General features: G+C 67.2%; 53 protein-coding genes, 1 pseudogene and 1 riboswitch (2 of these 55 cut by a window edge). Of the genes and pseudogenes, 30 read left to right on the forward strand and 24 right to left on the reverse strand.

The window, feature by feature from the left end:
- From OXK16_10545 to OXK16_10570, 6 genes are all read right to left on the reverse strand, one after another.
- Positions 1-847, reverse strand: partial view of a sulfurtransferase gene (locus tag OXK16_10545; GenBank protein MDE0376388.1) — the 5' portion only. The gene continues 14 nt to the left of window position 1, outside the view; 847 of the gene's 861 nt are visible here — the first part of the coding sequence; the start codon lies at positions 845-847; the stop codon falls past the left edge of the window.
- A 103-nt stretch (positions 848-950) separates the two neighbouring features.
- Entirely contained in the window at positions 951-2,468 is a 1,518-nt protein-coding gene (locus OXK16_10550; GenBank protein ID MDE0376389.1) for an aldehyde dehydrogenase family protein, read from the reverse strand.
- Positions 2,469-2,486: 18 nt separating this feature from the next.
- On the reverse strand, positions 2,487-3,512 hold the full coding sequence (locus OXK16_10555) for an alcohol dehydrogenase catalytic domain-containing protein (protein MDE0376390.1): 1,026 nt from the start codon (positions 3,510-3,512) through the stop codon (positions 2,487-2,489).
- 539 nt (positions 3,513-4,051) lie between these two features.
- Positions 4,052-4,573: an OsmC family protein gene (locus OXK16_10560; GenBank protein ID MDE0376391.1), complete on the reverse strand. Its 522-nt coding sequence runs from the start codon at positions 4,571-4,573 to the stop codon at positions 4,052-4,054.
- Between the two features lie 281 nt (positions 4,574-4,854).
- Positions 4,855-4,937, reverse strand: a riboswitch (SAM riboswitch).
- A 122-nt stretch (positions 4,938-5,059) separates the two neighbouring features.
- Positions 5,060-6,667, reverse strand: a complete 1,608-nt coding sequence (locus OXK16_10565) for an iron ABC transporter permease (GenBank protein MDE0376392.1) — start codon at positions 6,665-6,667, stop codon at positions 5,060-5,062.
- Positions 6,642-7,643: an iron ABC transporter substrate-binding protein gene (locus OXK16_10570; protein MDE0376393.1), complete on the reverse strand. Its 1,002-nt coding sequence runs from the start codon at positions 7,641-7,643 to the stop codon at positions 6,642-6,644. Before OXK16_10570 ends, OXK16_10565 begins: the two co-directional genes overlap by 26 nt.
- An 838-nt stretch (positions 7,644-8,481) precedes the next feature.
- On the opposite strand from OXK16_10570, the gene OXK16_10575 reads away from it, so the two are divergent.
- The 5 genes and pseudogenes from OXK16_10575 (at position 8,482) to OXK16_10595 (ending at position 12,851) form a co-directional block, all read left to right on the forward strand.
- Positions 8,482-8,823 carry a hypothetical protein gene (locus OXK16_10575; protein MDE0376394.1) on the forward strand — a complete coding sequence of 114 codons (342 nt, stop codon included), beginning with the start codon at positions 8,482-8,484 and terminating at the stop codon, positions 8,821-8,823.
- A gap of 331 nt (positions 8,824-9,154) precedes the next feature.
- A complete protein-coding gene (locus OXK16_10580) occupies positions 9,155-11,476 on the forward strand; it encodes a D-alanyl-D-alanine carboxypeptidase (protein ID MDE0376395.1) in 2,322 nt (773 codons plus the stop codon).
- Positions 11,477-11,493: 17 nt separating this feature from the next.
- The gene (locus OXK16_10585) at positions 11,494-12,237 is read left to right on the forward strand and encodes an SDR family NAD(P)-dependent oxidoreductase (protein MDE0376396.1); all 744 of its coding nucleotides are present in this window, start codon (positions 11,494-11,496) and stop codon (positions 12,235-12,237) included.
- A gap of 219 nt (positions 12,238-12,456) precedes the next feature.
- Positions 12,457-12,666, forward strand: coding sequence for a type II toxin-antitoxin system HicA family toxin (locus OXK16_10590; protein ID MDE0376397.1), 210 nt, complete (start codon positions 12,457-12,459; stop codon positions 12,664-12,666).
- A 2-nt stretch (positions 12,667-12,668) separates the two neighbouring features.
- Positions 12,669-12,851: pseudogene (locus OXK16_10595) on the forward strand (type II toxin-antitoxin system HicB family antitoxin).
- A gap of 307 nt (positions 12,852-13,158) precedes the next feature.
- On the opposite strand, the gene OXK16_10600 reads toward OXK16_10595, so the two are convergent.
- The gene (locus tag OXK16_10600; GenBank protein ID MDE0376398.1) at positions 13,159-14,436 is read right to left on the reverse strand and encodes a putative sulfate exporter family transporter; all 1,278 of its coding nucleotides are present in this window, start codon (positions 14,434-14,436) and stop codon (positions 13,159-13,161) included.
- A 236-nt stretch (positions 14,437-14,672) separates the two neighbouring features.
- Here OXK16_10600 and OXK16_10605 point away from each other — a divergent pair, with 236 nt between their 5' ends.
- Both OXK16_10605 and OXK16_10610 read left to right on the forward strand, forming a co-directional pair.
- Complete coding sequence (locus OXK16_10605) at positions 14,673-15,596, forward strand: DMT family transporter (GenBank protein MDE0376399.1); 924 nt, start codon at positions 14,673-14,675, stop codon at positions 15,594-15,596.
- A 30-nt stretch (positions 15,597-15,626) separates the two neighbouring features.
- Positions 15,627-16,553 (forward strand): DMT family transporter, encoded by a 927-nt coding sequence (locus tag OXK16_10610; protein MDE0376400.1) that lies wholly within the window; start codon positions 15,627-15,629, stop codon positions 16,551-16,553.
- 11 nt (positions 16,554-16,564) lie between these two features.
- On the opposite strand, the gene OXK16_10615 is transcribed toward OXK16_10610, so the two are convergent.
- The 4 genes from OXK16_10615 to OXK16_10630 form a co-directional block, all read right to left on the reverse strand.
- Positions 16,565-17,215 carry a nitroreductase family protein gene (locus OXK16_10615; protein MDE0376401.1) on the reverse strand — a complete coding sequence of 217 codons (651 nt, stop codon included), beginning with the start codon at positions 17,213-17,215 and terminating at the stop codon, positions 16,565-16,567.
- A 119-nt stretch (positions 17,216-17,334) separates the two neighbouring features.
- Positions 17,335-18,282: an alpha/beta hydrolase gene (locus OXK16_10620; protein MDE0376402.1), complete on the reverse strand. Its 948-nt coding sequence runs from the start codon at positions 18,280-18,282 to the stop codon at positions 17,335-17,337.
- Positions 18,283-18,400: 118 nt separating this feature from the next.
- The gene (locus tag OXK16_10625; GenBank protein ID MDE0376403.1) at positions 18,401-19,039 is read right to left on the reverse strand and encodes a response regulator transcription factor; all 639 of its coding nucleotides are present in this window, start codon (positions 19,037-19,039) and stop codon (positions 18,401-18,403) included.
- Positions 19,036-20,184 carry a PspC domain-containing protein gene (locus OXK16_10630; GenBank protein ID MDE0376404.1) on the reverse strand — a complete coding sequence of 383 codons (1,149 nt, stop codon included), beginning with the start codon at positions 20,182-20,184 and terminating at the stop codon, positions 19,036-19,038. The genes OXK16_10625 and OXK16_10630 overlap by 4 nt, the downstream gene beginning before the upstream one ends.
- Before the next feature lie 169 nt (positions 20,185-20,353).
- On the opposite strand from OXK16_10630, the gene OXK16_10635 reads away from it, so the two are divergent.
- Together OXK16_10635 and OXK16_10640 are read left to right on the forward strand one after the other, a co-directional pair.
- Positions 20,354-21,574, forward strand: coding sequence for a PspC domain-containing protein (locus tag OXK16_10635; protein MDE0376405.1), 1,221 nt, complete (start codon positions 20,354-20,356; stop codon positions 21,572-21,574).
- Positions 21,571-21,858 (forward strand): hypothetical protein, encoded by a 288-nt coding sequence (locus tag OXK16_10640; GenBank protein ID MDE0376406.1) that lies wholly within the window; start codon positions 21,571-21,573, stop codon positions 21,856-21,858. The genes OXK16_10635 and OXK16_10640 overlap by 4 nt, the downstream gene beginning before the upstream one ends.
- Positions 21,859-21,895: 37 nt before the next feature.
- On the opposite strand, the gene OXK16_10645 is transcribed toward OXK16_10640, so the two are convergent.
- Positions 21,896-22,915, reverse strand: a complete 1,020-nt coding sequence (locus OXK16_10645) for a hypothetical protein (GenBank protein ID MDE0376407.1) — start codon at positions 22,913-22,915, stop codon at positions 21,896-21,898.
- A gap of 137 nt (positions 22,916-23,052) precedes the next feature.
- Complete coding sequence (locus OXK16_10650) at positions 23,053-24,696, reverse strand: AMP-binding protein (protein ID MDE0376408.1); 1,644 nt, start codon at positions 24,694-24,696, stop codon at positions 23,053-23,055.
- Between the two features lie 126 nt (positions 24,697-24,822).
- On the opposite strand from OXK16_10650, the gene OXK16_10655 reads away from it, so the two are divergent.
- The 13 genes from OXK16_10655 (at position 24,823) to OXK16_10715 (ending at position 38,826) form a co-directional block, all read left to right on the forward strand.
- Positions 24,823-25,740: a DMT family transporter gene (locus OXK16_10655; GenBank protein MDE0376409.1), complete on the forward strand. Its 918-nt coding sequence runs from the start codon at positions 24,823-24,825 to the stop codon at positions 25,738-25,740.
- Between the two features lie 87 nt (positions 25,741-25,827).
- Positions 25,828-26,847 carry an alcohol dehydrogenase catalytic domain-containing protein gene (locus OXK16_10660; GenBank protein ID MDE0376410.1) on the forward strand — a complete coding sequence of 340 codons (1,020 nt, stop codon included), beginning with the start codon at positions 25,828-25,830 and terminating at the stop codon, positions 26,845-26,847.
- Positions 26,847-28,148, forward strand: coding sequence for an FGGY-family carbohydrate kinase (locus OXK16_10665; GenBank protein MDE0376411.1), 1,302 nt, complete (start codon positions 26,847-26,849; stop codon positions 28,146-28,148). Before OXK16_10660 ends, OXK16_10665 begins: the two co-directional genes overlap by 1 nt.
- A 3-nt stretch (positions 28,149-28,151) precedes the next feature.
- Positions 28,152-28,937 carry a hypothetical protein gene (locus OXK16_10670; protein MDE0376412.1) on the forward strand — a complete coding sequence of 262 codons (786 nt, stop codon included), beginning with the start codon at positions 28,152-28,154 and terminating at the stop codon, positions 28,935-28,937.
- Positions 28,934-30,013 carry a hypothetical protein gene (locus OXK16_10675; protein MDE0376413.1) on the forward strand — a complete coding sequence of 360 codons (1,080 nt, stop codon included), beginning with the start codon at positions 28,934-28,936 and terminating at the stop codon, positions 30,011-30,013. The genes OXK16_10670 and OXK16_10675 overlap by 4 nt, the downstream gene beginning before the upstream one ends.
- A 95-nt stretch (positions 30,014-30,108) precedes the next feature.
- Positions 30,109-31,719, forward strand: a complete 1,611-nt coding sequence (locus tag OXK16_10680) for an ABC transporter ATP-binding protein (protein ID MDE0376414.1) — start codon at positions 30,109-30,111, stop codon at positions 31,717-31,719.
- Positions 31,716-32,846, forward strand: coding sequence for an ABC transporter permease (locus OXK16_10685; protein ID MDE0376415.1), 1,131 nt, complete (start codon positions 31,716-31,718; stop codon positions 32,844-32,846). The genes OXK16_10680 and OXK16_10685 overlap by 4 nt, the downstream gene beginning before the upstream one ends.
- A complete protein-coding gene (locus tag OXK16_10690; GenBank protein ID MDE0376416.1) occupies positions 32,843-33,778 on the forward strand; it encodes an ABC transporter permease in 936 nt (311 codons plus the stop codon). Before OXK16_10685 ends, OXK16_10690 begins: the two co-directional genes overlap by 4 nt.
- 65 nt (positions 33,779-33,843) lie before the next feature.
- Positions 33,844-34,533, forward strand: coding sequence for a phenylalanine--tRNA ligase beta subunit-related protein (locus OXK16_10695; protein MDE0376417.1), 690 nt, complete (start codon positions 33,844-33,846; stop codon positions 34,531-34,533).
- A 92-nt stretch (positions 34,534-34,625) separates the two neighbouring features.
- A complete protein-coding gene (locus tag OXK16_10700; GenBank protein MDE0376418.1) occupies positions 34,626-35,132 on the forward strand; it encodes a ferritin in 507 nt (168 codons plus the stop codon).
- Positions 35,133-35,308: 176 nt separating this feature from the next.
- A complete protein-coding gene (locus OXK16_10705) occupies positions 35,309-36,307 on the forward strand; it encodes an ATP-binding cassette domain-containing protein (protein ID MDE0376419.1) in 999 nt (332 codons plus the stop codon).
- Positions 36,304-37,107 (forward strand): ABC transporter permease, encoded by an 804-nt coding sequence (locus OXK16_10710; GenBank protein MDE0376420.1) that lies wholly within the window; start codon positions 36,304-36,306, stop codon positions 37,105-37,107. The genes OXK16_10705 and OXK16_10710 overlap by 4 nt, the downstream gene beginning before the upstream one ends.
- A gap of 69 nt (positions 37,108-37,176) precedes the next feature.
- On the forward strand, positions 37,177-38,826 hold the full coding sequence (locus OXK16_10715; protein ID MDE0376421.1) for a Ppx/GppA phosphatase family protein: 1,650 nt from the start codon (positions 37,177-37,179) through the stop codon (positions 38,824-38,826).
- Here OXK16_10715 and sthA read toward each other — a convergent pair.
- From sthA to OXK16_10740, 5 genes are all read right to left on the reverse strand, one after another.
- Positions 38,804-40,210, reverse strand: a complete 1,407-nt coding sequence (gene sthA / locus OXK16_10720; GenBank protein ID MDE0376422.1) for a Si-specific NAD(P)(+) transhydrogenase — start codon at positions 40,208-40,210, stop codon at positions 38,804-38,806. The two genes, OXK16_10715 and sthA, sit on opposite strands and share 23 nt — an antisense overlap.
- A 192-nt stretch (positions 40,211-40,402) precedes the next feature.
- Positions 40,403-41,764 carry a mycothione reductase gene (locus tag OXK16_10725; GenBank protein ID MDE0376423.1) on the reverse strand — a complete coding sequence of 454 codons (1,362 nt, stop codon included), beginning with the start codon at positions 41,762-41,764 and terminating at the stop codon, positions 40,403-40,405.
- A gap of 57 nt (positions 41,765-41,821) precedes the next feature.
- Positions 41,822-42,268: a hypothetical protein gene (locus OXK16_10730; protein MDE0376424.1), complete on the reverse strand. Its 447-nt coding sequence runs from the start codon at positions 42,266-42,268 to the stop codon at positions 41,822-41,824.
- Entirely contained in the window at positions 42,265-42,714 is a 450-nt protein-coding gene (locus OXK16_10735) for a hypothetical protein (protein ID MDE0376425.1), read from the reverse strand. Before OXK16_10735 ends, OXK16_10730 begins: the two co-directional genes overlap by 4 nt.
- Complete coding sequence (locus OXK16_10740) at positions 42,711-43,151, reverse strand: hypothetical protein (protein ID MDE0376426.1); 441 nt, start codon at positions 43,149-43,151, stop codon at positions 42,711-42,713. Before OXK16_10740 ends, OXK16_10735 begins: the two co-directional genes overlap by 4 nt.
- A 148-nt stretch (positions 43,152-43,299) precedes the next feature.
- Here OXK16_10740 and moaA point away from each other — a divergent pair, with 148 nt between their 5' ends.
- The 3 genes from moaA to OXK16_10755 all read left to right on the forward strand — a co-directional run bounded on the left by moaA (position 43,300) and on the right by OXK16_10755 (position 46,186).
- Positions 43,300-44,307 (forward strand): GTP 3',8-cyclase MoaA, encoded by a 1,008-nt coding sequence (gene moaA / locus OXK16_10745; protein MDE0376427.1) that lies wholly within the window; start codon positions 43,300-43,302, stop codon positions 44,305-44,307.
- Between the two features lie 114 nt (positions 44,308-44,421).
- Complete coding sequence (locus OXK16_10750) at positions 44,422-45,267, forward strand: PIG-L family deacetylase (protein MDE0376428.1); 846 nt, start codon at positions 44,422-44,424, stop codon at positions 45,265-45,267.
- 37 nt (positions 45,268-45,304) lie between these two features.
- Positions 45,305-46,186 carry a DMT family transporter gene (locus OXK16_10755; protein MDE0376429.1) on the forward strand — a complete coding sequence of 294 codons (882 nt, stop codon included), beginning with the start codon at positions 45,305-45,307 and terminating at the stop codon, positions 46,184-46,186.
- 66 nt (positions 46,187-46,252) lie between these two features.
- Here OXK16_10755 and OXK16_10760 read toward each other — a convergent pair whose 3' ends face one another.
- Positions 46,253-47,425: an aminotransferase class V-fold PLP-dependent enzyme gene (locus OXK16_10760; protein MDE0376430.1), complete on the reverse strand. Its 1,173-nt coding sequence runs from the start codon at positions 47,423-47,425 to the stop codon at positions 46,253-46,255.
- A 136-nt stretch (positions 47,426-47,561) separates the two neighbouring features.
- Here OXK16_10760 and aceE point away from each other — a divergent pair, with 136 nt between their 5' ends.
- A complete protein-coding gene (gene aceE, locus OXK16_10765; protein ID MDE0376431.1) occupies positions 47,562-50,261 on the forward strand; it encodes a pyruvate dehydrogenase (acetyl-transferring), homodimeric type in 2,700 nt (899 codons plus the stop codon).
- Positions 50,262-50,273: 12 nt separating this feature from the next.
- Positions 50,274-51,101 carry an alpha/beta hydrolase gene (locus tag OXK16_10770; protein MDE0376432.1) on the forward strand — a complete coding sequence of 276 codons (828 nt, stop codon included), beginning with the start codon at positions 50,274-50,276 and terminating at the stop codon, positions 51,099-51,101.
- 47 nt (positions 51,102-51,148) lie between these two features.
- Here the strand turns inward: OXK16_10770 and OXK16_10775 are convergent, their stop codons facing one another.
- The gene (locus OXK16_10775) at positions 51,149-51,559 is read right to left on the reverse strand and encodes a PIN domain-containing protein (protein ID MDE0376433.1); all 411 of its coding nucleotides are present in this window, start codon (positions 51,557-51,559) and stop codon (positions 51,149-51,151) included.
- On the reverse strand, positions 51,556-51,765 hold the full coding sequence (locus OXK16_10780) for a ribbon-helix-helix domain-containing protein (protein MDE0376434.1): 210 nt from the start codon (positions 51,763-51,765) through the stop codon (positions 51,556-51,558). Before OXK16_10780 ends, OXK16_10775 begins: the two co-directional genes overlap by 4 nt.
- A gap of 300 nt (positions 51,766-52,065) precedes the next feature.
- Here OXK16_10780 and OXK16_10785 point away from each other — a divergent pair, with 300 nt between their 5' ends.
- Complete coding sequence (locus OXK16_10785) at positions 52,066-52,584, forward strand: carbonic anhydrase (GenBank protein ID MDE0376435.1); 519 nt, start codon at positions 52,066-52,068, stop codon at positions 52,582-52,584.
- Positions 52,575-54,197, forward strand: a complete 1,623-nt coding sequence (locus OXK16_10790; protein ID MDE0376436.1) for a SulP family inorganic anion transporter — start codon at positions 52,575-52,577, stop codon at positions 54,195-54,197. The genes OXK16_10785 and OXK16_10790 overlap by 10 nt, the downstream gene beginning before the upstream one ends.
- A 19-nt stretch (positions 54,198-54,216) precedes the next feature.
- Here the strand turns inward: OXK16_10790 and OXK16_10795 are convergent, their stop codons facing one another.
- Positions 54,217-55,125: a 1,4-dihydroxy-2-naphthoate polyprenyltransferase gene (locus OXK16_10795; protein MDE0376437.1), complete on the reverse strand. Its 909-nt coding sequence runs from the start codon at positions 55,123-55,125 to the stop codon at positions 54,217-54,219.
- On the opposite strand from OXK16_10795, the gene arfB reads away from it, so the two are divergent.
- A complete protein-coding gene (gene arfB / locus OXK16_10800) occupies positions 55,124-55,567 on the forward strand; it encodes an alternative ribosome rescue aminoacyl-tRNA hydrolase ArfB (protein ID MDE0376438.1) in 444 nt (147 codons plus the stop codon). The genes OXK16_10795 and arfB overlap by 2 nt on opposite strands.
- A gap of 6 nt (positions 55,568-55,573) precedes the next feature.
- Here arfB and OXK16_10805 read toward each other — a convergent pair whose 3' ends face one another.
- Both OXK16_10805 and OXK16_10810 read right to left on the reverse strand, forming a co-directional pair.
- A complete protein-coding gene (locus tag OXK16_10805) occupies positions 55,574-56,563 on the reverse strand; it encodes a DMT family transporter (protein MDE0376439.1) in 990 nt (329 codons plus the stop codon).
- 7 nt (positions 56,564-56,570) lie between these two features.
- A protein-coding gene (locus OXK16_10810; protein MDE0376440.1) for a site-specific DNA-methyltransferase crosses the window boundary here: on the reverse strand, positions 56,571-57,038 show its 3' portion. 483 nt of this gene lie beyond the right edge of the window; only the last 468 of its 951 coding nucleotides appear in the window; its start codon lies off the right edge, out of view — the gene reads right to left on this strand; its stop codon occupies positions 56,571-56,573.

Raw genomic sequence — 57,038 nt, forward strand, 5'->3', positions numbered from 1 at the left:
GGTCTTCGAGTGGCAAGGAAGGGTCATTCGCCCACTCGCCCATCGAGGCGTCGTAGATCGAAACCTGCTCGACACCGAGGAGGGAAAGAGCGAAGGCCGTGCTGGCGGCGGAGATGCCGCCTCCGCAGTAGGCGATCTTCCGGCTGGACCCGGTCTCGAGTGCGGGGGCGGCCCGGCTTCGCAGTTCGTCGATGCCTGCATAGGCGTGGGTGTCGTGATCGACGAGGGAACCGGCCGGTACGTTGACGGCGGTCGGGATGTGGCCGCGACGCTGGTAGAACTGAATCGTTCCGTTGTAGTGGGCCGCCGGCAGGGCGTCGACTATGGCGACGTCTTCGTCCTCGATAGCAGCGAGCACCTCCTCCTTTCCGACGAAAGTGCCCGGTCGGGGCCGGACAGTGAATGCGGCCCTCGGATGCCGCGGCGCAGGATCACTGGTTACACGCCGGCCCTCCGACTTCCAGCGCCTAAGCCCGCCATCGAGGACCCCGGCCTCGTCGAAGCCCATGGAGTGGAGCATCCACCACACCCTGGTGGCCCACATGTTGATGTCGAAGTCGTACAGGACGACCCTCGTTCCCTCGCCGACGCCGACCGACTCCATGACGGACACGAACTGATCGGTGGACGGCATCATGAACAGGGCTTCCGCGGTCTGGTCGGCCAGTTCGGTCATGAGATCGACATGGACACTTCCCGGTATGTGCTCCCGATCCCATCTGGGCCTGCCGCTCTCGATGTTGAGCACGCCGCCCGGCCTCTCGAAGACCACCGAGCAGTCGAGGATGCGTAGATCGGAGGCCGACCTGTTCTCTTCTAGCCAGCCTGGTTGTACGAGCTTCTCCACCCCGAGCCTCCTTGTCCGCGGTCGTCCGGAACGATAGATGATCACCCTGTCGGGTGTCCGCGCGTACTCAGCCCGCCGAGCCAACCGGCGGCGCGGCCTCGGGTCAGCGCGAGATGCCCTGTCCCTGGGTCGGGATCACCGCCTCCGTGTCTATCCAGATCGACTTGGGCTGGAGGTACGCGTCCAGCGCCTCCTCGCCCAGTTCACGTCCCCCGAAGCCCGACATCTTCTGGCCGCCGAACGGAACGGCGACGTCGAACATGCCGTAGGTGTTGATCCACACCGTGCCGGCGCGCACCGCGTTTGCGAACTTCAGCGCCTTGTTGACGTCGGATGTCCACACCCCGGCCGCGAGTCCATAGCTTACGTCGTTGGCCAGCGAGATGAGTTCGTCCCAATCGGAGAACCGCAGGATCGACACCACGGGTCCGAAGATCTCCTCCTGGGCCACTGTCATGTCGTTGGTCACCCGGTCGATCACCGTCGGCTCCAGGAAGTACCCGCCCTCTAGACCCTCCACGTTGGCGTCCCGCCCGCCCGCCACGACGTCGGCGCCTTCGTCGCCGGCGACGGTGACGAATCCTCTCACCGTCTCCCGGTGGGACGCCGAGACCAGCGGGCCCATCTGGGAGTCGGGGTTCAGACCCTGGCCGAGGCGCACGCCCTTGGCCTTCTCGGTCAGTTCCTCGGCGAACTCGTCGGCGATCGAGTCCTCCACGAACAGCCGGGATCCGGCCACGCAGGCCTGGCCCTGGTTGAAGAACGCTCCTCCGAACGCGCCCGCCATGGCGGCTTCCCGGTGGGCGTCCGCGAAGACCACGTTGGGGTTCTTCCCACCCAGCTCCAGCGAAACACGTTTGAGGGAGGGAATGGCCTGCCTGAGGATCTCCTGGCCGGTACTGGTCTGACCGGTGAAGGCCACCTTGTCGATCCCCGGATGGGACACGAGCGCTCCTCCGACCTCGGGACCGGGACCGGTCACGATGTTGATCACTCCCGGCGGGATCCCGGCCTCGTTCACCAGTTCCGCGAAGCGCAGTGTGGTGAGCGGCGTCCAGGTGGCAGGTTTCCCGACGACGGTGCAGCCGGCTGCCAGCGCCGGTCCGAGCTTGTAGATGATCTCGAGCAGCGGGAAGTTCCAGGGTGCTATGGCCGCCACGACGCCGATCGGCTCCCGCTTGCGAATGCTGACCAACCCGGGAATGCTGTTCGGGAGCAGGTCACCGTGGATCTTGGTGGCCCAACCCGCGTAGTAGCGGAGGATCTCGATCGACAGGGCGATGTCGACCAACTCCGCCTCCCACAGGGGCTTTCCGTTGTCGAGAACCTCGAGCACGGCGAACTCGTCCTTGTGCTCGTCCAGCAGGTCGCCCAGACCCCAGATGAGCCGCTGGCGCTCCGTGGGCGCCATGTCGCGCCAACCGTTCTCGAAGGCATGCGCCGCCGCCTCCACGGCCTGGTCGACCTGGTCCGGGCCGGCGACCGGTATCTCGGCCAGTACTTCGCCGGTGGCGGGGTCGGTCGTCTCGAAAGTATCGACTCCGTCCACCCATTCGCCGCCGATGAAGAGGCGCTTGGGTCGGGTCAGGAAGTCGAGGCTGGGGCGTTCTATCACGGTCATGTTCCGGTTGCTCCCCTCTCAGGCCAGGGTGAGGATCTGGCGGCCGAGCACCCGCCGTTGCCTCAGGTTCTCCAGTGCTTCGCCCGCTCCGTCGAGCGGGTAGGTGGCGGCAACCGGTACCGAGATGTGCCCGCCCGCGGCCAGGCGGATGGCGTCGGCCAGGTCGCGGACCGTGGCGGCGACGGTTGAGACCCAGACGGTCTCGGGCAGGATGAACTCGATCGGATGTACCTCCAGCGACTCGCCGGTGTACCCGGTGGAAACGAACCGACCGTGCTTGGCCAGGGAGCGGAGGCCGGCCAGCATGGTCTTGGTCGTTCCGACCAGCTCGAAGAAGAGGTCGGTGCCACGGCCTCCCGTCAACTCACGGATCCGGTCGGGCAGGTCTTCGTAGCCCGCGGCGTCCGGCACTACGACCCCTCCGGAGGCGCCGTACGACTTGGCCATCTCCAGCTTGTCCTCGGTATCGGCGACGGCGAGGACCCGGGCGCCGGCCAGGACGGCGACCTGGAGGACCATCGAGCCGACCCCGCCGATACCGTTCACCACGGCCGTCTCACCGACGCTCATGTTCGAGAGATGGGCGGCGTGGACCGCGGTCATACCGGCACATGCCAGGACGGAGGCGGTTCCGAAGTCCACGTTGTCGGGAAGCGCCACCAGGTTGCGGGCCGGAGCGGTGATGTACTCCGCATACCCTCCGTCCAGGTTGAAGCCGAACTGCCCGGGCTCGTTGTCGCAGATGTTCTGGCGACCGACCAGGCACTGCTCGCACGCGCCGCAGAAGATCTTGTTGTAGACAGCCACCCGGTCGCCGACCGACACGGTCGATCCGTAGCCGACCTCGACCACGACTCCGGCCGCCTCATGTCCCACGGTCATCGGGTACTCGTCAGGCTGGATCATCCCTTCGAGAACATGCAGATCGGTGGCGCACACCCCCGCCGCATGGAGCCGGACCAAGGCCTCGCCGGGTCCCGGAGATCGTCTCTCCACATCGTTCACGTTCAGGCTCAGGTCTTCGTGAACCTGCGCGGCCTTCATCGTTGGCATTCTGCTGACCTCCGTACGTGCTGCTGACGTGAGTCCTGTACCGCGCCCCGGACCTGCCGTCCAGGCCGATCGCGCGATCGCTCGGCCACTGCCTCGACCACCTAAGTTAGCTGCATACGGGCGCAGCCTGCGACCGGTTGCCGGCCCTTCCTCCTACCGATCCTGGTCCGGGCAATCGAGGTCTCCCACAACACCATTCGAGGGAGGACGGAGTGTTCGCACGATTGCAGATAGATCACCGATTTCCGGCTACTGGCTATTCCCGAAGGCCGCTAACCCGTCCGTGGGTCGTCAATCCCGCGAACACGACCGATCAGTCTCTGTGCAAGACGAGGTCGATGGTTCCGGCGCCGGCTAGTCGGGCAGGATCGTGCTCCACAGCGCATGCAAGGGAGTCCGGCATCGAGGCGAAGTCGACGAAGAGGGTGACCCGGGGTTGATCGGCGCGGGGACCCGCTCCGGATCCGGTGGTCCCCGACTGTGCGGGGAATCCAGGAAGCCGGTGCGGGTCCGACGCGATGATCAGTCGATCAGGCCAGTTCTATGTTCAGCGGTACCGGGTTACTCAGCGTGTGTCCGACCGGGGAGCTGTTGACGACCTTGTCGTGGAGGGCGGCAAGCTGCTCCTCCGTGGCATCGGAGTCCAGGTGGACCTTCACCGACAGGCCTCCGTAGCCGGCGTGGCCGGGCTTCAGACCCAGGAAGGTATGCAGGTCCAGATCGCCGCTGACTTCGATCTTGAGGTCGTTGATCTCCACTCCGGCCGCCGTAGCGTTGGCGGCGTATCCGACCGCCAAGCAATTGCCGAGCGCTCCGAGCACCTGCTCCGCCGGATTGGGGGCGGTGTCGGTGCCGCCGAGTCCGGCCGGCTCGTCGGAGGGGATCGGGTCAAAGTCCCGGATCGAGACCTCTGAGCGGAAGGCGCCCGTCCAGTTCACGGTGGCCTGCCATTCGGTCTGGCCCTGCTCCGGGTCGTCCGCCACGGCGGCGACCAGGGCGCCGACCGCCTGCAGGTCTACGTCGTTGAGTTGCTGTTCGGTCTTGGTAGTCATGGATGTCCTTTCGTAGTCGTACCCGTCCGGGTGCGCGTTGCACTCCGGATGGGCATATTCCTGACGCCGGATCTTGCTCTCGGGTGCTGGCGATCAGCGGGACAGGCCGAGCCGTCCCGGGCTTCTCACCCGAGAGCACGAACACGCGTGCATGGCGCAAACGGGGAAGGCGCGGGCCGGCATCAGGCCGAAGGGGGTTCCGTGAAGGGACATGGTCAGCAGTTCTCCTTTGTCGTTACGCGCTCCGTAGTGAGCGCCGACAGCGGAGTCCGCCGCAGGCTGTCTCATCGATCAGGCATTGGCACCGAACGGATCGGTTGCCGCGGTTTCGTAGGGCCTGTCCCTCCACCGCTCTTGATAAGCGCGTTGTTGGTGCGGAATGTTTGCATCCGGCCCTGCTGGTGTCAAGGTGGGAGCCGGGCCTGTTCCGAAAGTCATGTCAAGATGCCGAGGACACCAAGGTTGCAGTGCTCCGGAGACCGGTCGTCACACCTTCAGCTCGCGGCGAAGCATGAACATCCAGGTGAGGAGTCCCGACAGCGCGATGAGGACCAACGAGGTGATGCCGACCTCGGCGAAGAACCCGTCCTCCGCTGCGCTCCATATCAGTGTGGCCAGCGTCTCGAACCCGATCGGGGCGAGGAGCAGCGTGGCCGGCAGTTCCTTGAGCGTGGACAGCAGGACCAGGCCTCCTCCTGTTACCAGACCGGGCGTCACCAGCGGTAGGTCGATGGCGAAGAGACGGCGGCGGGCGGATACCCCGAGAGTGCGGGCGGCGTCTTCGTAGCGCGAGGGCACGTCCCTTATCGCCGCCTGGGTTGCCCTCATCGACTGGGCGCCGAAGTGCAGCACGTAGGCCAGCACGAGCAAGGGGAACGTCTGGTACAGCGCCGCCAGCGGGCCGGGCGCCCGGATGGCCCAGAAGACGATCGCCAGTGCGACCACCAGCCCGGGCAGGGCGAAGACAGAGGTCACTGAAGCGGCGGCCGAACTCGACACCCAGTTTCTACGCCTCGCGGCCGCGTAGGCCACGGGTAGCGTGACGGCCACTGCGCACAGCCCGGCGACAACCGAGGCGACAGCCGAGTTGAGGATGGGCCGGACGAGAAAGCCGAGCCCGTCCCCGATGCCCGAATAGCCGACCCCGACCGTGGTCGAGCCCCGGATCACCCAGAGCATGAACACCGCGACGGGGGCCACCAGAGCCACGCCGACCACCCCGCCGGCGAGCACTGCGGCCGGGGCCGCCGACCTGCGGAGCCGGTACCGCACCTGCTCCCTCCCGATTCCCGTGCCGGGTTGCCGGTCAGGTGAGGCTGCCCGCTCGATCAGCGCCACGATCAGCGCCAGGACGGCGAGCACCAGCCCGAGTGTCAGGGAAGTGGCTCGGTCGAACAGGCGGGACGAGAAGATGGCCCTCGCGATGGTGTCGTAGCGCATCAGCGCCACCGCACCGAAGTCGCTCAGCCCGTAGAGGAACACCAGCATGGTTCCGGCCGCCACCGTGTCGCGGATGTTCGGCAGGACTACCCGGATCAACGTACGTCCGGGGCGGCTGCCCAGGAGCCGCGCCGCTTCCTCCTGCGTGGCGACCGTGGTGGAGAGACGCGCCAGGACGGGGAGGTAGACGTAGGGATAGCTGAGCGCTGTCAGGACGATTAACGCTCCCCAGAACCCTTCGATCCTGGGGATGAAAGGCACCAGTCCTCCCCGACCGAAGGCCGACAGCAAGGCGGTGGCGCCCACGAAAGAGGGGATGACCAGCGGTAGCGGCAGCACCACCCGCCAGAACCGCCGCGCCACCAGGTCCGTGCGGGCTACGAGCCAGGCAAGCGTGGTTCCGAGGATCATGCAAGACACGGCGGTAGCCGAGGCGATCAGCAGCGAGTTGCGCAGTGGCCGCAGGGTGCGCTCGCCGAGGACGGTCGTCCAGAAGTCCCCCCCGAGGTGCAGGGTTTCCCACGCCAGGTAGCCGATGGGGAAGAGGAAGAGTAGGCCCGATAGCGCCACCGCCACCAGGAGACCGGGGTGGCGGCTCCGGCGCCGGGCTATGGCCGGAGCCGAGGTGTCAGAAGGACTCGAGCCCGCTTTCATCGATCAGTTCCTTAGTCCGCTCCAGCCCGCCTCCGAGCCGATCGAAATCGTAGGTGGCGACACCCAAGCTCGGAAGAGGGGGCAGTACGGAGGATGGTGCCACACCGGCCGCCAGTGGGTACTCGAAAGCCTGCTCGCTGAGGAAACGCTGGGCCTCCTCGCTGAGCATGAACTCCACGAGTTGATCGGCTAGTTCGGGGACATCGGTGGTGGAGAGCACCCCGATCGCCGTGACGATCAGTAGGGAGCCGATGTCGCGGTCGGGGAAGTAGTAGTTCTCCGAGGCGACGCCCGGATCCTCGGCCTTGGCGCGAAGGTTGTAGTAGTGGTTGACGAGGCCCATCGGGACATCACCCCGGCCCACGGCCTGGACGATCGAGGTGTTGTTGGCGTAGGCGCGGGCGTCGTTGGCCTCCAACGCCTTGAGCCACTCCAGAGCCACTCCATCGCCGTGGACCTCCCGCATGGCTGTCACGAAGTCCTGGAACGAGCCGTTGGCGGGCGCCACCCCGACTCGTCCGCGGAATCGCTCGTCGGTCAAATCGAAGACCGAGGCGGGAAGCTCGGCGGGATCCACGAGATCGCGGTTGTAGACGATGACGCGGACCCGGCCCGACATCCCCACCCAGAGACCTCCGGCATTCCGGAACTCCCCAGGGACCGCCTGGAGAGCGTACTGGTCGATGGGCCGGAGGTGGCCCTCCCCGGCCAGGAAACCCACCGCGCCCGGGCTCTGGGAGATGAACACGTCGGCCGGGTTCCGATCCCCTTCCTGGTCGATGAGCAGCGCCAGGTCGGCCGACTCTCCGTACCGGACCACGACCTCGATGCCGGTAGCTTCGGTGAAGTCCTCGAGGATCGGCCCGATCAGGTTCTCGGTACGCCCCGAGTACACCGTAACCTTCTCGTCCCCACCCCCACAGGAGACCCCCACCAATCCAAGGACCATCACCACCGCCGCGACTGCAGATCTCACGTGCGTCCCTTCTGTATTCGGGGCTACTCAAGCGCAGGCGACTCACCACCTCGATGTGAGAGTAGGTAGACTATAGGATGACTGTCAAGTAACCCGATGAAAGAATATTCGGGCACCCTAATCACATATACTCTGAATTGAAGTCGGGCCTTTTGGCCTAGTGGCCGCTGGTCAAGGCGACGTGCTTCGGACGTTCCACGATCGCTCGCGGTGTAACCGTTCGGTGCCGCTATCCGGATACCGGGCGGTTACGAATCCGTAGCTTACGAGTGGCTACTCGCTCCACCGGATCAGATCCTCCCGCGCGACTGACCCAGGGCCGAGTACAGCCCGGTAGGGTCCGGCTTGTGTTCGATGTTTCCGAGTACCGGGGTACAGCTTGGCTGTCCGTACTCTCTCAAGGCGGCGGCTGGTCGGTCGGGGACGGGCTTCTCCCATGATCGGATGGATACTGGGGATCGTGGTGGGGCTGTGGATACTTGTTCTGCTCGGGGTGATGCTGCTGGGCGCATGGACAATGATCCAGAAGTGGCGCAGCAAGAAGCAGCAGTGAGGGGCTGATCGCCGACTCTTCCTGGAGTTCCAGGTCCGGACGACAGGGACGCCGAGGGGACAGGGAAACGCCGAGGGCCTGCCGGGTGAGGCCGTGGGGCGCAAGAAGACGAAGATCGTGCGGATCGACGGCCTCCGCAGCCCGTGTCACGAGTACCCGAGCAGCTGCTCCGAGACCTGCTGGAGCTGACTCGCGGTCGCTCGTCGTCTGGTACCGGAAGCGATCGCTGTGCCTTGGAACCCCGTTAGGCTGCGATGCCACTGCCTGACATCACCGGAGCCGGATGTGACTACGACATTGTCGGAGGAGATTGCCGCCTGGGACGGCAAATCCGCCGCCGTGTTGCAGTCGACATATGAGCGCCATAGCGCAGAAGAGGGTTTTGTTGCGACGATCCTGGCGCATATTTCAGATGTCGAATTGCAGCGGGCGGCGACCTGGCTGCTGAAGAAGTACCTCGAGGTGGGGAACTCGCTATCCGTTGCCGGTTGCCGTGCGGTCCTCGGAATGCTGTCGGGGCAGGAGCATTGGGAAGCCAAGCTGCACATCCTCCAGTGCCTGCCCTATCTGGACATTTCCGAGGACGACAGCGTCGGTGTCGGAGCAGTTCCTGGATGCCTGTCTTGAGAGCGAGCGCAAGTTCGTCAGGGCGTGGGCCTATAACGGATTCAACGAACTGGCGCTTCACTTCCCGCGGTACCGGGACGAGGTGGACCGCATGCTTGCCCGGGCCGGCGAATCCGAATCTGCGTCGGTTCGGGCGAGGATTCGCAACATACGGAAAGGGCGCTGACCTGTCCGACCGGCCCACTTATCCCTATTCACAGCTGCTTGCGTCGGCATCGGTGGTCACCAACGACCGGTGCTCGACGGAAGAACGGACCCTGGATGAGCTGCAGGAAGTCCGCTCGTCACGATGCCGACTCACCCCGGATCCGGCTATGCGCGGGGCAGGGGGATGAAGGGTCTGGACGGAACTTCCCGGGCCCTCCGGAGAAACCGGCATGGACGGGCCGGAGGCCTGGGCGCCGTCACGTTGCTGCTGGCCGTCACCCTGGTGGTACCGCCTGGTGCCGCGTACGGCGCCTCCCCGGATGGATCAGCACCGCTCGCGCAGGCGGAGAGGGATCGGTTGGCGAGGGAGTTCGCGGCCGTGCTCAACCTGCGGGAAGCTCCCGACTCGATGTGCCTCTCGGTGATGCTGGATGGTGATCCGATCTTCGAATCGCGGTCCGGTACCGCCTTCACCCCCGCGTCCTTGATGAAGGTGGCCACTGCCGCGGCTGCCTTCGAGGTGATGAGCCCGGACGAGGTCTTCACCACGGAAGTGTTTGTCCGGACCGAGGACCTCGAGTCGATCACCGACGGCGTCCTGACGGGCGACGTGTACCTCGTCGGTCAGGGCGACCCGGTGCTGTCCACGCCCCGCTTCATCAACCGCTACGAGGTGCCGGTGGCCCACACCGACATCACGGGCCTGGCCAACCAGGTGATGGACGCCCTATCCGCCCATGGCGTCAGGAGGATCGAGGGCCGGATCGTGGGAGACGAGTCGTGGTATCCCGACAAGGAGCGCGACTACTCCGGGGAGGTTATCGCCGGCGAGACGGACCCGGTGTGGAGACGCTCCTTCGTGACCGCCAACCACTCCGGACCGCTGTCGGCCCTGCTCCTCAACAGCGGGTTCTCGCGGTATTCCAGCTCGGTATTCTCCGCGGGCCGCCGCCAGAGCGTGCGGGCGGCGCAGCCCGCGCAGCACGCCGCTTCGGTATTCGACGACTTCCTCGAGGCGCGACGGATGGTGATCACGCGGCGGCCGGTGGCGGGCGTGGCGCCGGCTCCGAGCGAGCGGACCATGCTCGGGGCGGTCGAATCCCCGCCTCTGTCCGAGATCGTGGCTCGCATGCTGACCCGTTCCGACAACACCATCGCCGAGATGCTGCTGAAGGAGATCGGCCGCCGGGGCGGGGGCTCGGACCGCGCCTCTGCGGTGGCCGATGTTCAGACCATCCTCCGGGACAAGTTGGGGCGGGCGGCGGACGGGTTGCTGATCGCCGATGGCTCGGGCCTGTCCTACTCCAACCGCCTCACCTGCGGCGCGGTCGCCGGACTGCTGGAGGAGGCCGGCCCCGGTTCGCCGCTGGTGGAGGGTCTGGCCGTGGCGGGCGAGACGGGCACTCTGAGAAACTGCCACCCCGTCCGGTCTAGGGGAAACCAGGACCAGCTCCTTACCGTCAAGGGCAAGACGGGCTCGCTGGACCATGTGATCTCCCTGGCGGGGACGGCTGTGGCGGCCGGCGGCGAGGCGATCACGTTCTCGATGATCGCGAACCAGCCAAACATCATCCTCCTCGGATCCTGCAACCGTCTCCGCAGGACGCTCCTGAACGCCGCCGCCAACTACACGTACGGTCCCGCCGGGCCGGGTATTCCTGTCCATGCGGGAGATCGCGCCGCGCTCGTGGCGTTGTTCAACGACACGGGCGGGGAGGGCTGGTTCAACGCGTGGAGCTGGAAGACCGGCGCGCACCCGAGCAGGTGGCACGGTGTGGCCACCGACTCCGAGGGAAGGGTCACCGGGATCGACCTGAGCGGCCCGTTCGGTAACGGCTTGACGGGATCGATACCGGAGGAGATCGGCCGGTTGAGCGAGCTCGTCCGGCTCGATCTTTCCGGCAACGACCTGTGCGTGCCCCGGTCCATCGTAGACAGCTTGCCGAGCACCGGGGTCGGGACCTGTCCCGTGTTCGTCGACGCGATGGGGAACACTCATGAGGCGGCGCTGGAAGCCCTGGCCGGAAGGGGGATCCTGGACGGCACCGAGTGCGCGGACGGCATCTGTCCGAACGAGCCGATCAAGCGATGGACCATGGCGGTGTGGCTGGTTCGGGCGCGCGACGGCCGCGAGCCATCTGCGGTCTCCACGTCGTCGTTCGCCGACGTGGACACGGATGCGTGGTGGCTTCCCTACGTGGAGCGGCTGTCGGAACTCCGCATCACCGCAGGATACGCGCTCCAGCCGCTACGTTTCTGCCCTGACCGCCCGGTAACACGGGACGAGATGGCGTCGTTCCTGGTGCGCGCCTTCGACCTCGAAGACGCCCCTCCAGCAGGATTCGGCGATACCGGTGGAAGCGTCCACCGGGCAGCCATCGACGCCCTATGGGCCGCCAGAGTCACGGCCGGATGCCAGGCGAACCCGCCGCTCTACTGCCCCGCCCAAGCGGTCACCCGAGCCGAGATGGCGACGTTCCTCGCCCGATCTCTCGGCCTCGGCTGAGCACCCGTGACTCACCGGTGAGCCGGGTGGCCATCGTCTCCGGGGGAGGCCGCGGGATCGGGGCCGCCGTCTGCCGCAAGCTCGCCGACCGGTTCCGGGCCATCGGAGTGATCGACCGTGACCGGGATCCGGCGGAGCAGGTCGCAGCAGAACTGCGGGCCGCGGGGAGGGTCGCGGAGGTACGTGTCGTCGATGTCACCAACGTCGACGCGGTCGGGCAGGCGGTGGACAGCCTGGTGGCCGAGATGGGAGGCCTGGACACGGTGGTGGCGGCGGCCGGGAACCAGGTCGGCGCAGAGTTGGCGGATATGTCCGTGGCGGTCTGGTCCTCCGTCCTGGATGTCCACCTGACCGGCTCCTTCGCGCTGGTCAGAGCCTCGCTGCCCGCCTTGCGACAGTCGTCCAGCCCGAGCGTGGTGCTGGTCTCCTCGGTCGCCGCCCGCGGCATAGTCGGGCATGCCAACTACGGAGCGGCCAAGGCGGGCATCATGGGTCTCACCCGTTCCCTTGCCAGGGAGCTAGGGCCGGAGGGCATCCGGGTCAACGCAGTGGCGCCCGGCTTCATTGACACCCGCATGACCCGGGACGGCGCCGGCCACCGGGGCCTGAGCTGGGAGGAGTTCGCAGGGCCGGCGGCGGCCGCCACGGCCCTGGGACGGATCGGCCAACCGGAGGAGGTGGCCTCGGTCGTCGACTTCCTGGCGAGCCCGGACAGCAGCTACGTGACCGGCCAGATCGTCTACGTGACGGGCGGTATTTGACCCGGGCCGATCCTCGTGCGTGGGCCAGCCCGGTGCCGATCTCCTGGGACGGAAGGGGCTGGAATGCCTGGTACAGGCCCGTTATACCTGTCAATGAGCACGAGGCTCGGAGGTGCTCGGCGTATTAGGCGGTGCCGAAGCCTCGGCTCATTTGTATAAAGCGGAACGGCACGGGACCAACGGGCACCCAGATGAGCGAGTCCTTGACTGAAGTCGGACATGCCTCGACGGGTTAGGGTCCGTCAAGCCCTTCGGATTGTTGAGGGGGATGGCTGGGAACTGGCGCGGACACGTGGCAGCCACCGACAGTACCGGCATCCCGTGAAACCAGGAACCGTCACCATTCCTGGCCATATGAACGATCAATTACATCCGAAGACATGGAAGAGTATTCTCAAGCAAGCAGGACTTGATCAGGAGCCCTTATGAAGTTGCGGTATGCGGTGGTGTACGAGGCCGGCACGCACAACCTCTCGGCATACGCCCCTGACCTACCAGGATGTGTTGCTACCGGCGGGAGTCTTGACAAGATCAGACAGAACATGCGCGAAGCGATGACCCTTCACTTGGATCTCATCCGGGAGCACGGCGAGCCTTTTCCCCAACCGATGACGTCAGTAGGTGAGGCCATCGAGGATTATCGTCGCTATCACGAAGAGTCCGATGAACAGTCGGAGAACAGCATTCTCGAGTCGCCCGCGATCGCGGAGTTCATCGAAGTCGATACATCTCGGGGTGCCCTGGCGCGTGACTTTGGCCACATCTCCGGCGATGTACGACAGATCGCCTAGTACTCGAACTACGGCGTAGGGAATCGCACGACGTCTCCACGAAGGCACGGAAGTGACGGAACTCCGCCATACCGTTCATGCTGGCGGAACCCGGGCGAGAGGCAATCAGCTCCTCGACTGTGAGTGAAGGTCAGAGGTCGGGAACGGCGAAGACCGCTCCGCCGAAGAGGATGGTGGCCACTAGCAACGTCCAGACGATGTTGGCGCCCTGTCCGAGCAGGAAGGCGGCGGCCGGGCGGCCCTGGTCCATCGACACCAGGTCGCGGAAGCGGGTCTCCAGACCGATGCAGGTGAAGGCCAGCGCGAACCACCAGGTGCGTATCTCTTTCATCAGCGCACCGGTCGAGTCGACCAGGTCGGCGCCGAGGACGAACGAGAACAGCAGCGACGCGGCGATGAACCCGAGCACGAACTTGGGGAACCGGTCCCAGATAACCCGCGCCGTCGGTCTCGTGTCGCTCTCCTCACTGCCCCGGAATGCCCACCAGAGCGAGATCGCGAAGGCTGCCACGCCGAGCAGGGCGTTCTGGGAGAACTTGACGATCACGGCCGCGTTGAGAGCGGAGTCCCCCAGAATCTCACCCGCCGCGACAACCGCTCCCGAAGTGTCGATGGTCCCGCCCAGCCAGGCCCCGCCCACGATGGCTGGGATACCCAGAAGCTCCACGACCCACGGCATGACAACCGTCATCGGCACCGCCACGATGAGCACCAGCGAGGTGACGTAGGAGAGTTTCTTCCGGTCTCCGGCGATGGCGCCGCACGTGGCGATGGCCGCGGACACCCCGCAGATCGAGACCGCCGACGCCAGCATGGTCCCGAACTCGTCGTCCACCCGCAGCCGCCTCGCTATTCGGTAACAGAGGTACCACACCACCACGACCACGAGCAGGGCCTGGGCCACGCCGAGCAGGCCGGCCTGGAGGATCTCACCGAAGACGATGCCGGTGCCCAGGATCACCAGTCCCGTCTTGATGTAGTACTCGGTGCGGATCGCCTCCCGCATCCAGGTAGGAACGGATCCCAGGTTGGAGATGACCAGCCCGGCGGCCAGAGCCACGATCACGTAGCTGATCCCCCATTCCCTCAGGGCACCGTTCCCGGCGACGAGGCGGACGGCCCAGGCAACGGCGAACACGGCCGGGAAGCCGATCAGATACTCCCGCGTGCTCCCTCCCATCAGGCGGATCCCCGCAGCCGATACCGCTAGCAGCAGGAGTCCGGTCAGCACGGTGGCGGCCACGGCGCCCCACGAGAAGGCATCCACGAGCTGTCCGGCGGACCACGAGAAGTCCGGGATGGCCGGCCTGATCCCCACCAGGACCAGGAGTATGAGGGCGCAGCCCTGCCAGACCGAGACCCAGTCCTCGGTAGCGAACCTGCCGGAGCCGTCCCGGGAGTCGGTCATGGGGCCCTTCTCCTCGACTGAGCGCAAACGGAAGCTAGTGGTCTGTCTGCGAAACAACCGGGTGCTCTGGCGGCCATCGGCGTCCCGTCGCTGCGTTCCGCTTCCTCAACGTACCCTGCGGGTACGCCTTCGTCAGCGGGCCTTGCGAGGAACACCGCTGCCGACGCCATACCACACCGCCATTACACAGACAGACCACTAGCCGCGCCGGAAGGCAAGGCTACCCTCGCTCTTCGATGCCCTCCTCTCCCGGCCGATCGGGCCGGTCTCCCATCTTCTCCACGGCCCGGGGATCGCAGCCCGGCGCCTTCGGACCGGTCGAGTGGGCACTGCTCACCGGCGTGGCCCTTATCTGGGGTTCGTCATACTTGCTCATCGACATCGGGCTCGACGCCCTCGAACCGGCAGTGGTCACGTGGGTGAGGGTCACGCTCGGCTTCCTGGTGATGACCGCCTTCCCGGCCGCGCGCCGCCCCGTGGACCGGGCGGATTGGCCGCGGATCACGGCGCTCGCGCTGGTGTGGACCAGCTTCCCGTTCCTGCTCAGCCCCATCTCGCAGCAACACATCGACTCGGCCCTGGCGGGAATGATCAACTCCCTCATACCGATCTTCGCTGCATTGATCGCCATGGTGTTCCTGCGTACCCTGCCCGGCATCCGCCAGGTGTCGGGACTCCTCCTCGGGCTGGTGGGAGCGATCAGCCTCGCTCTTCCCGCCGCGTCGGAATCGCCGGCGGCGGCCTGGGGGGTCTTCCTGGCCGTGGTGGCCGCAGCCTTCTACGGGCTGGGACTCACCCAGGCGGTGCCCCTGCAGCAGCGGTACGGGGCTGCGGCGGTGATGTCGCGGGCCATGGGGATATCGTCGATCGTCATCGCGCCCTTCGCCCTCACCGGCCTGGGGGAGTCCACCTGGCAGGCCGGACCTGTGGTGGCGGTCACGATGCTCGGGCTCGTGAACACGGGGGTGGGCTTCCTGTTGATGGTGCTGTTCGCGGGGCGGGTGGGCCCGACTCGAGGGGGAGTGGCGATCTACTTCCTGCCGATCGTCGCCATCCTGCTCGGAACGGTCTTCCGCTCCGAGACCGTGCTCCCGATCCAGTGGATCGGAACGGCGGTGGTGCTGTTCGGCGCCTGGCTCACCAGCCGCGGCGAGTCCTGACAGGGATCGCCCGGTACCCTCGTCCCTCCCATGCCGTCCCCGCCTTCCCGTAGTCCCGCTCGTAGACCCGTACTGTCCACCAGCGAGGGATCCCAACTCGGACCGTTCGGTCTCGTCGAATGGGCCCTGCTCACCGGGGTGGCCCTCATATGGGGTTCCTCGTACCTGCTCATCGAGATCGGCCTGGAGTCGCTGGCGCCCACGGCTATCAGTTGGGTGAGGGTCACGCTGGGCTTCCTGGTGCTGGTGGCCGTTCCCGTGGCCCGGCAGAGGATCGACCGGCGGGACTATCCGCGCGTGGTGCTGCTGGGGTTCACCTGGGTCGCCGTGCCCTTCCTCCTGTTCCCGATCGCCCAACAGCACATCGACTCGGCCCTGGCGGGCATGCTGAACGCCCTGGTGCCCATCTTCAGCACCTGTACCGCCATCGTGCTGATGCGGTCCCTGCCCCGGCGCCGCATTGCGGTCGGCATCATCCTCGGCTTCGCCGGGGCGATCGTCATCAGCGTCCCCGCTATCCGCGATTCGACCGTAGGCGCATGGGGGGTGTCACTGGTGGTCCTCGCCACCTTCCTGTACGGCATATCCATCAACCTGGCGGTACCGCTCCAGCAGCGCTACGGGGCTCCGGCCGTGATGATGAGGGCGATCGGGGTAGGGGCGGTCGCCACCGCGCCCTTCGGCGTAGCCGGCCTGGCCGGCTCGCACTGGAGGATGGGGCCGGTGATCGCGGTGATCGTGCTGGGGGTGCTCAACACCGGTGCGGCGTACGTGATCATGGCCTCCTTCGTGGGGCGGGTGGGTCCTACCCGTGGGGGTGTGGCGATCTACTTCCTGCCGATCGTCGCCATAGTGCTGGGAGTGGCGTTCCGTTCGGAGGTAGTGCTCCCGGTCCAATGGGCCGGTACGGGCGTGGTGCTGTTCGGTGCCTGGCTAGCCAGCCGCCGCGAGGCCTGAACGGTGGCCGCTTAGACGTCCCGTCCTTGCCAGCCGTCCCAGTGCGTGAACTCCGCGGCCGGGATCCTGGTGACGGGCTTGAAGTCGTCGGCGGGATACCCGAGCGGGATCAGGGCGATGATCTGGGTCTCCTCCGGCATCCCGAGCGCGATCTTGGCGTCCTCCTCGAGGATGTTGAGGGCCGTGGTGAGGCAGGTACCGAGGCCGAGGTCACGGGCCGCCAGCATCAGGTTCTGGACGCAGGGCATGATGGATGTGTAGACCGCCTCGGTGCGGATGGCCTTGAGGACCCCGTATCGGGGCAGGTTGTGCTTGTCGAGGTTCATGGCCACGACGATGAGCACCGGACTCTTCTCGAGGTGGTCGCGCAGGTAGACCGACTTCCTGATCATGGTCTTCTCGAAGGTGCGCTCGTCGACCTCCGTACGACCTTGGCGGAGAGGGTGGTCCAGCAGGAACTGCAGGCCCTCCCGGTAGAGGTCGGCGAGTCGCTTCTTGAGTTCCGCGTCCTTGACCACGATGAACTCCCATGGCTGAGCGTTGTGGCCGTTGGGTGCCCAGGTGGCCGCGGTCAGGATGGTGCGGATGTCGTGGTCGGACACCGGGTCCGGCTTGAAACGCTTGACGCTGCGCTGCGTCCGCATCGCCTCTAATACGTCCACGTCTTCCTCCTCTCGGTCGCTCTACGCCCCCAGCACCCGCAACCTTAGGTTGAGAGCGAGGTCCAGCGCGCCAGGAGCCTTGGGTTGGGAGGTGGCCGGGTGAAGATCCGTAGAGACGGCTACCGAGCCTCATCGAGAACCGCGGTGAGGTATTCGTGCATCCTGTCCCGGGCGGCATTCCCGTAGGCGTTGTCGTACAGGTCGAAGGCGTGCAGGCCGCCGGGCCAGAGGTCGAGCCGGGCGGGGTTGCCGGCGGCCTTCCAGCGGGCGGCCATGAACAGCGAGTCGTCCAGCAGCGGGTCGAGGGTGCCCACGGTGAACAGCGCCGGCGGCATTCCACCGAGATCGGCCCAGATGGGGGAGATGTCGGGGTCCTCGAGGTCCCGGTCTCCGGTGAACAACTCCACGAACCAGTCGATGGAGGACGTGTTCAGGATCAGTGGCTGGTCGCCGAAGGCTCTCATCGACGGTGTCCCGCGCAGGTCGAAGGCCCCGTAGGTGAGCAGCGCCGCCCGGAAGGGGGTCAGGCCGTAGCGGTCCCGCAGCCGCAGGCAGGTGACGGCGGTGAGGTGCCCGCCCGCCGACTCCCCGCCGATCGCGACCAGCTCGTGCCCGAATGCGTCGACAGCATTCCGGTGGAGCCAGAGGGCCGCGGCCTCGCAGTCGTCGGGACCGGCCGGGTGGGGATGCTCGGGCGCCAGGCGGTAGGAGGTGGACACCGAGATCAGACCGGTTGCGTCCGCGAGAGCCGTCATCTGAGGGTCGTGATGGTGGGGTCCGCCCCACACCCATCCTCCCCCGTGGATGTGCAGGAATACCCCCCGGGCCGCCCTTCCCTCCGGGTGGATGACCCGCAGCCGGATGGGCCCGCCGGGCCCGTCGATGGTGCGGACCGAGGCTCGCGGCGAGAGACGGGGAGGACCGATCAATGACCTGCCCTCCTCCCTGGCCTGGCGGCCCGCCGCGGCGCCCACTTCCCACACAGGTGGCGCGTGCCGCGTCTGGTCGGCCACCCATTCGTTGAAGGCCAGTACCTCGGCGGGTGCTTCTGAAGGTATATCGGTCATCGGCCAAAGGCTCCCGGTACGCGGTCACATCCAGGGATTCAAGACCGCAACGTTACCGCGATGGGCGGGGGTGCGGCACCCACCACGACGGGCCTTTGGTATGGGACCTGGCCCAGGGCTAGACGATCCTCCTCCGGCTCGCCCAGTTGGCGAGCTCGTAGCGGTTGCTTAGCTGGAGTTTCCTGAGCACCGCCGAAACGTGGGACTCGACCGTCTTGTGGCTGATGTACAGCCGGTGCGCCACCTGCTTGTAGGAGAAGCCGCGGGCGATCAGGCGCAGTACCTCCTGCTCACGGGTGGTCAGCTGATCCAGTTCGGGATCCTCCGGAACGGGGATGGTGGCGGCGAAGGTGTCCAGCACGAATCCGGCCAGCATGGGGGAGAAGACCGCATCGCCCGCATGGACCCGCCTGATCGCGTCGACCAGAGCCTCCGGGCGGATCGACTTGGTGACGTATCCACGGGCCCCGGCCCTGATCATGGCGATGACGTCCTCGGCCGCGTCCGACACGGACAGGGCGAGGAACTTCACCTGCGGATGGGTCTGGAGCACGTTCTCCAGGATCGCGAGGCCTCCGCCTCCCGGCATGTGGACATCCACCAGCGCCACGTCGGGAGGATCGAGCCGCAGGGCGTCGATGGCATCGTCCACATCGCCGGCGGAGCCGATGAGTTCTATGTCGTGCGGATCGGACAGTTCCGTCCTGACCCCGGAGAGGAACAGCCGGTGGTCATCCACCAGAAAGACGCGGATCATCGGGGCTCTCCTCCCAGATACAGATGGACTTCGGTACCTTCCCCCGGCGTCGACGAGATGGTGGCGGTGCCGCCCTTGCCCTCCATCCGGCCGACAATGGACGCGGCGATTCCGTGCCGGTCTCCGGCCACCGCGGTGGGGTCGAACCCGACGCCGTGGTCGGAGATCCAGACGTCCGTTGCGTCCCTACCCACCTCGGAGTAGACGGAGATTCGATCGGTGCCCGAGTGCCGGGCGGCGTTGTTCAGCGACTCGCCCGTGGCCGCGATGATCGCCCTGACGTCGTCATCGAGGGGGCGGTCCCCCACCGTGACCAGCTGGACCCGGACGTCGAAGGTGTGTTCGACCCGGTCGGCCTCCTCCTGCAGTGCGGCGGAGAGCAGCTCCGGATCGTCCGCAGGCCTCGTGTCGTAGAGCCATCGTCGTAGCTCCCTTTCCTGGACCCGGGCCAGCGTCACCATCCTTCGCGAGTCGTCGGTCCGCTGGATGAGGGCCAGCGTCTGGAGTACCGAGTCGTGGAGGTGGGCGGCCATGTCGGCCCGTTCCTCCTGGCGGATACGCTTCCGGCGTTCGGCCCCCAGATCTGCTCCTAGTTTCCATACCCACGGTCCGAAGAGCACGACCATGCCGACTCCGGTGATCAGCACCGCCAGCAGTACGGTTCCGACGGCAGGAGCCGCCACGTTGGCGAGGATCGACACCCCGGCAAGCGCCAGCACGATCCCGATCACCGTGCGCGCCCGGAACCTTCCGCTCTGCGGATCGAACAGTCCCAGGATGGCCGAGCGGGGATCGATGTCACCCCTGTCCATCAGGAAGGCGATGCCGAAGCTCAGTGCCAGTCCGGGCCAGACCCAACCGTCTCCGCTCCAGATCCCCAGGCTGCGGAGCAGCAGCAGCGAGCCGATGAACATCAGGACGTAAGCCGCCCGCCGCTCCCCGTCCGCCTCCGGAGCAGGATCCTGGCGGGCGGTCTTGTCCAGGGTCAGCGCCCACAGCACCAGGTAGAGGAGTATTCCCAGTCCCCATACGAGCGCGAGAACCAGGAAGGCGGCGCGGACATAGAGATCGGGGATGCCTAGTTGGTCGGCGATCCCTCCGGCCACGCCGGCCACCAGGCGGTTCCGTTCCCGCCGTGCCGGCATTGCCGTGGCCTCTCGTGCGGTATGGCTTCGCATGAGGCTTATGTTGGCATCGTCCGGTTGCCGTTCGGGCCCGGAACCGGAGATATACCCCCGGCCGGCGGCCGGTCTGGGGGATGTTTCAGGGTGATACCCCACAGACTCAGGGTCCGGAATGATGGATGATATGGGTATGACGAACAGCAGCCACCCATCGCTCCGCAGACCCGGCGAGGGTCGCTGGATTGCAGGGGTGGCGCTCGGAATCGCCCACCGCCTCGGCATCGAGGCTTGGATCGTCCGGGTGGCCTTCATCGTCCTCGTGACCGTCGGTGGCGTCGGCATCTTCCTCTACGCGGCAGGCTGGATCCTGATCCCGGATGAAGGCGAGACCGAGTCGATCGTCCGGGGATGGTCCGGCCGACCCTCGGCGCGCCGGTGGGTGGGCGTCATCCTCATCGGGCTCGCGGCGATCGTGCTGCTCGCCGAGACCAGGTGGGTGAGGGGCGAGCTTGTGTTTGCCCTCGTCCTCCTGGGGATCGGAGTATTGCTGTACCGCGGCGACCTGAGCGCGCCGGAACAGCAGAGCCCGGATTCCGCAAGTGTCCCGCAGGCGGCGCCTGCCGACCAGGTCGAAGAGCCTGGGGCCGGCCCTCCCTCCTCCTTGCCCGCCGGTCCCGTGCCGGCGCCGCCGCGGGATAAGTCCCACCTCGGTCGCGTGACGGTCGGAGCCGCCTTGATCTCGCTGGGATTACTCGGGTTCCTCGACGGCGTGGTACCCGGGTTCAATCCGGCTTTCCGCCACTACATGGCGTTGCTGGTAGCGGTGGTGGGTCTCGGGCTGGTGGTAGGCGCCTGGTTCGGGCGGATCGGCGGTCTGGTTGCCCTGGGCATCGTGCTCGTGCCCGTGGTGCTGGTGTCGCTCGTGTCCGACAAGGTCGAGTTCAGGACGACCGATAACGGACCGGTGGTGCTGGTGTCGTTGTCATCGGACACGGCTGAGTTCAGCACGTCCGCCGGAGACGGATACCACCGTCCGGCCGGAGTGGAGCAGATCCCCGATGCCTACCGTCTCGGTGTCGGGAGTCTGCTGGTCGACATGAGGCAGGTCGACTTCACGGGCAGGGTGGTCCGAGTCAAGGCCGAGGTCGGCATCGGTGAACTGATCGTCTACCTGCCCCAGGATGTCGCGGCCGACGTGTCCGGACGGGTAGGGATCGGGTCGATACGCACCTGGGACCATCTTGGCAGCACCTCCAGGCAAGGGATCGGAATAACGTCCGACTATGTCTGGGAGGGCGCCCACGGAATGATCATCCTCGATGCCAGCGTGGGGCTGGGTGAGATCGAGGTCCGGACGTTGCCCGGAGCGCCAAGGCCATCGACAACGGTGACCGTGGGGGACAGCCGATGAAACGCCACCCTTTCAACGTGTTCTCGCTCGGGTTCGGGGTGGTGCTGATCCTGCTCGCGGTCGGGTTGGTGGTCCCCGCCGAGCTCAGCGATGAGTTCAGCCGATTCGCCACTGTCCGGTGGCTCCTACCCCTGGCGATGGTGCTGGTGGGGGTCTCGATGCTGAGCTCTCTCTTCCGCCGCCGCGAGAGCGGGGCCGAGCCCGATCCGGTAGAGGCCGCAACCGAAACGCACGGCGAGTCTGAGATCGAAGCAGAAGCCGAGACGGAGTCCGCTTCCGGCTGAACCGGCCGGCTCCTGCCTGGCTAATCCGGTCCGGGTCTCACAACTGCTCCCGCTGCCAGCCGAGGTTGGAGAGGAGCACGATCCCGGTCCCGACCAGGAGGGCCTGGGGGTTGGCTATGGAGACATCGGCGAACAGCCACAGCCAGAGCATCTGGAAGACCGGCGAGAAGAACATGATCCTCTGGACGCTCAGGCTCGAGGTCACGTAAAGGGAGTACCGGTGGCTGAGGGCGCCGGCCGCATTGAACACTCCGGTCGCGGTCAGGAGGCCCACCATGTTCCACGTGACGTCGAAACTGTCGCCGGACGGCGGGAAGAACAGGAAGCTTCCCACCAGGGTCAGTGGTAGGGCGAGTGCCCGTCCGGCTACCGCCGCGAATGTGGCGTTCCAGACCAGGTCGTGGGGATTGCGGGTCGGCCACCCCATCATGCGTCCGATCGAAACGGTTCCCCATAGGCTTCCGACTGCGGTCGCGGTGCCCATGAACGCCACGGCTATACCCAGCCAGTTGAGGGTGCTTACCGCGGCCGTCTCCGACCAGATGACCAGCGCGGCGCCCAGGAACGAGAAGAACATGAGCGTCCAGTGCTTGCCACCGATGACGTGCGGGGACGATCGCTGCCCGCCGGAGATCTTCCTGCCCAGCCGGGCCGCCATCCAGACCATCCCGATCAGCATCAGCTGGAAGATGATGGTCACCACCAGCGGATCGATCAGCGTGGCGGCCCATACCCAGAAGGCCAGGTCGAGGGCGAAGCAGATCGCCATCCACAGGACCGGGGCTCGAAGCATGTCCTGCGCGTTCCGCACCTTGACGGGCTCCCCGCCGTCTCCCCAGTAGAACAGCAGCCGCCGGGTGTTCTCTATCCAGCGCTTGTTCTCGGCCGGGACCAGGAAGAACACCGGGATGAGCATGACGACCTGGAAGACCAGCAGCCACGATCGCCACACGAATGGGTCGTTGCTGACGTGGGTGTAGAGGTAGAACAGAGGTAACCAGGAGCCGGTCAGGACCGCGGACACAGCCCACAACATCCCCTTGGTGTTCGGGTTCACCGGTCGAACGATCCTGTTCCGTGTGCCTGGTTTCGCAGGGGTCGCCGAGGCGGATGACCCTGGAGCGGCGATCGGCGGCGAGGCCGGGCCGTACCCCGGAGGCTACCCGCCCGTGGCAGCACGGGATGACCCGTGGCTCAGGCGGACTCGATCCGGGCCGCGCCCTCCAGTCCGAGTTCGGCGATGGATGCCTCGCGCATCTCGACCTTGCGGATCTTGCCGGTAACCGTCATCGGGAAGCTGTCAACGAACTTCACGTATTGCGGGACCTTGAAGTGGGCGATCCGGCCCCGGCAGAAGTCTCTGATGTCCTGTGCGGTCGCCTCGGCGCCCTCCCGCAGTTTCACCCACGCCATGACCTGCTCGCCGTACTTGACGTCCGGTACGCCGATCACCTGCACGTCCTCGATGGCGGGATGGCCGTACAGGTACTCCTCGATCTCCCTCGGGTAGATGTTCTCGCCGCCGCGGATGATCATGTCCTTGATCCGGCCCACGATGTTCATGTAACCGTCCGGGTCCATCGTGGCGAGGTCACCGGAGTGCATCCACCCGTCGGCGTCGATGGACTCCTCGGTTCGCTGCGGGTCGTTCCAGTACCCCAACATGATCGAGTAACCGCGGGTACAGAGCTCGCCGTCCTGTCCCCGCTCCACGGTCTCGCCGGTCTCGGGGTCGATGATCTTGATCTCGACGTGGGGATGCACCCGGCCCACGGTGGACACCCGTCTCTCTATCGAGTCGGTGGTCTTCGTCTGGGTGGACGTAGGGGAGGTCTCGGTCATGCCGTAGGCGATCGTGACGTCGGTCATGTTCATGTCGGATATCACCTGCTTCATCACCTCCACCGGGCAGGGGGATCCGGCCATGATCCCGGTGCGGAGCGAGGACAGGTCGAAGGTCTCCAGGTCGGGATGGGCGAGTTCTGCGATGAACATCGTCGGGACTCCGTAGACGCTGGTGCAGTGCTCCTGCTGGATCGCGGTGAGGACCTGGTCCGGATCGAAACCGGCGCCCGGCAGCACGATGGCGGCGCCGTGGGTAGTGCATGCCAGCGTTCCGAGCACCATCCCGAAGCAGTGATAGAGGGGGACGGGGATGCAGACCCGGTCCTCTTCCGTGTAGGCGCAGGATTGGCCCACGAAGAAACCGTTGTTGAGGATGTTGGCGTGGCTGAGCGTGGCGCCCTTCGGGAACCCGGTGGTGCCCGACGTGTACTGGATGTTGATGGCGTCGTCATGATGCAGCCCGGCCTTCCGATCGGCCAGGGCGCCGTCCATACCGTCCTCCGACGGGGCCATGAGGTCGTCCCATTCGGGCGTGCCGAAGAAGATCACCCGCTCCAGGTCGGGCAACTCGTCCTCCACCTTGGCCACCATCTCCCGGTAATTCGAGGACTGATGGGTCTGCGCGGCGACCAGCACCCGGCAGCCGGACTGGGCCAGTGCGTAGCGGAGTTCGTGGGTCCGGTAGGCGGGGTTGATGTTGACGAGGATCACCCCGGCCTTCGCGGTGGCGTACTGGAGCCATACCCACTCCGCGCAGTTGGGACTCCAGATGCCGACCCGGTCGCCCGTCTCGAGACCGAGCCGGAGCAACCCCATCGCAAGCAGGTCCACCGAGTCGTTGAAGGCCCGGTAGGTCTGGCGGATCCCCTGGTGCACCGAGATGAGAGCATCCCGCTCGGGGAACCGGGCAACGGTTGATTCCAGGTTCTGGCCGACAGTCTCCTGCAACAGCGGTGTCGACCGGTCGCCGCTCGTATAGGCCGGATCGGGCATTCGGGCTCCTTGCAGTACACGAATTCGTCGCGGTTTCACTGTATCAGCCTGCACATGGCGTCCATATGCGCATGCTCGGCGATGACCGGGAGCGGCCGGAACGGACGAGGCTCTTAGGATTGCGACGTGAGCCTGCGGATCACCAACCAACGGATCTGGGTGATCCTCGGGATCATCAGCCTGTCATGGGGCACCGCCCCGATCGCCGGAAGGATCGGCCTCGCCGAGGGCATCGGCCCCTCGACCATGGCGGCCGGAGGGTCACTGGTCGCCGCCGTGGCGGTCTGGCTGATGATCGGCCTTATGCGTCGCCGGAACCTGGTGGGTCCGGCCGAGCTTCGCATCGGTCTGGTGCTGGCCCTCGTAGCCGTGCTACTGCCCCAGCAGGCCCGATACCTGGCGCTGGCCAACGCTTCGGCCGGTTTCGTCACCCTGATCAGTGCCCTGATCCCGCTGGGTACCGCTTTGATCGCCCATTTCATGCTGGCAGACGAGCGCCTCAACCCGTGGACCACGTTCGGTCTGCTGCTCGGTCTGGCGGGAACGGCTGCTCTCATCCTGATCGGTGACTCCGGAATCATCGAGGGCGGCGACCCGACGACCGCGGGCATGATGGCCCTGGCCGCCGTGGTGTTCATCTCGCTCGCGAGCGTCTATGCCAAGCGCTATGCCGGGCAGTACTCGGTGCTCGGCGTAACAGGGGTCCAGTTGGCGGTGGGAAGCCTGGCCCAGTGGGCGGTGGCATTGACGATCGAAGGGTTGCCGCTCGGCCATAGCACCACCGGCCTCCTGGCGATTCTCTACGTCGGCACTATCGGGGTGTTTCTCCCGCTCAGCCTCTACTACTTCCTGATCCGCCACGTTCCGGTGGTCTTCTCGTCCGTCATCTCCTATCTGATCCCACTGGTGGCCGTCATTGCCGGAGTTCTGGTCCTCGACGAGCAGCTCCAGCCGGGCATCCTGTTGGGCGGCGCGCTGGTTCTTTCGGGAGTGGTGGTGACCGACCTGGTCCGCATCCGGGAAGCCCGCCGGCAGGGGGCGTGACTCCGGGCCTCTCCGGTTACCATCCGGCCGGTATCCCGTCCCGGCGCTAGCCAGGCGCCCTCCATCCCGGCAACCGGAAAGGTCCCGGTGAAAGCGGCAGTCATCACAGGACCCGGCCAGGTGGAACTTCGCACCGAGCCATGCCCCACCCCCGGTCGCGATCAGGTGCTGGTCGAGCTGGCCGCCTGCGGTGTCTGCACCTTCGAGAGGAGGCTGTTCGCGGGCGATAAACGTTGGTACCCCGTCTCTCCAGGACACGAGATTTCCGGGTCGGTGGTGGAGGTGGGCTCCGCCGTGGACGGCCTGGAGGGTTCCCCGCAGGTCGGGGAGCCCGTGACGGTCGATCTATTGACCCGATGCCTCACCTGTGCACCGTGCCGGCGGGGCAGGACCGCCCTCTGCCGGTACCCCCAGGGTCGTTCCCTGTCGGACGGGACCTTCAGCTTCGGAGGGTTGGTGGAGGCCATCTCGGTCGACGCCAAGTCGACCTACCCGGTCGGGAGTGCCCCCATGCTGCATGCCGCCATGGGGGAGCCCATCGCCTGCACGGTCCATTCCCTGCGTAGGGCCGGTCACGTGGCAGGGGGGCGGGTCGCCATCATCGGCGGCGGGTTCATGGGGCGGCTCCATATGGCCCTGGCACGCATCGAGGGTGCCTCGGCGATCGGAGTGGTGGACATTTCGGAGGAGAGGCGCAGGCAAGCCGCGGACGCGGGCGCCGACTGGGTGGCCCGGCCCCGGGCAGCCCGCCAGGTCGGTGGTCTCCAGGATGTGGTGTTCGTGACCGCCATGGGGGGTCTGGACCTCGCGGTCGAGATGGTGGCGCCGGGCGGCTCGGTCGTCCTGTACAGCGCCTTCGACCCGGAGGCCACGGTCGGCATGGCGGCTGATCGGGCTCACCGCGACGAGATGTCGATCGTCGGGGTGTACAGCCAGGAGCCCGAGGATTGGATGCGGGCGGCGGCCGTCATCCGCTCTGGAGTGATCGCGGACGAGCTTGACCGTCTGGTAACGGCTCGGTTCCCGCTGTCCCAGGCGCACGAGGCCCTCACCCTCGTCACTTCCCAGCCCACCTACCGGGTGTTCGTGGAGAACGAGCCGGGCTGATGGCAGGCCAGGTTGTCGTCGGGGTGGACATCGGCACCGGCGCGGCTAGAGCGGTGGCCCTCGACCGGGCCGGAAGGGTCTTGGCCGGATCCGAGGCGCGGATCGTGCCGATGAATCTCCCCCGAGGCGAGGCGGATCCCTTCCGCTGGATGGAGGGGCTGGTTCAAGCAGTGGAGCAACTCGACGCCGGTCCGCCAGCCGCCCTCGGGATCGGCGGCCAGGGTCCCACCACCGTGATGCGATCGGCGCGCCGGGCGCTGACCTACCAGCATCCGGCCGGCGCCTCCTCCGACTTCGCCGGCCAGCATCTGGCGCAGGCGGAGGAGCTGTCGGGCCGGTTCGGAGGCGCCGGCCGACCCCGCCAGATGTGGGACTTCCTGGTGGCCGAACTCGGCGGCTCGTCCGGCACCCAGGCGGTCTGGCCGGGTCAGGATCCTCTGGAAGGGTTCGGAGACCCCATCCCGGTCGGGTCGGCCGCCGGAGTCACGGCGGGCGATTCCGGGCTGCCCGGGGGGATCGTGCTGGCTCCGGGCGCCAACGACGCCTTTCTCACCGCCTGGGCAGCCGCCATCGACCGGCCCGGCAAGGGCTTCGACCCGGGTGGCCGGACAGGTGGTCTCGGCGTGGCCGCCAGCCGGTGCGACCACCCGTCGGTCTCCGAACACGGCATCCCCGGACACGTCCCCGGTGTCTACCTGGTCGGTGGCCCGGCGGCTTCGCACGGCGCCATGCTGGACTGGTGGTCCTCGATGACCGGCCGGACGGTTCCCGAACTGCTCGAAGCGGCCGCAGCTGTCGGACCGGGATCGGGTGGGGTGACGGTCCTGCCGTTCCTCGAGGGGGAGAGGGCGCCCCGCTGGGTGTCGGGGCTACGGGCCGAGATCCACGGTCTCGGTGTGGCCTCAGACCAGGGCGTCGTCGCCCGAGCCGTCCTGGAGGCCTCCGCCTACGGCTTGGCTCACATCGCCCGTGACCTTGCCCGGCACGGCATTACCATGAACCGGATGGTGAGTTCGGGTGCCCCGTCGCGTAGCAGTCTGTGGGTTTCCATCAAGGCATCGGTGCTGGGCGTGCCGGTCGATGTCCCGAGTTGTCCCGAGATGGCGGCCTACGGAGCGGCCCTGGCTGCGGGATCCGCCGTCGGGTGGTGGCCGCGGCCGGGCGAGGGCGAGGCCGGAGACTGGCCGGCGCCGGCGTTCACCACGTTCGCGCCGGCGACCGTGACAGCCTACGAAGAGGGGCTGGACCGCTTCATCGCGCTCGGTGATGAGGCAGCCCGCCGGCTCCGGCAGGAGGTTTGAGGCATGGATTCGGTGGCCTCGGCAGTGGGCGCAGGCAAGACCAGGCGTACTCGCCGCTTCGTGGGTCGGGACGGGCGAGCGTTGCTGGTCGCCATCGACATGCAGCTGGCCACGGGGTCCGGTCCGGCGCTGGACGTGGTGGAGGCGGTGTCCGAAGGGCAACCCGACGGCATCCTGGTCACCTGGCAGATTGCCCGGCGCTACCCCGAGACCTTCGCGGAGTGCGGTCTGATTCTCCGCATGGATGGTGCGGCCACCCACCTTGATCCGAATGCGGACGGCGACGGCCTCTCGCTGATGTATCGAGCCGAGGAGGCGGCGGTGATCGGCGCGGATGCGGTCATCCTGATGGTCTACCCGGGTATGCGCGAGGAGAAGCGCTCGCTGCGCCGGCTGGCTGCTCTGGTGGGGGAGTGCGAGCGGATCGGGATGCCGGTGATTGCCGAGTCCATTCCCGGAGGGTGGCATCGGGATGTGCCTTGGGATACGGACAACATCGCCCGGAGCGCCCGGATCTGCGTGGAGATCGGTGCCGACGCCGTCAAGACCATGGCTCCTGCGCAGGTCGAGGAGCTCGGTGACGTGGTGGAAGGATGCGAGGCCCCGCTGTTCGTGCTGGGTGGTCCCAAGAGGGACAGCGAGCACGAAGTGGTCACGTACGCGGCCGGCGTGGTGACCGCGGGAGCCTCGGGCGTCTGCTTCGGGCGCAACGTCTGGGGAGCTTCCGACCCCGGGGAGATGGTCCGGCGCCTCGGCCGAGTCGTCCACGGTAACGGGCAGCGAGCATGAAGGGCTTCCGGGTCTGGCCCGTGCTCGGCTTCCTGGCGGTCTTAGCGGTTGCTTCGGCCTGTGCCGACACCGGCGACGGCCCAGGAGAGACGCCTTCGGCGGAATGGGGGGCGGCGGACTTCAACGGCGACGGATCGGTCCGCATCGCGGTGGTCACAGAGGGCTCCCGAGACGATGGGGCCTACTACCAGGCCCTGGTCGAGCGGGTCGAGGAGATATCGGCGGCTGAGGGATACGAGGCGCCGCTGATCGTGGACCAGGTCGCTCCGGCCGACGCCCGGGCCGAGTTGAACAACGTGGTGGCCCAGGGTGCGGACATCATCGCCATCGGCTCCAGCAACCTGGCGGATGGCAACGAGGACCTGTTCCTGGAGCATGAGGAGATCTTCTGGTACTGCAACTGCGGGTCCGGTTACCAGGACACTCCCGGCCTGCTGCGGAGTGCCGACAGCGGGGCCGAACTGGGCATCTCGGCCGGATACGCGACCGGTTTGCTGCTGGATGCTCGTGACGCCGACCTGGCGGTGTTCCTTGGATGCTGCGATCTCAACTTCGAGGTGGAGTCCTTCCTGGCCTTCCGGCTCGGTCTTCATCTGGTGGACGAGTCGTTCGACGCCATCTACGTGCCCACCGGCAACTTCCCCTTCGACTTCAACAACACCGCCGGAGCCACCGAGGCATACAACGCCGCGGTCGCCGAGGGCGTGGCGGCGGTCTACCCGTTCCTGGGCGGCGCCCACGAGCCGATCACCCGGCTCGCCAACGAGGACGGGCTGGTCGTCCTGACCGCCGGTTCGTCCAGAGGCTGCGAACGAGAAGACCTGGACTACGACATTGAGGTGATGTTCGATGCCGGCGACTTCCTGACGCCGATCTTCGACGAGATCATCGCCGGCACTGCCGAAGAGGGGGGAGCGCGCCGCTTCACCGTGGGGGTCGATCCCGAGGTGGGGGCCAACCTGTGCGACGGAACCCCCGACCAGGATCAGGCGCTCACCGATCTGAACGCCCGGATCGGGGCCGGCCAGTTCGAGGAGGAGATCTCCAGGATCCTCGCCGAGGCTTACGGCTTCTGAGTGCCCGCTCCGGTCCGTCTGTCGTCCAGCGAGCGTGGCCTGATTCGTCCTCCGGCCGGCCGTCTCCCTGATCGATCCCACCCTTGGCGGGCCGGATGATCGAGGACTTCAGGTTCGAGCCCCCGGTGATCGAGGTGGACGGCCTCACCAAGCACTTCGGTTCGGTGGTCGCCTGCGAGGAGGTTGACCTGGCCCTCCGGGCGGGCGAGATACACGGCATTCTCGGAGAGAACGGCGCCGGTAAGTCCACCCTCATGCGCATGATGTTCGGCTTGGTCCATCCCGACCTGGGGGTGATCAGGGTCGATGGCCAAGCCATCCGCATAGCCGATCCGTCCGAGGCCGTACGGCTCGGGATCGGCATGGTCCACCAGCACTACAGCCTGGTCGACGCGCTGACTGTGTGGGAGAACGTTGCCCTCGGCGAGGTGGGGTCCCTGGATCCCGACCGGACCAGGGCCCGTGTCCGGAGGATCTCGTGGCGGTACGGCCTGTCGGTCGATCCGGACGCGACCGTGCGCGACCTTTCGGCCGGCATCCGCCAGAGGGTCGAGATCATCAAGTGCCTGGGGCGCCGGCCGCGCACGATCATCCTTGATGAGCCGACTTCGGCGCTGACCCCTGCCGAGTCCCAGTACCTGTTCGACGTTCTCCTGACCGGCGTGCGGACCCAGGGCTGGGCGGTGGCGCTGGTCAGCCACAAGCTCGACGAGATACTGCGGGCCACCGACCGGATCACGGTGATGCGGGAGGGGAGGGTGGTGGATCGCCTGCTGACCGCCGAGGCGCGGGTTCCCTCGCTGGCCCGGGCGATGGTGGGTCGTCCCGTACCGCTCCGTACGGTCACGGCCGCTTTCGAGCGGGATCAGGTTGCCCGGGATCTGCTCGAGGCCGACCCGATGGACGGCGAAGGACCCGACCGGGCCGTCGAGACGGGCGCGCGGACGGTTCCGGTCCTGCAAGTTGAGAGAGCGTCGGTGAAGGGCGCTGACGGGCGAGTGCTGCTGGACGGCCTGTCGCTCACCGTGGGCGCGGGCGAGATAGTCGGGGTGGCGGGCGTGGAGGGAAACGGCCAGACCGCCCTCGCCGATCTGCTGGGCGGTCTACTGCGCCTCGATGACGGAACGGTCCACGTCAATGGCCGGACGGTTCCGACCGGTGTGGCCGGGGCCATGACCAGGGCCGGCATAGCGGTCGTGCCGGCCGATCGCCATCGGGCCGGATGCGTGCTGGACATGACCGTGGCCGAGAACCTGATGATCCCTTCCATGCGCAGGATGCGACGCTGGGGCTTGCTCCGCCTGGACGCCATCAGGCGCCACGCCCTCCGGCTGATCGACGAGTACGACATCCGGACGTCCGGACCCGATGCCTCGCTCGGTGACCTGTCGGGCGGGAACCAGCAGCGGACGGTGATCGCTCGTGCTCTGTCCGCCTCCCCCGAGGTCATGGTGGCCCACCAGCCCACCAGAGGCCTCGATGTCGGGGCGATCGAGTACGTGGCGGATCGGATCCGGCAGGCGGCGGATCGGGGAATCGGGGTGCTGCTCCTCTCCACCGACCTCCGCGAGATACTGTCGCTGGCCGACCGGCTGGTGGTACTCCATCGGGGGAGCATCGTGGGCGAGATGTCGCGTGAAGAGTTCGACCTGCCCCGGCTGGGCTTGCTGATGGGCGGGACGGACGAGGAGGAACAGGCGTCTTGAGCACCGATCCCGCGGCACTACCACCCGACGCTCCCGGTCTCGCAGGCCGGGACGGGGGCCTGTACGTGCTGCTGCTCTACGTGGTGAGCGTCGGGTTCGCGCTGGTGATCTCGGCCGGGCTGGTGGCGGTCTCCGGCAATGCCTGGGGCAGCGTTGCCGAGGCACTGGCGGAGGGCGCCTTCCTCGCCCCCGGACGGTGGGGCGAGACGCTGGCCGTCGCCACGCCCATCCTCCTGGTGTCCCTCGGCATGGTGGTGGGGGTCAGGGCCGGTTTCTTCAACATCGGGCAGGAGGGCCAGCTCCTGATGGGTGCGCTGGCCATGGCCCTCATCGGCACCAGGGTGGCCGGGTCGGGCCCCCTCCTTCTCGTGGGCGGGTTGGCCCTCGGGGCGGTGGCCGGGGGCCTCTACGCCGGGGTGGCGGCGCTGATGAGGTTTCGCCGGGGAGTCCCCGAGGTCATCTCCACCCTGCTCCTGGTGTTCGTGGCGTTCCAGATAGTCGGATTCGCCATCACGACCGACTGGTTCCTGCGGGACCTCGACCCGAACCGGCCTAGCCAGGCCGTGACCAGCGCCGCCCTTCCCGGCTCCGTGCGCCTGCCGGTCATGACGGTATGGGGCAACGAGGTCACGATCGGGTTCTACCTGGCCCTGCTGGGCGCCGGGCTGGCGGCGTTCGTCCTGGCCCGGACCGTATTCGGGTTCAAGCTGCGGCTGCTCGGGAGCAATCCCAAGGTCGCCCAGCAGGCGGGGGTCTCCTTCGGGCGAGCCGGTGCTACGGCGCTCTTCATCTCCGGGGCCGCGGCCGGCCTGGCAGGCGCCGTGATGCTGGCGGCCGGGGCATCGAGTGCCCGCCTGACGGCCGGATTCTCCAACGAGATCGGATGGCAGGGGCTCCTCGTGGCGCTGCTGGCGCGAAACCGTCCGTTGCTGTGCATTCCCATGGCGATCCTGTTCGCAGCTCTTCGAACCGGATCCGGGTTCCTGGCCGCCACCGGGGTGGATCGGACCGTGGTCGACGTGGTACAGGCCCTGCTCGTACTGGCCCTGCTGGTCCCTCCGGCGGTTGAGTTCATGCGGGATCGGCGCCGGGTCTCGATTGCGGCCCAGGTTGCGGAACCGGCATGAACGACATCCTCGGCGCCCTTGGCGACATTTTCTCCAGTCCCGCCATGTACGGGAGCGCCGTCAGGCTCGGAGTGTTCCTGGCGTTCGCCGCCCTCGGCGAACTGGTGGCCGAGAAGGCGGGAACCATCAACATATCGGTGGAAGGCTCCCTGCTGGCGGGCGCGTTGGGCGGGACGATGGCCTACGACCTGTCCGGTTCGACCGTCCTCGGCCTGACCGCGGGAGCGGTGGCCGGGGTGTTGGTCGCGATGGTGGCGGCCAACATGAGCCACCGGCTCACCGCCGATCAGTTCGTGGTGGGAATCACGGTCAACGTTCTCGTGCTGGGCCTGGCCGGGTTCCTGGACGCGACGGTCGGCCCCCTCGGAGGGCGGGCCGGGGTGGTCACCATCCCGCTCCTGTCGCGCATACCCGTGATCGGTCAGGCGCTGTTCAGCCAGACCTGGCCCACGTACCTGCTGTACGGGCTGATTCCGCTGACCTGGTGGCTGCTCTACCGGACTCGGTGGGGTTTGGAGGTGAGGTCCGCGGGCGAGAATCCCCAGGCCGCCGACGTCTCCGGGGTGGACGTCAACGGCCGCCGCCGCCAAGCCATCTACTACGGCGGAGTCCTTTCCGGCCTGGGAGGAGCGTTCCTGATCCTGGGTCAGGTGGGAAGCTTCGACGTCGGCGTGGTCGGCGGCCGGGGCTTCATCGCCATCGCCGCCGTCTACTTCGGTGGGTGGACGCTGCGGGGCACGCTGATAGGCGCGCTCCTGTTCGGGATGGCGGATGCCTTCCGCCTGGCCGTGCCGGTGCTGGGCTACCAGGTGAACGCCCAGCTCCTGGCGGCTCTTCCCTATCTCCTCACGCTGGTCGTCATGTACTTCATCACCAAACGGTTCGTCCAGCCGGCCGCACTCGCCAGACCATTCGTGCGCGGCCTGCGCTAGCTGATCCGTCGGCGGCCCCATCCCGTCTCGTATCCTCCAAAGCGATGTTCTCGTACGACCATGAGGTGCCGGCCAGGTTCCCGACCATCCGAGCCGGCGTCGTCCATGCCGACGGGTTGGTCAACGGCCCGAGTCCCGACGCTCTCCGGAAGGCTTTCCAGCAGCAGCAGGCTGTCTCGCTGGACCGATTCCGCGGTACGCCCATTTCGGAGGTCCCCTCGATCGTCGCCTGGAGGAGGACCTTCTCGGCCTTCGGTGTGCAGCCGACCCGGTACCGCAACGCCGCCGAAGCGTTGATCCGGCGCCTCACCAAGGCGGGTGACATCCCGTCGATCAACTGCCTGGTGGACATCGCCAACCTGGTGTCGATCCGGTACGGGTTGCCGGTCGCGGCGATGGATCAGGAACGGGTTGCGGGGTCGACCACCGTTCGCTTTGCCCAGGGAGACGAGCGTTTCAACGATCTGGGCAGTTCCAGGACCACCTCGCCCGAGGTGGGAGAGGTCATCTTCGTAGACCGGGTGGGCACGGTGTCGGCGCGCCGCTGGTGCTGGCGGCAGAGCGCTCAGAGCGCCACCGGTCCGGACACGGTGGAGGCCCTGTACACCGTGGAGGGTCATCACGAGGGCGCCGAGGAGGACGTTGCTTCCGCCACCCGCGATCTGGTGGCACTCCTCGAGGCCCACCAGCCGCAGGCCCGGATCGAGTCGGCACGGCTCTCGCCATCCCGGCCACGGTACGAGCCTGACCACTAGGAAGCGTGTACCGCCCGAGCAGGCCGGTGCGTCCTCAAGCGCCGCCTCACTCGGTAGCATTCGGTGTACACCAGCATCGAACGGAGCGCACGATGGCACTAGCCGAACGGATGGAGAGGGCACTCAACGATCAGATCACCTGCGAGCTCAGCGCGTCTCTCGCCTACCTCCAGATGGCTGCCTACTTCGAGGCGGACGAACGTCCCGGCATGGCCTCGTGGATGGCCGCGCAGTCCGAGGAGGAGGCCGGCCACGCCCGGATGTTCATCGACTACGTCGTGGACCGGGACGGGCGGGTGGAGATAGGCGCCATCGACGCTCCTGTCTCCAAGTTCGACAGCCCTCTACACGTGTTCGAGGAGGCCCTGCGGCACGAACAGTTCGTAACCGGGAGGATACGGAACCTCTACCGGCTGGCGACCGAGTTGGGCGACCTGGAGAGCCTGCCGTTTCTGCAGGGCTTCCTGGTGGAGCAGGTGGAGGAGGAGGCGTTGGTCTCCGGGATACGCGAGCGTATCGGTCGCCTGGAGGGCAACGAGGTCGGCCTGGCGCTGATCGAGGCCGAGCTGGGCGGACGCGCCGGAGCGGACGAGGAGTGAAGCGGGCCGGATAGCCCGGCTCCCGTACTACTCTCGCCTGTTGGTGGTCGTAGAAGGCATTTGGGCTCGTCGTCCGTGCTGCCAGTGGTCTGTCCATTTCACAGACACACCACCGAGAATCAAGGGCCGGGCCTGATGCCGCGCGGTCTCGCCGGTAGTCGACAGGACATTGAGCGATGAAAGAGATCATCCACGCGACCGGACTGGTCAAGCGTTACGGGGAGGTGGTGGCCCTCGACGGCCTGGACCTGTCGGTGCGGGAGGGGACCATCGTCGCCCTGCTCGGGCCGAACGGGGCCGGCAAGACCACCGCGGTATCGGTCCTCACCACCCTGATCGAGCCCGACGAGGGCGCCGCCACGGTGGCGGGTATCGACGTGCTGAGCGATCCGGCGGAGGTCCGCAAGCTGATCGGCCTCTCCGGCCAGTACGCCGCGGTCGACCAGGACCTGACCGGCTTCGAGAACCTGGACATGATCGGGTGTCTCTACCACCTCGGCCGGAAGAAGGCGAGGTCCCGGGCCCGGGAGCTCCTGGACAGGTTCGATCTGGCCGACGCAGCCGACCGGCCCGTCAAGACCTACTCGGGAGGCATGAGGCGGCGACTCGACCTGGCCGGGGCGCTGGTGGCGGAGTCGCCGGTGCTGTTCCTGGACGAGCCCACAACCGGCCTGGACCTCATCAGCCGCAGGGAGCTGTGGGGGCTGATCCGCACCCTGGTCGATCAGGGAGCCACGCTGCTCCTCACCACCCAGTACCTGGAGGAAGCCGACCGGCTGGCCGATGACGTCCTGGTCATCGACAAGGGCAAGACCATTGCCCATGGCACGGTTGACGAATTGAAAGACATGGTGGGCGGCGAGCGAATCGCGGTCAAGGTGACCAACCGGGATGACCTACCTGCGGCCCACGAGATACTGGGTCGGGCGGCGGTTGGAGAGCTGCAGGGCGACGAACGGTCCCGCACGGTGGTCGCGCCCGTGTCGGGCGGCACCAGAGAGCTGGCCGGGGTGCTGGAGGCCTTCGAGAGTCACCGGGTCCGGATCAGCGAGGTGGTGCTCCGCCGTCCGACTCTCGACGACGTGTTCCTGGCGCTGACCGGTGCTTCCGCGGAGTCCGGCGAGGAAACGCCGCCGCCTGCCAAGCCGGGCCGGAGGGGAAGGGGATCGCGATGAACTTCCTGTCAGCCCTCGGCGACGGCCTGGTCATCGCCCGCCGCAACCTCATCAAGCTCAAGCGGGTGCCCGACGTGCTGGTGTTCGTGCTGCTCTCACCGATCATGTTCGTCCTGCTGTTCGCCTACGTGTTCGGAAGCGCCATCGACATCCCGGGCGGGTCCTACCGGGAGTTCCTCATGGCCGGGATCTTCGGACAGACCGTGGTGTTCGGCGCCACCTTCACCGGCGCCGGCCTCGCCGAGGACATGCAGAAGGGCATCATCGACAGGTTCCGTTCACTGCCCATGTCGCGGGCGGCGGTGGTGTTCGGACGGACCGCCAGCGATGTGGTCTACAACATCATCACGCTGACCGTCATGGCGACAGCCGGACTCATCGTGGGATGGCGCGTCAGGGGAAGCCTGCTCGACGCTCTGGCCGGCTTCCTGCTGCTGCTCCTGTTCGCCTACTCCGTCTCCTGGATAATGGCCCTGCTCGGCCTGTCGGTGCCCAGCCCGGAGGTGCTCAACAACGCCTCCTTCATCGTGATCTTCCCGATGACGTTCATCGCCAACACGTTCGTGCCGGCCGAGAGCCTTCCAACGGTGCTGAGGGTGTTCGCCGAGTGGAACCCGATCTCGTCCCTGGTCCAGGCGACCAGAGAGCTGTTCGGGAACATCCCACCGGGAACCCCCGAACCGGCCTCCTGGGCGCTGCAGAATCCGGTTATCTACACCGTGTCCTGCGCCTGCCTGATCATCGCCGTATTCGCCCCCCTGGCAGTCCGCCGCTACATCCGGGTGGCCAAGAAGACTTAGAAGAGACGACCGGTCTGTAGATGGCGGGGTTTTGGTTTGATGCCGTCCCCTGGTGATACTGGCCGATTGATGCGGGACTCGACGCCTCTGGCGGCCATCGACGTGGGGACCAACTCCGTGCACATGGTGATAGCCCGGCCGGTGGATGGTGGGACTCCGGAGGTTCTGGCCCGTGAGAAGTTGTCGGTTCGCCTCGGGCAGGGCGCCACCGACATGAAGCACTTGGGCCATGACGCCATCGAGCGGGCGGTGGCGGCCCTCACCGAGTTCCGGCACATCGCGGACGCCTACGGCGCCGAAGTGGTGGCGGTAGCCACCAGCGCGGCCCGGGAGGCCGAGAACCGGACCGACTTCCAGCGACAGGTGCGGGACGAGACCGGGGTGGACGTCGAGGTGATCTCGGGAGTGGAGGAGGCGCGGCTCATCCACCTCGGGGCGTTGAGCGCGGTGCCGGCGGCCGGACGGCCCCACCTGGTCATCGACATCGGCGGGGGATCGACCGAGCTGATCGTGGCCACCGACACCGAGCCCCACCTGGTACGCAGCGTCAAGCTCGGGCATATGCGGCTCACCGAGCGCTTCTTTCCGGGCGGGATCATCCGCGACGGGGCGGTGGAGGAGTGTCGCCGGCACATCCGTTCCTTCGTGGCGCCGGAGGCCCGCCGGGCCAGGGCTATCGGCTTCGATCTTGCGGTGGGATGTTCGGGGACGATCGCCGCGCTGGCGTCCATGTCCGCATCGAGCCGGGGCAAGCGGCCCCGAAGCTTGGCCAACACCACCATCGACCGGAAGGAACTCGACTGGACGGTGGCGGCGGTTCTGGCTCGGGCGCACCCAGACGACCGCAAGGGCCTCACCGGCCTCGAGCCGGCCCGTCGGGATGTGATCGTCGGAGGAGCCGTCCTGCTGAGCCAGCTGTTCGAAGACCTGGGGATCGAGTCTCTGGTCATATCGACAGGCGCCCTGCGCGAGGGGGTTCTTCTCGACAGGTTCAGCCGGCGGGAGGAGTCGCTATCCGATCGACTCCACCATCTCGGCGACCTCCGGCGGAGCAGCGTCCTGGCCCTGGCCCGGAGTTATGACGAGGATCTCATCCATGTCGAACACGCCACGGAGTTGGCCCTGCAGCTGTTCGACGAGACCCAACATGTTCATGGCTTGGGCGCGAGCGATAGCGAACTGCTGGAGGCGGCGGGATTGCTCCACAACATCGGGCGTTTTGTGGCCAACTCCGCCCATCACCGCCACTCGTACTATTTGATCCGTCACAGCGAGCGCCTGGCCGGATTCACGGCCGGCGAGCTAGAGCTGATCGCCCTGGTGGCCCGCTACCACCGCAAGAGTGCTCCCCGCAGGAGGCATTCGCGCTTCAGTGCCCTGAGCCGATCCGACCGGCGCAAGGTTCGGTTGCTGGCCGGTATGTTGCGAGTCGGAATCGGGCTTGACCGCACCTACAGGCGGGCGGTGGAGTGCGTTCATGCCCGGTTCAACGGTGACACCATCACCATCGATGTGGAGGCGGCGGACGGGATGGATGTGGAGATCGAGATGTTCAGCGCCAAGGCCCGGTCGAGCCTGCTTGCCGATGCGCTGGGCCACCGGGTGGAGTTCAGGACGGCCGATCCGTGCGGAGCTCCGGGTGGCAGGGCCGGGGCCCAGCAACGCCATCCGTCGGCGTTCGGGGCGGAGGAGCGGGTCAGTAGCCCCCCAGCCGTCTGATCCCGTCCAGAGCGGCGGTGGTGTATGCCTCGGCGAGGGTGGGATAACCGATCACCGACTCCACGAAGTAGTCGATGGTTCCTCCGTAGGCGATGACAGCCTGGCCGATGTGGATCAGTTCGGCGGCGTTCTCGCCCACGATGTGCACCCCGAGGATCTGCCGGGTCTTCAGATGGAACAGCAGCTTGAGGAATCCGACGTCGTCGCCTCGCATCAGGCTGCTCTCCGTCTCTCGGTAGCGAGCCTTGCCCACCTCGAAGGGGACGCCTTCCTCGTTGAGCTGGTCCTCGGTCTTGCCCACCATGGCCACCTCGGGAATGGTCTTGATGGTGTAGGGGAGGAGGTCCTGGAAGTCCTCGCGCTCGATCCCGAACGCATGGCGGGCGGCCAGGCGCCCCTGCATGCGGGAGGTCGAGACCAGGTCGGGGAACCCGATCACCCCACCCACCGCGTAGACGCCCTCGACGCTGGTCTGGTAGTTCTCGTCGACGCTGAGGCGGCCGCGTGCGTCCGCTTCCAGCCCGATCGCCTCGAGGTTGAGCGAAGCCGTACAGCCCGTCCGTCCCACGCAGTACATGACGGCGTCGCTGATGATCTGCTTGCCGCTCTCGAGCTGTACCCGCACCCGGTCACCCACCTCGTCCCTCATGTAGTCGATGTCGAACACCACCTCGGTCAGGCGCAGGGTCACGCCGGTCTGGCGCATGTGGTAGGCGAGCGTGTCGGCGAGCTCCTCATCGGCGAAGGTGAGCAGGCGATGGTTCCGGTCAACCAGGGTCACCCGGATACCGAGCGCGGCGAACGTGCTGGTGTATTCCAGCCCAATGGCGCCCGCGCCGACGATGGTCAGCGTACGGGGCAGCTTCGGCAGGCTGAGCATGTGATCGCTCACGAAGACCAGCCGCCCGTCGGCGTAGACGACCGGAGGCTCGGTGGAGTAGGAGCCGACTGCGATCACCACCTTGTCGGCGGTGATGGTGCGTTCCGTCCGGTTCTCCTCGGACCTCACCCTCAGGGTGTGGCGGTCGACGAATGAGCCCTCGCCGATGATCGTCTCCACCCGGTTGTGGGCGAGCTGGCTCTGCAGGATGTCCGACTGCTGCTGGATCACGTATCGGGTGCGCACCATCAGGTCGTCCATCGTGATGTTCTGCTTGACCGCGTAGGACTGGCCGTAGATGTTGCGTTCCCGGTAGCCCGTGAGGTAGAGGACCGCATCCCGCATCGTCTTGCTGACCGTGCCGGCGTAGATGTTGATACCGCCGATGCGGGGGGACTTCTCGAGGATGACGGTGCGTTTCCCGATCTCGGCCGCCTGGATGGCGGTCCGCTGACCGGCAGGCCCCGATCCGATGATCGCTAGGTCGTAGTCATAACCCGGCATCGCCGATCCTTTCACCACCCGGCGCCCGCGGGCCCGGGATGCGCCATCTGCTTGTGAGGTACGAGGCTCCGAGCATCCATCAGCCTCGAACGTTGAGGGTAGCGCGCCAACCCGGCGGCGATGCCTGATCCGGCATCGGACCTGCTTCGCCGAAGGGCACGACTGGTGACGAGGCCGTGATCGTCTCCCGTCCTATAGCTCGAGGAGGGCTTGCTCCACCACCTCGGGCAGGGCCGGGTGGATGTAGTACTGGCCACGGGCCATCTGGTCGACGGTCAGGTCGAAGTGCATCCCCTGGATCAGCTGCTGGATGAGGGTGGAGGCCTGGGGCCCGATGATGTGGCCCCCGAGCAGCCGGCGGGTGTGGCGGTGGGCGATGACTTTGGCGGCGCTCTCGGTGTCCTCCAAGGCCCATCCGTAGCCGGCAGCCGAGTAGGGCTGGACATGGGACACGTAGGGGAGGCCCTGCTCCTGGCACTCGCGTTCGGTCAACCCCACTGCTGCGATCTGGGGATGGCCAAACACGGCATGGGGGATGAAGCGGTGATCGACCGTGATCGGCGAATCAGGATGGATCAGGTTGTGGCGGACCACCCGGGCTTCGTGGTTGGCCACGTGCTTGAGCTGGACCGGGTTGGTGATGTCGCCCAGGGCCCACACACCGTCCACGTTGGTACGGAGGTGGTCATCGGTGATCACCTGCCCCCGGTCGGCCACGGCGAGTCCCCCGGCGGCCGCGTCCACCAGGTCCGAATTGGGCCTCCGTCCCGTCGCGACCAGGAGCTCGTCGCCGCGCAGGTCAGCGGTGACCCCATCCCGGCCGGCCACCTGCAACACCACCTCGTCACCTTCCCGGCGGGCTCCGAGGATCCGGGTGTGGGTGCGCACATCGAACCGTTGCGAGTAGGCATCGGTGAAGCGGCGGCTGATCTCCGCGTCCTCCCGCCGCAGGAAGCTGTCTCCCCTCAGCAGGAACGTCACCCTCGACCCCAGCGCGCCCATGACACCCCCCAGTTCGGCGGCGATGTAGCCGGCGCCGATCACCAGCAGGCGCTCGGGTAGCCGATCCAGGCGCATGATCGTGTCGGAGGTGTGGTAGCCGACGCCGTCCAGGCCGGGTACGGGAGGAGCCACGGCTCGGGCGCCCGCCGCCAGCACGATCCGGTCGGCCGTGATCACTTCGTCGCCGACCTCCAGCTGCTTGGGGGCCACGAAGCGTCCGGTGACCGGGTACACAGTGACGTTGGGTGATCCTTCCCGGTAGTCGCGGCCCGCCTCGGCGATCGGGTCGATCCGGCCGAAGATGCGGTCCCTGACGGCGGGCCAGTCGACGCCGTTGAAGCTGGTGTGAACGCCCAGCCGGTCGCCGCCGGCTGCCAGTTCGGCGACTTCGGCGGTGTAGACGAACATCTTGGACGGGAGGCATCCGACGTTGAGGCAGGTTCCGCCGAACGGACCGTGTTCCACCATGGCGATGTCCCAATCGGCGTGCTCGGGCCCGATCACCGAATTGCCCGAGCCTGCGCCGATTACCAGCAGGTCGAAACTGCGCACGTTGTCCTCATCTCTCCGGGTAGATGCAATGTAGACGCGGCGGCCGGTTCAGCCGGATCACTCGAACTCGGCCGGTGAGGCCCGGGCGGTCACCGTGACCGTTATCCCGCCGGCGGGAGCGAACATCCGCATCAAGGTCAGCGGGACCGTCTCGGTTATCTCCACCACTATCTCCGACCGGCTCGCCTCAGGGGTGAGGCTCATCGAGTTGTCCCAGTCCGGCTGGTTCTCGGCGAACCGGCGGGCAGCTTCCTCGGCGACATCCGGATCCAGCACCAGCCTGTTCTCGTACAGGTCGGACTCGACCACCCTGGCGGCCCCGGCGACGGCCGACTTGTAGGCGATGCCGCTCAGGGTGCCGTGCCGGGAGAGCACCCGCCACAGATCGAGTGCGAGACCGCCCGCGAACAACAGCATCAGCAGCAACCCCAGGCTCCACAGCACGACAGCGCCTCGCTCACCGGCCGGTCCGGATCGGCCGGTCTGCTTTACGCGGCGCCTCATGGGCGCGGAATACTCCGGTACGGTTCCATCTGCTCCCGGTAGCTGCTGGTGATCGTCCACGTGCCCAGCGTCCAGGATCCCATCACCTTGATGGCCGGTACGTCCAGCGATACCCGGGCGCTCACCACCCCGCCCGGCGCCCAGGAGGTCCGGCAGTCGATCACAAGGTCGGGCGTACCGGGAGCCAGGCTCCGCTCGGCCAGGATCCGGCGGGCCACGGCCTCGGACCGGTCCTGTCCCGTCTCCGGGTCGAAGGCGGTGGCACAGGCTCGTACCGCCTCCCGGGCGGCGGCGTCCGCCATGGAGCGGTATTCCATCCGGATGGCGAAGCTGAGCAGCAGCATGGCGAACGGGATCAGGATGAAGGCCGCCACCAGCACCAGGTCGATGGCGCCGGTGCCGCTCTCGCCGGCTATCCGCGACCGGTGCCGCTCCGGGCGCATCATGGGACCGGCTCGGTGACGCTCGTGGCCCGCATGGTGAAGCTCCAGGAGGGTCCCAGCGAGGGGAAGACGGGCCGGAGCCGGGCGGCGATTTGCGCTGTGGTGAGCGCAGCCTGGCGGTCGCAGTCCACCTCGGTGGAGTCCTGGTAGAGGCCGGCCAGGCTGGAGATGATCCGCTCGGCGGTGTCCTCGCAGGTCGATCCCGTCCCACCGGAGAGAGCACCGGCCCGGGCGCCCGAGTCGGCGGCGTACTGGATCACCGAGCGGGTGTAGAGCATCAGCAGGCCGTTCATCAGGAAGGCGGCCGTGATCAAGGCCATGCCCATCGCCATGAGGGTCTCGATGACGGCGGCGCCGGACTCATCGCCGAGCGACCGGGCGCCCGAAGGCTTCCGGCCCCGGTATCCGGTACCAAAGCAGCGGTAGTTACGATTCGGCATTCTGAACGACATGGATCGGCGGTCAACATAGCGCAAACCAATGCTGAAGTGCCGGAGTAACCCGAGACCTTTTTTCCCATTCTGAACCATATCGGACCTGGCGGCTGGAGATGTCCCGGAACTCCGGGCCACCATTAGGCTGGTCGGGATGATTCCAGTGGTGGTGGACACCAGGCGGCGTCCCGTTCGTGACCTGCGGCTCTCGGTGACCGACAGGTGCAATTTCCGGTGCCGCTATTGCATGCCGGCCGAGATCTTCAACCGGGAATACGTGTTCCTGAAGCGAGACCTGCTGCTCAGCTTCGAGGAGATAGTCACCCTGGCCCGTGCTTTCGAGCGGCTGGGGGTGGAGAAGATACGGCTCACCGGCGGCGAGCCCCTCCTGCGCAGGGGCATCGAGCGGCTGATCGCCATGCTCGCCGGCGCCACCGGATGCGAGGTGACCCTCACCACCAACGGCTCGCTGCTGGCCCGCAAGGCCGAGGCGTTGGTATCGGCCGGGTTGGCCCGGGTCACGGTCTCGCTCGACTCCCTGGACGATGCCACCTTCATGGCGATGAACGACGTGGGCTTCCCGGTGGCGGCCGTGCTGGACGGGATCGAGACGGCATCCCGGGCGGGCCTGCCCGTCAAGGTGAATGCGGTGGTGAAAAGGGGAGTGAACGACGGTGGGGTGGTGGACATGGCGCGCCACTTCCGGGGCACCGGTCACATTCTCCGCTTCATCGAGTACATGGACGTGGGCGCTACCAACGGCTGGCGGATGGACGACGTGGTACCGGCCGCCGAACTGGTCCGGGCCATCGACGCCGAGTTCCCGATCGAGCCGGTGGCTCCCAACTACCGGGGCGAGGTGGCCAACCGCTGGCGGTACGTGGACGGCGCCGGCGAAGTCGGCTTCATCGCTTCGGTCACCCAGCCCTTCTGCGCAACGTGTACGAGAGCCCGGATCTCGGCGGAGGGAATGCTCTACACCTGCCTCTTCGCCGTCAAGGGCACCGACTTCCGCAAGGTCCTGCGATCGGGAGCGGACGAGGAGGAGATAATCCGCACCATCCACGGGATCTGGGAAACCCGGGACGATCGCTACTCGGAGATCCGCTCCGAAGCCACCGTCGACCTACCGAAGATAGAAATGAGCTACATAGGCGGCTAGCGGCGGTTGCTAGAGCTGAGCCATCGGGCAACGGTTGACGTATCGGCGTGGATACCGTCTGAACCATCTATCCTTGCCGGTCGGAATACCCCGCCGAACCACCGGAGACTTCGTATGCCCGGGCTGCTCGCCTTCCACGCCCATCCAGACGATGAGGCCACTTCGACGGGAGGCGTCCTGGCGCGGTATGCGGAGGCCGGAGAGCATGCGGTGGTGGTCACCGCCACCGACGGGTGCGAGGGTGAAGTGCACAACTACGACAATCCGGATGAAATACGTCCCCGCCTGGCCGAGGTGCGGGCTCGGGAGATGGCAGAGTCGGTTGCCGTTCTGGGAATCGCCCAGCACCACTTCCTCGGATACCGGGACTCGGGAATGATGGGATCCGATCCCAACGAGCACCCGGACTGCTTCTGGCAGGCAGACTTCCCGGAGGCCACCGGCCGCCTTATCCATCTGATCCGTCGGCACCGGCCGGAGGTGATGACCATCTACGACCCGTTCGGCGGCTACGGGCATCCTGATCACATCCAGGTTCACCGGGTCGGCATGGCCGCCTACTTCGGGGCCGAGGACACCCGCCGGTTCCCGCTCGAGGAGGATGACGATGTCTGGAGTCCGTCCAAGCTCTACATGAGCACCTGGCCCCGCTCCCGCGTGCACGCGATGATCCAGGCCCGGCTCGAGGCGGGTCTGATCACCGAAGAGGAAGCAAAGGAATCGGAGGGTTGGGGCACCCCTGACGAGGACATCACCACCCTGGTCGACGTCAGGCCCTGGATAGAACGGAAGGTCGCCGCGCTGCGAGCCCACCGTACCCAGATTCCCGAAGACTGGTTCATGCTCCAGGTTCCCGAGAAGGACGTACCGAACGTGCTGGGCGTCGAAGCCTTCCAGCGGCTCCACTCCAGGGTGGACGCACCCTTCCGGGAGGTCGACCTCTTCGACGGTCTCCGCTAAGCGGAGGTCGGATGACGGCCGGTTAGCCTGGCCTGGTATGGCTTACCGGGCTGCCATGGTGGCTGCATTCGCCACCATCCTGATCTGGTCGTTCTCCTACCCGGTCGCCAGGGTGGGTCTGCGCCACTTCGACCCGCTCCACCTTTCGGGGCTCCGCTTGGTGGCCGCCGCCTTGGCCCTCTCGGTCATCGCCCTGCCCCGGCGGGTCGGCCTTCCCGAACGAGGGGACCGCTTGCGGGTCGTCACCGCCGGGCTGATCGGCATGACCTTCTACCTGTCCATCCTCTATGTCGGCCTCAGGGTCGTGGAGTCCGCTTCCACCGCCATCCTGATCGCCCTGACCCCGATCTTCGTGGCCGTGCTGTCGGGTCCGATGATCGGGGAACGCCTGACCCTCTGGGGATGGTCGGGCCTTCTCTTGGCGTTCCCGGGGGCGGCGCTGGTGATCCTCGGCCAGGCCGGCGGTCTCGATCTCGGCCTGTCCAGCCTCCTGCTGCTGGTCGCCGCCCTCGCCCACGCGCTCTACAACGTGATGGTCAAGTCCCTTGTGGCCCGGTACAGCCCGCTTCAGGTGGCCTCCTGGTCGATGTGGGTTGGTGCCGTCACCTCGCTGCCGCTGCTGGTCCGGGCTCCGGACCAGGTTGCCAGTGCCCCGTGGGATGCGTTGCTCTCCTTCATCTACCTGGGCGTGTGCGGCTCCGCCCTGGGCTTCGTCCTGTGGGGGCGGGCGATGGTGGGCGCTCCCGCCGCTGTCGTGTCGTCGGCCCTCTACGCCACGCCGCCCCTCTCCGCGTTCATCGGCTGGCTCTGGCTGGACGAACGCCCGACTGTCTGGGTGGTGATGGGCGGAGTGGTCGTCCTGGGCGCTGTGACGATGGTGATCCGGCGGGGGGTGGCGCCCGCCCTCGAGGGGTCCTGAGCCCACGGGGAGGCTCAGCCCGGCGCCCTCCGGCCTGGTGTGGTCAACGAGCCGCCGGCAGCCGGCTCAGCGAGACTCCAATTCGGCTGCCACCGCCTCGACCAACCGCTTGACGTCGTCCACCGTGTTGTACTGCTGTGTGGAGACGCGCAGCAGGCTGGAGGAGGGATCGGGCCAGCTCATCACCATCACCTCGATGTCCCAGCGATCTCGCAGGGTCATCATCAAGGGGTTGAAGATGGTTCCGCCCTGAGGAAGGGTGCGGGGAAGAGGTACCGAAGCGATCGCTCCGATCATTCCGTCGGGGGCGGGCGGCTCTATGCCCAGCAGGTCGACCAGCATGTCCCGTGCGGTCAGGCAGAGGTCCCGGTTGGCGCGCCTCACTCCTTCCCAGCCGTCCGGATGGAGCTCCGCCATCGCCTCCAGGGCGACCGGAGTGGCCAGCCAGGCGGTCGGGTCGTCCGTGCCGGTCCAGTCGAACTGGGTGTGGAGATGCCCACCCTCCGCCGGCCAGCCCCCGTTGTAGCCGTGGCTGATCACCGCCGGATAGATGCGGTCCCGGCGATCCTCCCGCACGTACAGGATGGCGGAGCCCTTCGGGGCGCACATCCACTTGTGGCAGTTGGCGGTGACGTAGGAGGCACCCAGAGCGGTCACGTCGAAGTCGATCATGCCGGGCGCGTGCGCCGCATCCACCAGTACCCGGACCTCCGGTTCCAGCGCCGCCACTATCTCCTTCAGCGGGAAGACCAGGGCGGTCGGGGAAGTGACCGCGTCGACCATCAGCAGGCGGGTCCGGTCGGTGACCATCCCGAGGATGCTGTCGGTCACCTCCCGGGCTGACCGGAGAGGGAAGGGGATGGCGGCGGGCACTACCCGGGCCCCGGTGCGGGCAGCCGTCACTGCGGCCGCGTTACGGCAGGCGTTGTATTCGTGATCGGTCACCACGATCTCGTCGCCAGGTCTCAGGTCGGCCTCCAGCGACCGGAGCACGGAGTTCACTCCTTCGGTGGCGTTGTTGACGAACGCCAGCCCGGCCGGATCCGCGCCCAGGAAGCCGGCTACCTTCGACCGGGCCTCGTCGAGGGCGGGCTGGTAATCCGCCAGGAACCACCTGGTGGGATTGGACTCCATGGCGTCCCGGAGTCGCCGTTGCTCCTCCAGGGCGGGCTCCGGTGCGGCGCCGAAGGACCCGTGATTGAGGTGGATCACATCCGGGTCCAGACGCCAGAAACTCATAGTCGGCACGCTACCCGTCCCCCTGGGAAGCCTCCAAGACGGCCGGTCTCACTCGAGATCTCAGATACCGGTTCGTACACGGCTCCGACCCCGATAGAGTTGGAGGGGTCACGGACTGTGGAAGGAGCGTGGGCGTTTGAAGATCGACGGGTTCTTCCGACAGCTACCCGACATCGACCCGGAGGAGACCCAGGAGTGGATCGACTCCCTGGAAGCGGTGGTCGACTTCCGGGGCGAGGCCAGGGCCCGATTCCTGGTCCGCGCACTCCTCAACCGGGCCCGGGAGATGGGGGTCGCATACCCGCCGACCGTCTCCACGCCCTACGTCAACACCATCCCCGCCGAGGAGCAGGCCTGGTTCCCCGGCGACGAGTACCTCGAGAAGCGGATCAGGCGTTTCATCCGCTGGAACGCGGCGGTGATGGTGGTCAAGGCCAACAAGGCTGTCGAGGGGATCGGTGGGCACCTCTCCACGTTCGCATCGTCGGCGGCGCAGTACGAGGTCGGCTTCAACCACTTCTTCCGGGGCAAGGCGGAGGGGCAGCCGGGTGACCACGTGTACATACAAGGCCATGCCGCACCCGGCATCTATGCCCGGGCCTTCCTGGAGCGGCGCCTCGATGAGGAGCATCTGGACAACTTCCGCCGCGAGCTCTCGCCGAAGGGCCTGTCGTCCTACCCGCACCCCCGGCTCATGCCCGACTTCTGGGAGTATCCGACCGTCTCGATGGGTCTCGGACCGATTGCCTCCATCTACCAGGCCCGTTTCAACCGCTACCTCCACAACCGGGGTCTCGATGACACCGGCGAATCACGGGTGTGGTGCTTCATCGGTGACGGCGAGTGCGACGAGCCGGAGACCCTCGGGTCCATTTCGCTAGCGGCCCGGGAGCAGTTGGACAACCTGATCTGGGTGGTCAACTGCAACCTGCAGCGCCTCGATGGTCCGGTGCGCGGCAACGGCAAGATCATCCAGGAACTCGAGGCGGTGTTCCGGGGCGCGGGCTGGAACGTGATCAAGGTGATCTGGGGGTGGGGCTGGGACGGGCTCATCGCCAACGACGTGGACGGCGTGCTCGTCAAGAGGATGAACGAGACCGTCGACGGCGCCTACCAGCGGCTGAAGTCGCTACCCGGCGCCAGTATCCGGGAGGAGTTCTTCGGGCCCGATCCCCGGTTGCGGCGCATGGTGGAGCACCTGACCGACCGCCAGCTCGAGAAGCTGCCCCGGGGGGGCCACGACTACAAGAAGCTCTACGCCGCCTACAAGGCCGCCACCGAGCAGACCGGCGCCCCCACCGTGATCCTCGCCAAGACCATCAAGGGCTGGACGCTCGGACCGGACATCGAGGGGCGCAACGCCACCCACCAGATCAAGAAGATGTCCAACGAGCAGTTCCGCCGGCTCCGAGAGCGCATCAACCTCCAGGAGGACATCCCGGCGGAGTTGCTGGAGGACGGCCGGGAGCTCCCGTACTGCCGGTTCGCGAGGGATGCTCCCGAGTACCAGTACATGATGGACCGGCGGAAAGCGCTCAACGGGATGCTGCCCTACCGGACGGTGCGCGCCAGGCGGCGGATCGAGTTGCCCGACCCCTCCATCTACGACGAGTTCCATGCGGGAACGGGCGCCCACGAGGCATCCACCACCATGGCCTTCGTGCGGTTGCTCAGGGGCCTGGCCAGGGATGAGAGGTTCGGGGAGCGGGTGGTGCCCATCGTCCCGGACGAGGCCCGCACCTTCGGCATGGACGGGCTGTTCCGGGAACTGAAGATCTACGCGTCCGGAGGGCAGAAGTACGAGCCGATCGACGCCGCCCTGCTCCTTTCCTACAAGGAGTCCCAGGACGGCCAGATCCTGGAGGAAGGCATCACCGAGGCGGGGTCGATGTGCAGCTTCATCGCTTCGGGCACCTCCTACGCCGACCGCGGGGTGATGACCGTTCCCTTCTTCACCTTCTACTCGATGTTCGGGTTCCAGCGGGTGGGGGATCTCATCTGGCAGGCTGCCGACGCCCGGGCTCGGGGCTTTTTGATGGGCGGGACCGCCGGCCGGACGACCCTGGCGGGGGAGGGCCTCCAGCATCAGGACGGGCACAGCCTGATCCTGGCCTCCACCAACCCGGCGGTGGTCAGCTACGACCCGGCGTTCGCCTACGAGCTCGCGGTCATCGTCGAGCACGGCCTCCACCGCATGTGCGTCGATCAGGACGACGTGATCTTCTACCTCACCATCTACAACGAGAACTATGTCCAGCCGCCCATGCCCGACGGAGCGAAAGATGGGATCGTCGAAGGCATGTACCGGTTCGCCGGGGCGCCCGAGGGCGTGCCGCACCGGGCGGCGATCCTCTTCTCCGGGCCGAGTCACAGCTCCGCCCGGTGGGCCCGCGAAGAACTGGCGGAACGTTACGGGGTGGGGGCGGAGCTGTGGAGCGTGACCTCGTACGGGCGGTTGCGGGACGATGCCATAGCGGTGGAGCGGTGGAACCGCCTCCATCCCCATCGGGCGCCCCGAACCCCGCTGGTCACCGAGCGGATCGGCGCCTTCGACGGCCCGGTCGTGGCCGTGACCGACTACATGCGGGCGGTTCCCGACCAGGTCTCCCGCTGGGTTCCCGGCCCCTACACATCGCTCGGCACGGACGGCTTCGGACGCTCGGATGCCCGGGAGGACCTCCGCCGGTTTTACGAGGTGAACGGTCCCAACGTGGTGGTAGCGGTCCTTTCCGAGCTGGCAGGGCTGGGAGGGGTCGATCCGGAAACGGTGGCGGAGGCGATCGGCCGCTACGGCGTCGACCCTGATGCGGTCGAGCCCTGGCGCGCAGACCACTAGAGACCCTCGCCCGTGGATCGGAGAGCCCTCGAATGGCATGACGGCGCGGGCGACGGGCTGTTCCTGCTGGCCCATGCCACCGGATTCTGCAAGGAGCTCTGGCGTCCGGTGGTGTCGAGCCTCCGGGACCAGGGCGTTGCGGCGCCGGCGCTGGCATGGGATGCCCGCGGCCACGGACGAGGGCCGGCGCTGGAACTGCCTGCGTCGTGGTGGACGCTCGGGAGGGATCTGGTCGAGCTGATCGGCGACCTCGACCGCGCCGGACGGTTACCGGAATCCGTGGTCGGAGTGGGCCACTCGATGGGCGGGACCGTGCTGGTCCTGGCGGAGTTCCTGCGTCCCGGTACCTTCACCGGGCTGGTGCTGGTCGAACCGGTCCTCATCCCGCCGCCCTTCGTGCGCAACCCCGAGTTTTCGCTGGCGCAGGGAGCGGCCCGGAGGCGCCCGGTCTTCGGTTCCCGGGACGAGCTGATCGAGACATACCTCGCCAAGCCGCTGTTCCAGCGCTGGCATCCTGAGGTGTTCCGGGCCTACATGGACCACGGCTTCCGTGAGGTACCTGAAGGGCTGGCGTTGCGCTGCCGCCGAGAGGTTGAGGCGGACGTGTTCGCCGCCGGCTCAGAATGCGGGGCGTTCGCCCGGCTAGACGAACTGGCCTTGCCTGTGCGGCTCGTAATCACCGACCGGGCCGGCGAGTTGGGACCCGCCCTGGGGCTGTTACCCGAGGCGCTCCCCGATGCGACCACTACCTACTTGGCGGGCCAGAACCACCTGGTCCCGATGGAACGGCCCGACCTCGTCGCCTCCGAGATAGCAGACGCGCTCAAGACCTTTGGGTAGCCTCTGGGATCCAGCGTCGGCTGCTGGTGCGCTGAGATGTTCGGCATCTACGGGACGATCTCGAAGTGGCTTCCATCCAACGGCCGCACCACTCCGAAATGCTTCCGGTCGAGGGTGAGGATCGTGCGCGTGCGATAGTGATCGGCCAGTACCACCAGAGAAGCATCAGTGATCCCGATGCCCAGGTTGCCGTAACGTTCCACGACCTCGCATGCCAGAGCCAGATCATCGGGGTTCATCATCGGCAACTCGTAGGCGCCGCCGGCCAGTTCCCGGATGACGGCCAACTCGGCTTCCACGCCCTTTCGCGTCGCGACCAGGTAGTCGATCTCGGCTATCACGAACGGTGAAACCACTATGACCGGATCGTTTCTCTCCAGCCAGTCGACCACGGCGTCGTGATACCGGCCCGACTCGCTGAAAAAGGCGAGAAGGCCGCTGGTGTCAGCGATGATCACCGGTCGCCGAAGCCGACCAGGTACTCGTCGACCCGTTCAGCCCATGAGTCATCGCCGGGGATTATCCCTGGCTTCGGCACTGGACGCCCGACTGCATCCCGAATAGCTTGCCGGATTACTTCGGCTTCAGAGCAGGAGCGCTGCCTGGCGCGGCGTTCCACCTCGCGCTTCAGCGAGTCCGGTAGGTAGACGGTCGTTTTCCTCATGGCAGGGTCTCCATAGTGCCATACATGGTACCACCCATAGTACACCTGTTTCGGTAAAGGGAGGTGCTCGGAGACGTTCAGTTGCTCGACGGACCGGCAGCCGAGAACCAGCCCAATGGGCGTCGACAAAGCGGCTCGGTCGGACGGTGTGGCCGGGTCGGTTACGATTCTGAGTCGGCTGGGGAGGTCGTCCTCATCGACATCGATTGCATACTCGAACGGAACCGCGCCTGGGCGGAACGGCAGACGCAGGCAGACCCGGATGTGTTCCGTCGCCTTGCCCGGGGGCAGCATCCGGAGATGCTCTGGATCGGGTGTTCGGACAGCCGCGTTCCGCCCAACCTGATCATGGACCTCGCGCCGGGGGAGGTGTTCGTTCACCGCAATGTTGCCAACCTGGTGGTCCCGTCCGACCCAAGCCTCCTGTCGGTGCTGCAATTCGCGGTGGAGGTGCTCAGGGTGCGACGCGTGGTGGTCTGTGGCCACTACGGGTGCGCCGGAGTGGACGCTTTCCTAAAACGGGATCCCGGCGGCCCTGCAGGCGTCTGGCTCGATAACCTCCACCCGGTGATGCGTGCATACCGATCAGACCTGGCGGGGCTAAACGGTGATCATCTGGCGCAGCGGCTGTCCGAGTTGAGCGTGATCGACCAGGTGCGCAAGGCCGCGGCCACGGACATCGTGCGCGACGCCTGGGACGCCGGTGCGGACCTGGAGATCCATGGACTGGTCTACCGCATCGACAATGGCCGGCTGAGGCCGCTATGCCGCCGGACCGCCGGCGCTGCCTTGGTGCTCGACAGCGGGCCGTGGCAGTGAAGTACGACCTCGACACCCTCCGGGGGGACTTCTTCGGTGGCCTCACCTCCATGGTGGTGGCCCTGCCGGTGTCGCTGGGCTTCGGCATCGCCTCGGGAATGGGTCCTGCAGCCGGGCTCTACGGCGCGATCGCAGTCGGTTTCTTCGCCGCGGTCTTCGGGGGGACACCCTCCCAGATCTCGGGCCCGACCGCTCCGATGGCGGTGGCGATGGCCGTGGTTCTCACCACCCACGCCGACACCCTGCCCGAAGCGCTGACGGTGGTCCTGCTGGCGGGTCTGTTCCAGATCCTGCTGGGCCTGTCGAGGATCGGCCGGTTCGTCGCCTACACGCCCCACGTCGTCGTGTCCGGCTTCATGTCGGGCATCGGCATCATCGTGATCATCCTGCAGCTGATGCCGTTTCTCGGGGCGGACTCGGCCTCAGGCGGCGCCATCGGTGCGGTACGGGCATTGCCTGACGCGCTCGGCAACGTCAACACCAGCGCGGTGGCCGTCGCGGTGGTAACGCTGGTGGTCGGGTTCCTCTGGCCGCGGCGGCTGTCCCGGTATGCTCCCGGCCCCCTGGTGGCGCTGCTCAGCGGCACTCTCCTGGGCGTCCTGTGGCTCTCGAACGCGCCGGTGATAGGTGAGATCCCCACCGGGCTGCCCGGTTTGGCATGGGAGATGCCGGCCACAGCCTTCCTCGTGACCGCCCTCCAGCCGGCGCTGATCCTGGCCCTCCTGGGCTCGGTGGACAGCCTGCTGACATCGCTGGTGGCGGATTCGCTCACGGGTCGCAAGCACAACCCCGACCGGGAGATGATCGGTCAGGGAATCGGCAACATGGTTGCGGGGTTGTTCGGAGCGCTGCCGGGGGCCGGGGCCACCATGGGGACGGTCATCAACATACGCTCCGGCGGGTCGACTCGGGTGTCCGGCGCGCTGAGAGCCGTGTTCGTGCTGGCCGTGGTCCTCGGACTGGGCCGGTTCGCCGAGCCCATCCCGCTGGCCGCACTCGCAGGCGTGCTGATGAAGGTCGGCTGGGACATCATGGACCGGCGGCTGCTGCTCCGGATCCACCGCCTGCGCTCCCAGCACCTGGTGGTCATGCTGGTGACCCTGGTCCTCACGGTCTCGGTGGACCTGATCACGGCGGTGGCGATCGGCTTGATCGCCGGCGGCCTGGCGCACGCCCGCCAGCTGGAACGCCTGGAACTGGACAGCGTCATCTCGGTGCCGCTACTCGACCGGACCTTCTTCGGCGAGGACAGCGAGTTGGACACCACCGATCCCTTCGAGGCCCGGGTCGGGATGGTGGCCCTCCGGGGCAGCTTCACCGTCTCGTCGGCCAACAAGCTGGTGAGCGTGATCGGAGCCGAGATCGGGGACCATGAGGTGGTCATCTTCGACTTCTCGGAGACGACCTACATCGACGACAGCGCCGCGATGATGATCGCACAGCTCATCGATGTTGCCACGAGGTCCGACACCTCATGCGTGATCATGGCGCAGCCGGACTCGGTGGCCAAGACGTTGGAGGGGCTGGACGTCCTGCGGGAAGTACCTGCCGATCGGATAGTCACGACCATGGACCAGGCCCGTGCCGTGGCCAAGGAGTGCCTGCTCGCCTGACGCGGGGGCGCCGGGCCGCTCAGCCGATCGCGGCGCCGATTGCGAGACCGGCTCCCACGAAGAGATGGAGCCGGGCGGTTCCCTCGAGCACCCGGATGAGCGCGGGACCGTCGGAGGCGGACCGGATGGTGCGGATCAAGGGCACGGCGAGGGGAGTGGCCAGCAGCGCCAGGGCGGACCACCGGGGGGTCATCCCGATCAGGGCACCGACGGCTGCCACGGCGAAGGCGCCGCCCACCAGAGCCACGAAGAACGCCCGGGCACGGCGCCGGCCCAGGATCACGGCCATGGTCCGCTTGCCGACCATCGAGTCGGTGTCGATGTCCCGGATGTTGTTGGCCACCAGGATGGCGGAGGCCGTGAAGCCGACCGGGACGGCCAGCCACCACGCCTCGGCAGGCAAGGTCGCGTCGTGGGCGTAACGGCTGCCCACCGTGGCGACCAGCCCGAAGAACACGAACACCGATGCCTCACCCATGCCGCGGTACCCGTAGGGCGAGGGACCGCCCGTGTACGTCACCGTGGCGACGAGGGCCGCGACGCCTACCACTATCACCCCCCAGCTGGTGATGGAGGCGATGTAGACGCCGCACAGCGCCGCGATGCCGAACATGACCGCCACGCCGGCCCAGACCCGGCGGGCCGGGAGCAGTCCCGCGGCCACCACCCGGGTCGGTCCGATCCGGGTCTCCGGATCCGCCCCTCGGTGGGCGTCGGAGGCGTCGTTCGCGAAGTTGGCGGCGACTTGGAGAGCGAGAGCGCAGACGAGGGTTGCCAGCAGGGCATCCGGGCGGAAGACCTGGTCTCCGACGGCCAACCCGGTTCCGACCATCACCGGCGCCACGGCGGCCCACAGCGTGCGGGGCCGGGCGGCCATCACCCAGGGTTTGGGAGGTACGGCGTCCATGCGGGTAGTTTCGTTCAGCATGGCGGCGGAATCCAAACGTGACCTCCGGCTCCGGCATGGTCCGGTCGTGCCGGCTACGGAGCTCCGATGGGACTTCGGTCCCGCTTCGGGCCCGGGAGGCCAGCACGCCAACCGGTCGAACACGAGGGTAGGCGTCACCCTGTCGATCGCCGGGTCTCCGTCCTTCACCGATGAGGAGAAACGGCGTATCGAACGTCACCTGCGGGCGAGGATGGTGTCGGGCACGCTACGGATCGTGGCCGACGACCACCGCTCGCAGTGGCGGAACCGTCAGGAGGCGTTGCGGCGGATGGCCGACCTCCTCGATGGCGCTCTGGCGCCCGAGCCACCGATCCGGCGAGCCACTAAGCCCGGCCGGTCAGCCCACCGGAAGCGCCTCGAGGCCAAGCGGCGCCGGTCCGCGACCAAACGGCTCAGACGTCCTCCTCGTGAGGACGCGTAGTTCCGGCTAGCCCGGTCGGTGGCCGGGCGGATGCGGAGGGGCCGGGTCGGCGGGCGGGCCGGGGACCGATCCGGCGGCCAAGAGCCTCCGACCCGAAGAGCTGAGGAGGGCGGCGGCCACCCCGACCAGGGTCACGGCTCCGCCGAGCAGGTGGTGCAGCGTCATCACCTCGTCCAGGAACACCCAGGCCAGCGTCCCCGCGAAGAACGGGATGGGTAGGTGGATCAGGGGCGGGACGTTGGCTGGGAGCCAGCGCAGGGCCCAGGTCATCAGCAGGGAACTCGTGGTGGCAGGCAGCGCCACAACCCCGAGCACGCAGAGAACGTCGGTCCGGGTCATGTCTGTGAAGCTGTGTCCGGTCAGCAGTCCGAAGATCGTCACGAACGTGGCGCCGGAGACGGTCGTGGTGATGTGCATGGGGACCGTGTTGAGCGTTCTCCGACCCACCTTGGTCACGACCATCTGGATGGAGAGGAGGACCACGGAAACCACCGCCAACGTCACTCCGACCGGATCCCCGCCCGGGCCTGACGAACCGCCCGTGATGACCATGGCCGCTCCGACCAGGGCGACCAGTGTCCACAGCCGGAACCGGATCCCGGGCCGCTCCCCGAAGAGCGGGATAGCCCAGAGCGCGATCAGGACAGGATTCATGAGTAGGAGGAGGGAGGTGCCGGCTACCGATGTCAGCTTCACGGCTTGGATGAAGGCGAGGGTGGATGCCCCGTTGAGCACGCCGGCCACCACGGGGGCCCACCACTCCCGCCACCTGCCGGTGGCGCCCGCGGGCGCCGGGAGGCCGGCCGGAGTCCGCCCCATCCGGCGGGAGCTGACCCTCCGCAACGTGGCCGCCCCTGTTGCGGTGACCATGATGGTCAACCAACCCCTCCAGAACGCGAAGACGGGCGCCGAGGCATCCGAGACCTGCACCAGCACCGGTCCGATGCTGTACCCCACGATGGATGCCACCGCGGCGAGGAGGGGGCGACGGTCCATGGACCGTTCAGCCGGACGTGGGGAGCGGCGAGGAGGTGCGCTGTTCGAGGTCGGCGAGGCGTGCTTCGGCCAGATCTATGTAGGCCGGGTCGATGTCATACCCCACGCCGCGGCGGTTGGCTTCCGCAGCGGCCACCAGGGTGGTTCCCGAGCCCATGAACGGGTCGAGCACCAGATCGTCCTCGTAGGTGTACAGCCGGATGAGGCGTGCCGGGAGCTCCTCGGGGAACGGGGCGGGATGGCCGACCTGGGTGGCGGACGCGGGCCGTATCTCCCAGACGTCCAGCGTTGCGTCCATGAACTCGTCCGGGCTGATCGTGGCTCGGTGGGGGAGACCGGCGGCCTGCCGCTGCGAGCGGGACAGGGCGCGGTCGAACCGGCCCTTGCTGGCCACCACCACCCGTTCGGTCACGTCCCGGAGTACCGGATTGGCCGGGCTGCACCAAGAACCCCACGCACAGGATCCGCTTGCGCC

It is taken from the genome of bacterium, assembly GCA_028821235.1.
In the GTDB taxonomy this organism is placed as follows: Bacteria; Actinomycetota; Acidimicrobiia; order Spongiisociales; family Spongiisociaceae; genus Spongiisocius.

What these genes read in the sequence shown, in the direction of transcription:
- OXK16_10805 (MDE0376439.1), bottom strand. Translation starts at nt 56,563, where the DNA reads ATGGACCGTCGCCCCCTCCTCGCCGCGGTGGCATCCATCGTGGGGTAC.
- OXK16_10730 (MDE0376424.1), bottom strand. Translation starts at nt 42,268, where the DNA reads ATGAGGCGCCGCGTAAAGCAGACCGGCCGATCCGGACCGGCCGGTGAG.
- OXK16_10785 (MDE0376435.1), top strand. Translation starts at nt 52,066, where the DNA reads ATGCTCTGGATCGGGTGTTCGGACAGCCGCGTTCCGCCCAACCTGATC.
- OXK16_10620 (MDE0376402.1), bottom strand. Translation starts at nt 18,282, where the DNA reads ATGACCGATATACCTTCAGAAGCACCCGCCGAGGTACTGGCCTTCAAC.
- OXK16_10735 (MDE0376425.1), bottom strand. Translation starts at nt 42,714, where the DNA reads ATGATGCGCCCGGAGCGGCACCGGTCGCGGATAGCCGGCGAGAGCGGC.
- OXK16_10560 (MDE0376391.1), bottom strand. Translation starts at nt 4,573, where the DNA reads ATGACTACCAAGACCGAACAGCAACTCAACGACGTAGACCTGCAGGCG.
- OXK16_10550 (MDE0376389.1), bottom strand. Translation starts at nt 2,468, where the DNA reads ATGACCGTGATAGAACGCCCCAGCCTCGACTTCCTGACCCGACCCAAG.
- OXK16_10640 (MDE0376406.1), top strand. Translation starts at nt 21,571, where the DNA reads ATGAAACGCCACCCTTTCAACGTGTTCTCGCTCGGGTTCGGGGTGGTG.
- OXK16_10750 (MDE0376428.1), top strand. Translation starts at nt 44,422, where the DNA reads ATGCCCGGGCTGCTCGCCTTCCACGCCCATCCAGACGATGAGGCCACT.
- OXK16_10675 (MDE0376413.1), top strand. Translation starts at nt 28,934, where the DNA reads ATGAAGGGCTTCCGGGTCTGGCCCGTGCTCGGCTTCCTGGCGGTCTTA.
- OXK16_10780 (MDE0376434.1), bottom strand. Translation starts at nt 51,765, where the DNA reads ATGAGGAAAACGACCGTCTACCTACCGGACTCGCTGAAGCGCGAGGTG.
- OXK16_10670 (MDE0376412.1), top strand. Translation starts at nt 28,152, where the DNA reads ATGGATTCGGTGGCCTCGGCAGTGGGCGCAGGCAAGACCAGGCGTACT.
- OXK16_10565 (MDE0376392.1), bottom strand. Translation starts at nt 6,667, where the DNA reads ATGAAAGCGGGCTCGAGTCCTTCTGACACCTCGGCTCCGGCCATAGCC.
- OXK16_10740 (MDE0376426.1), bottom strand. Translation starts at nt 43,151, where the DNA reads ATGCCGAATCGTAACTACCGCTGCTTTGGTACCGGATACCGGGGCCGG.
- OXK16_10795 (MDE0376437.1), bottom strand. Translation starts at nt 55,125, where the DNA reads ATGCTGAACGAAACTACCCGCATGGACGCCGTACCTCCCAAACCCTGG.
- moaA (MDE0376427.1), top strand. Translation starts at nt 43,300, where the DNA reads ATGATTCCAGTGGTGGTGGACACCAGGCGGCGTCCCGTTCGTGACCTG.
- OXK16_10705 (MDE0376419.1), top strand. Translation starts at nt 35,309, where the DNA reads ATGAAAGAGATCATCCACGCGACCGGACTGGTCAAGCGTTACGGGGAG.
- OXK16_10710 (MDE0376420.1), top strand. Translation starts at nt 36,304, where the DNA reads ATGAACTTCCTGTCAGCCCTCGGCGACGGCCTGGTCATCGCCCGCCGC.
- sthA (MDE0376422.1), bottom strand. Translation starts at nt 40,210, where the DNA reads ATGCCGGGTTATGACTACGACCTAGCGATCATCGGATCGGGGCCTGCC.
- OXK16_10755 (MDE0376429.1), top strand. Translation starts at nt 45,305, where the DNA reads ATGGCTTACCGGGCTGCCATGGTGGCTGCATTCGCCACCATCCTGATC.
- OXK16_10630 (MDE0376404.1), bottom strand. Translation starts at nt 20,184, where the DNA reads ATGCCGGCACGGCGGGAACGGAACCGCCTGGTGGCCGGCGTGGCCGGA.
- OXK16_10680 (MDE0376414.1), top strand. Translation starts at nt 30,109, where the DNA reads ATGATCGAGGACTTCAGGTTCGAGCCCCCGGTGATCGAGGTGGACGGC.
- OXK16_10555 (MDE0376390.1), bottom strand. Translation starts at nt 3,512, where the DNA reads ATGAAGGCCGCGCAGGTTCACGAAGACCTGAGCCTGAACGTGAACGAT.
- arfB (MDE0376438.1), top strand. Translation starts at nt 55,124, where the DNA reads ATGGCGGCGGAATCCAAACGTGACCTCCGGCTCCGGCATGGTCCGGTC.
- OXK16_10580 (MDE0376395.1), top strand. Translation starts at nt 9,155, where the DNA reads ATGAAGGGTCTGGACGGAACTTCCCGGGCCCTCCGGAGAAACCGGCAT.
- OXK16_10700 (MDE0376418.1), top strand. Translation starts at nt 34,626, where the DNA reads ATGGCACTAGCCGAACGGATGGAGAGGGCACTCAACGATCAGATCACC.
- OXK16_10760 (MDE0376430.1), bottom strand. Translation starts at nt 47,425, where the DNA reads ATGAGTTTCTGGCGTCTGGACCCGGATGTGATCCACCTCAATCACGGG.
- OXK16_10610 (MDE0376400.1), top strand. Translation starts at nt 15,627, where the DNA reads ATGCCGTCCCCGCCTTCCCGTAGTCCCGCTCGTAGACCCGTACTGTCC.
- OXK16_10590 (MDE0376397.1), top strand. Translation starts at nt 12,457, where the DNA reads ATGCCTCGACGGGTTAGGGTCCGTCAAGCCCTTCGGATTGTTGAGGGG.
- OXK16_10650 (MDE0376408.1), bottom strand. Translation starts at nt 24,696, where the DNA reads ATGCCCGATCCGGCCTATACGAGCGGCGACCGGTCGACACCGCTGTTG.
- OXK16_10600 (MDE0376398.1), bottom strand. Translation starts at nt 14,436, where the DNA reads ATGACCGACTCCCGGGACGGCTCCGGCAGGTTCGCTACCGAGGACTGG.
- OXK16_10635 (MDE0376405.1), top strand. Translation starts at nt 20,354, where the DNA reads ATGACGAACAGCAGCCACCCATCGCTCCGCAGACCCGGCGAGGGTCGC.
- OXK16_10665 (MDE0376411.1), top strand. Translation starts at nt 26,847, where the DNA reads ATGGCAGGCCAGGTTGTCGTCGGGGTGGACATCGGCACCGGCGCGGCT.
- OXK16_10715 (MDE0376421.1), top strand. Translation starts at nt 37,177, where the DNA reads ATGCGGGACTCGACGCCTCTGGCGGCCATCGACGTGGGGACCAACTCC.
- OXK16_10625 (MDE0376403.1), bottom strand. Translation starts at nt 19,039, where the DNA reads ATGATCCGCGTCTTTCTGGTGGATGACCACCGGCTGTTCCTCTCCGGG.
- OXK16_10690 (MDE0376416.1), top strand. Translation starts at nt 32,843, where the DNA reads ATGAACGACATCCTCGGCGCCCTTGGCGACATTTTCTCCAGTCCCGCC.
- OXK16_10605 (MDE0376399.1), top strand. Translation starts at nt 14,673, where the DNA reads ATGCCCTCCTCTCCCGGCCGATCGGGCCGGTCTCCCATCTTCTCCACG.